The 41,760-nt window shown below is 48.8% G+C and carries 35 protein-coding genes and 1 other RNA gene; 17 read left to right on the top strand and 19 right to left on the bottom strand.

The window, feature by feature from the left end; translation table 11 throughout:
* Positions 1-187 precede the first annotated feature (187 nt).
* The 4 genes from BUB18_RS28470 (at position 188) to BUB18_RS28455 (ending at position 5,975) form a co-directional block, all read left to right on the top strand.
* A complete protein-coding gene (locus tag BUB18_RS28470; protein ID WP_073087718.1) occupies positions 188-1,264 on the top strand; it encodes a saccharopine dehydrogenase family protein in 1,077 nt (358 codons plus the stop codon).
* Positions 1,265-1,274: 10 nt separating this feature from the next.
* Positions 1,275-2,165: a DUF1338 domain-containing protein gene (locus tag BUB18_RS28465; RefSeq protein WP_083550969.1), complete on the top strand. Its 891-nt coding sequence runs from the start codon at positions 1,275-1,277 to the stop codon at positions 2,163-2,165.
* A gap of 22 nt (positions 2,166-2,187) precedes the next feature.
* A complete protein-coding gene (gene amaB / locus BUB18_RS28460) occupies positions 2,188-3,714 on the top strand; it encodes an L-piperidine-6-carboxylate dehydrogenase (RefSeq protein ID WP_073087716.1) in 1,527 nt (508 codons plus the stop codon).
* A gap of 563 nt (positions 3,715-4,277) precedes the next feature.
* Positions 4,278-5,975 carry a S8 family peptidase gene (locus BUB18_RS28455; protein WP_073087714.1) on the top strand — a complete coding sequence of 566 codons (1,698 nt, stop codon included), beginning with the start codon at positions 4,278-4,280 and terminating at the stop codon, positions 5,973-5,975.
* Between the two features lie 106 nt (positions 5,976-6,081).
* Here the strand turns inward: BUB18_RS28455 and BUB18_RS28450 are convergent, their stop codons facing one another.
* The 10 genes from BUB18_RS28450 to bioD form a co-directional block, all read right to left on the bottom strand.
* Positions 6,082-6,501 (bottom strand): DUF4870 domain-containing protein, encoded by a 420-nt coding sequence (locus BUB18_RS28450; RefSeq protein ID WP_073087712.1) that lies wholly within the window; start codon positions 6,499-6,501, stop codon positions 6,082-6,084.
* Positions 6,502-6,568: 67 nt separating this feature from the next.
* Positions 6,569-6,938: RNase P RNA component class A (rnpB, locus tag BUB18_RS28445), an RNA gene on the bottom strand.
* Positions 6,939-7,050: 112 nt separating this feature from the next.
* A complete protein-coding gene (locus BUB18_RS28440) occupies positions 7,051-8,124 on the bottom strand; it encodes a Smr/MutS family protein (protein WP_073087710.1) in 1,074 nt (357 codons plus the stop codon).
* 255 nt (positions 8,125-8,379) lie between these two features.
* Positions 8,380-8,856, bottom strand: a complete 477-nt coding sequence (locus BUB18_RS28435) for a DoxX family protein (protein WP_073087708.1) — start codon at positions 8,854-8,856, stop codon at positions 8,380-8,382.
* A 47-nt stretch (positions 8,857-8,903) separates the two neighbouring features.
* On the bottom strand, positions 8,904-10,529 hold the full coding sequence (locus BUB18_RS28430) for an amino acid permease (protein ID WP_073087706.1): 1,626 nt from the start codon (positions 10,527-10,529) through the stop codon (positions 8,904-8,906).
* Positions 10,530-10,710: 181 nt separating this feature from the next.
* Positions 10,711-11,682 carry a polyprenyl synthetase family protein gene (locus BUB18_RS28425; RefSeq protein WP_073087704.1) on the bottom strand — a complete coding sequence of 324 codons (972 nt, stop codon included), beginning with the start codon at positions 11,680-11,682 and terminating at the stop codon, positions 10,711-10,713.
* 21 nt (positions 11,683-11,703) lie between these two features.
* Positions 11,704-14,880 carry a ribonuclease R gene (gene rnr, locus BUB18_RS29760; RefSeq protein ID WP_073087702.1) on the bottom strand — a complete coding sequence of 1,059 codons (3,177 nt, stop codon included), beginning with the start codon at positions 14,878-14,880 and terminating at the stop codon, positions 11,704-11,706.
* A 16-nt stretch (positions 14,881-14,896) separates the two neighbouring features.
* Complete coding sequence (lpxK, locus tag BUB18_RS28415) at positions 14,897-15,967, bottom strand: tetraacyldisaccharide 4'-kinase (RefSeq protein ID WP_083550963.1); 1,071 nt, start codon at positions 15,965-15,967, stop codon at positions 14,897-14,899.
* Between the two features lie 10 nt (positions 15,968-15,977).
* Positions 15,978-16,562, bottom strand: coding sequence for a 5-formyltetrahydrofolate cyclo-ligase (locus BUB18_RS28410; RefSeq protein WP_073087698.1), 585 nt, complete (start codon positions 16,560-16,562; stop codon positions 15,978-15,980).
* Positions 16,562-17,200: a dethiobiotin synthase gene (gene bioD / locus BUB18_RS28405; RefSeq protein WP_073087696.1), complete on the bottom strand. Its 639-nt coding sequence runs from the start codon at positions 17,198-17,200 to the stop codon at positions 16,562-16,564. The genes BUB18_RS28410 and bioD overlap by 1 nt, the downstream gene beginning before the upstream one ends.
* A gap of 80 nt (positions 17,201-17,280) precedes the next feature.
* On the opposite strand from bioD, the gene BUB18_RS28400 reads away from it, so the two are divergent.
* The 3 genes from BUB18_RS28400 (at position 17,281) to BUB18_RS28390 (ending at position 19,962) form a co-directional block, all read left to right on the top strand.
* A complete protein-coding gene (locus BUB18_RS28400) occupies positions 17,281-18,639 on the top strand; it encodes a pyridoxal-phosphate dependent enzyme (protein WP_073087694.1) in 1,359 nt (452 codons plus the stop codon).
* A 2-nt stretch (positions 18,640-18,641) separates the two neighbouring features.
* Positions 18,642-19,436, top strand: a complete 795-nt coding sequence (locus BUB18_RS28395) for a helical backbone metal receptor (RefSeq protein WP_073087692.1) — start codon at positions 18,642-18,644, stop codon at positions 19,434-19,436.
* 82 nt (positions 19,437-19,518) lie between these two features.
* On the top strand, positions 19,519-19,962 hold the full coding sequence (locus tag BUB18_RS28390) for a QcrA and Rieske domain-containing protein (protein ID WP_073087690.1): 444 nt from the start codon (positions 19,519-19,521) through the stop codon (positions 19,960-19,962).
* A 1-nt stretch (position 19,963) separates the two neighbouring features.
* Here BUB18_RS28390 and BUB18_RS28385 read toward each other — a convergent pair whose 3' ends face one another.
* Entirely contained in the window at positions 19,964-20,851 is an 888-nt protein-coding gene (locus BUB18_RS28385; RefSeq protein ID WP_218588122.1) for an alpha/beta fold hydrolase, read from the bottom strand.
* 62 nt (positions 20,852-20,913) lie between these two features.
* On the opposite strand from BUB18_RS28385, the gene fbaA reads away from it, so the two are divergent.
* The 4 genes from fbaA to BUB18_RS28365 all read left to right on the top strand — a co-directional run bounded on the left by fbaA (position 20,914) and on the right by BUB18_RS28365 (position 24,712).
* Positions 20,914-21,981: a class II fructose-bisphosphate aldolase gene (gene fbaA / locus BUB18_RS28380; RefSeq protein ID WP_073087688.1), complete on the top strand. Its 1,068-nt coding sequence runs from the start codon at positions 20,914-20,916 to the stop codon at positions 21,979-21,981.
* A gap of 177 nt (positions 21,982-22,158) precedes the next feature.
* Positions 22,159-23,007, top strand: coding sequence for an acetyl-CoA carboxylase, carboxyltransferase subunit beta (gene accD, locus BUB18_RS28375; RefSeq protein ID WP_073087686.1), 849 nt, complete (start codon positions 22,159-22,161; stop codon positions 23,005-23,007).
* 74 nt (positions 23,008-23,081) lie between these two features.
* Entirely contained in the window at positions 23,082-23,519 is a 438-nt protein-coding gene (smpB, locus tag BUB18_RS28370; RefSeq protein ID WP_073087684.1) for an SsrA-binding protein, read from the top strand.
* Positions 23,520-23,554: 35 nt separating this feature from the next.
* Entirely contained in the window at positions 23,555-24,712 is a 1,158-nt protein-coding gene (locus BUB18_RS28365; RefSeq protein ID WP_143160131.1) for a hypothetical protein, read from the top strand.
* A 59-nt stretch (positions 24,713-24,771) separates the two neighbouring features.
* Here the strand turns inward: BUB18_RS28365 and trxA are convergent, their stop codons facing one another.
* A complete protein-coding gene (gene trxA, locus BUB18_RS28360; protein ID WP_073087680.1) occupies positions 24,772-25,068 on the bottom strand; it encodes a thioredoxin in 297 nt (98 codons plus the stop codon).
* 110 nt (positions 25,069-25,178) lie between these two features.
* On the opposite strand from trxA, the gene BUB18_RS28355 reads away from it, so the two are divergent.
* Positions 25,179-25,742, top strand: coding sequence for a methyltransferase family protein (locus BUB18_RS28355; protein WP_073087678.1), 564 nt, complete (start codon positions 25,179-25,181; stop codon positions 25,740-25,742).
* A gap of 207 nt (positions 25,743-25,949) precedes the next feature.
* Here the strand turns inward: BUB18_RS28355 and BUB18_RS28350 are convergent, their stop codons facing one another.
* The 5 genes from BUB18_RS28350 to BUB18_RS28330 all read right to left on the bottom strand — a co-directional run bounded on the left by BUB18_RS28350 (position 25,950) and on the right by BUB18_RS28330 (position 34,839).
* Positions 25,950-27,452, bottom strand: coding sequence for a RagB/SusD family nutrient uptake outer membrane protein (locus tag BUB18_RS28350; protein ID WP_073087676.1), 1,503 nt, complete (start codon positions 27,450-27,452; stop codon positions 25,950-25,952).
* 10 nt (positions 27,453-27,462) lie between these two features.
* The gene (locus BUB18_RS28345; protein ID WP_073087674.1) at positions 27,463-30,549 is read right to left on the bottom strand and encodes a SusC/RagA family TonB-linked outer membrane protein; all 3,087 of its coding nucleotides are present in this window, start codon (positions 30,547-30,549) and stop codon (positions 27,463-27,465) included.
* A 385-nt stretch (positions 30,550-30,934) separates the two neighbouring features.
* Entirely contained in the window at positions 30,935-32,653 is a 1,719-nt protein-coding gene (gene aspT, locus BUB18_RS28340) for an aspartate-alanine antiporter (RefSeq protein ID WP_073087672.1), read from the bottom strand.
* Between the two features lie 65 nt (positions 32,654-32,718).
* Entirely contained in the window at positions 32,719-33,180 is a 462-nt protein-coding gene (gene rnhA / locus BUB18_RS28335) for a ribonuclease HI (RefSeq protein WP_073087670.1), read from the bottom strand.
* Between the two features lie 21 nt (positions 33,181-33,201).
* Positions 33,202-34,839: an acyl-CoA carboxylase subunit beta gene (locus BUB18_RS28330; protein WP_073087668.1), complete on the bottom strand. Its 1,638-nt coding sequence runs from the start codon at positions 34,837-34,839 to the stop codon at positions 33,202-33,204.
* Between the two features lie 59 nt (positions 34,840-34,898).
* Between BUB18_RS28330 and BUB18_RS28325 the strand changes: the two genes are divergently transcribed.
* Entirely contained in the window at positions 34,899-35,357 is a 459-nt protein-coding gene (locus BUB18_RS28325) for a DinB family protein (RefSeq protein WP_073087666.1), read from the top strand.
* A gap of 21 nt (positions 35,358-35,378) precedes the next feature.
* Here BUB18_RS28325 and BUB18_RS28320 read toward each other — a convergent pair whose 3' ends face one another.
* Positions 35,379-36,308, bottom strand: coding sequence for a bifunctional helix-turn-helix transcriptional regulator/GNAT family N-acetyltransferase (locus BUB18_RS28320; protein WP_073087728.1), 930 nt, complete (start codon positions 36,306-36,308; stop codon positions 35,379-35,381).
* A 132-nt stretch (positions 36,309-36,440) separates the two neighbouring features.
* On the opposite strand from BUB18_RS28320, the gene BUB18_RS28315 reads away from it, so the two are divergent.
* Positions 36,441-37,895, top strand: coding sequence for a sodium:solute symporter (locus BUB18_RS28315; RefSeq protein ID WP_073087665.1), 1,455 nt, complete (start codon positions 36,441-36,443; stop codon positions 37,893-37,895).
* Here BUB18_RS28315 and BUB18_RS28310 read toward each other — a convergent pair.
* A complete protein-coding gene (locus tag BUB18_RS28310) occupies positions 37,892-38,857 on the bottom strand; it encodes an ion channel (protein ID WP_073087663.1) in 966 nt (321 codons plus the stop codon). The genes BUB18_RS28315 and BUB18_RS28310 overlap by 4 nt on opposite strands.
* 122 nt (positions 38,858-38,979) lie before the next feature.
* On the opposite strand from BUB18_RS28310, the gene BUB18_RS28305 reads away from it, so the two are divergent.
* The 3 genes from BUB18_RS28305 (at position 38,980) to BUB18_RS28295 (ending at position 41,676) form a co-directional block, all read left to right on the top strand.
* The gene (locus BUB18_RS28305) at positions 38,980-40,320 is read left to right on the top strand and encodes a DEAD/DEAH box helicase (RefSeq protein ID WP_073087726.1); all 1,341 of its coding nucleotides are present in this window, start codon (positions 38,980-38,982) and stop codon (positions 40,318-40,320) included.
* A 181-nt stretch (positions 40,321-40,501) separates the two neighbouring features.
* On the top strand, positions 40,502-41,008 hold the full coding sequence (locus BUB18_RS28300; protein ID WP_143160130.1) for a hypothetical protein: 507 nt from the start codon (positions 40,502-40,504) through the stop codon (positions 41,006-41,008).
* 122 nt (positions 41,009-41,130) lie between these two features.
* A complete protein-coding gene (locus BUB18_RS28295; RefSeq protein ID WP_073087659.1) occupies positions 41,131-41,676 on the top strand; it encodes a DUF1697 domain-containing protein in 546 nt (181 codons plus the stop codon).
* The last annotated feature ends 84 nt before the right edge of the window (positions 41,677-41,760 follow it).

Genomic DNA, 41,760 nt, shown 5'->3' with positions numbered 1-41,760 from the left:
TGTACTAGTACAACTCTCTAAGCAGGCTGGCTTATGCCGCCTTAAAACACAAATTTAATAATTTTATTCTTGTTTATAAACACAGAATCTTTGCGAGAAAAAAAGACCGCTCTTCCAGGCGCCGAAGGCGCCTAAAACTTAACCAACCTTGCGCGAAAAAATATTTAATCATCACCAATTCCATCAAATGAAAAAGATCATCATCATCGGTGCCGGCAAGATCGGCGAAACAGCCGCATTCTTACTGCAAAATTCCGGCGATTATCAGGTTACTATGGCCGACTACAACCCCGCCATGCTGGAAGCGCACCTCTCCCCTGGCGTTACGGGTTTACAGCTGGATGTAAACGACGAAGCTGCGCTAAACGCAGCGCTGCAGCAGCAAGACATGGTACTGAGTGCCTGCCCCTACTTTCTCAATGTGAAAATTGCCACAGCGGCAGCTGCCACTAACACCCATTATTTCGACCTGACAGAAGACGTGGCTACCACCAATGCTATCCGTGATATAGCTGCAAAAGCCGGTGTTAGCTTTATGCCGCAATCAGGGCTGGCACCCGGCTTCATCAGCATTGCCGCACATGATATTGCCAGGGAATTTGAGCAGCTGGACAGCGTTCGTTTGCGCGTAGGTGCCCTGCCACAGTTTCCTACCAACAGCCTGATGTATAACCTTACCTGGAGCACGGATGGACTGATCAACGAATATTGTAACCCTTGCGACGCCATTGACGAAGGACAGCGCAAGGAAGTGATGCCTATGGAAGGTCTCGAAAAATTTGCCCTGGATGGTGTGGAATATGAAGCATTTAACACCTCCGGCGGACTCGGTGCATTAGCTGAAATCCTTGATGGACGCGTGAGCAGCCTGAATTACAAAACAGTGCGTTACCCTGGGCATTGTCAACTTATGAAGATTTTATTGAATGAGTTAAAATTGAACAAAAAACGGCAGGTTTTGAAAGAAATTATGGAGGATAGCATACCTTTCACCCCGCAAGATGTGGTGCTGGTATTTGTATCGGTTGCCGGCAAGATAGATGGCCGTTATGTGCAGCGCTCCTACTCCAGGAAAATCTATAATCAGGAGGTAAATGGGAGAGATTTTACTGCCATTCAGCTGACCACCGCGGGAGCTGCCTGTGCAGTCATTGATTTGCATGCAAACGGCAAGTTGCCCGCCAAAGGCTTTATCCGCCAGGAAGACGTATACTTCCAGGACCTGATCAACAACAGATTTGCGATTTATTACAACAGGAATTAAACAGATTGTTATGCTTAGCGAGATTTTACATGGCCTCATGAGCCGCTACCAGGAACGTGTTCCGGATGTAGCTGCCGTTATTGATGCTATGATCGGAGAAGGTATCATTGCAAAGGCCTCCGACATTGAAAACGATCATATCGCTTTCCGTACCATGGGCGTACCCCACCTGGGTGTACAGTCGCTGGAGAAAATTTTTTTACACTACGGCTATACCAAAAGAGAACATTACTACTTTGCCGGTAAAAAGCTGGATGCATGGTGGTATGCGCCACCGGAGCCACAGTATCCCCGTATCTTCATCAGTGAACTGCGGGTAAATGACCTGAGCGAAACCGCACAGCGTATTATTCACAGCTATACCGATGATGTAAAAAGCGATCCTGTTGATGCACTCAATCTGGATGACAGCAAAGCGGTGGACACCTTCCTTCACAGCGGACTTTGGCGCACGCCTACCCTGGAGGATTTTAAAACCCTTGCAGCCGAAAGTGAATACGCTGCCTGGGTGATCTATAACCGCTATTACCTCAACCACTTCACTGTAAGTGTACATAACCTGCCCGCAGGCTATAACACCGCAGCGGGCTTCAACGCCTTCCTCGAAAAGCATGGGTTTGTACTCAACGATGCTGGTGGTAAAATCAAGGCTAGTCCGGACGGCAACCTGCTGCAAAGCTCAACAGTTGCCCGCATGATCGAGGCGGAATTCGCAGGAGGGGAAACCTATAAAATTGCCGGTTCCTATGTGGAATTTGCGGAGCGCAGGGTGCTGCCTGAATTTGCATCGCTGCCGGCCAGTGAAATACGCCGGGAGCACCGCCGGGAGGGCTTTGAGGCCGGCAACGCCGATAAGATCTTCGAAAGTACCTACTCCACCCAGACGAAAAAAAGTTCTTAAATTTAAGAGAGACATTATTATCATGGAAGAGATATTAAAATCATTGGGTATTACCGGTAAGCAAAGCGGTGTTAGCACCGGTAAACACTGGCTGCCAGGTGGCGGCGCTGAGATCACCTCAGTATCTCCTGTGGATGGAAAAGCAATTGCCACCATCAGGGGCGCCAGCAGGGAGGATTACGATGCAGTGGTGGTGACAGCCCATGAAGCATTTAAAACCTGGCGGCAGTGGCCTGCGCCGCGCCGCGGCGAAATAGTACGCCAGATCGGTGAAGCCCTGCGCAAACATAAGCACGACCTGGGCCGGCTTGTATCCTATGAAATGGGTAAGAGCCTGCAGGAAGGCTTCGGCGAAGTTCAGGAAATGATTGATATATGCGACTTCGCTGTGGGCTTGTCGCGACAACTGCATGGCCTTACTATGCACTCCGAAAGGCCCGGCCACCGCATGTATGAACAGTGGCATCCACTCGGTATCACCGGCATTATTTCTGCTTTTAACTTTCCCGTGGCGGTATGGAGCTGGAACTCCATGCTGGCATGGGTTTGTGGCAATGTTTGTATCTGGAAACCTTCTGAAAAAACACCGGTAACGGCACTCGTTTGTCAACGTATAGTCGAAACCGTATTTGCTGCCAACGAGGTACCGGAAGGCGTATGCAACCTGGTAGTCGGTGGTCGCGAAACCGGAGAATGGCTGGCAGCAGATCCACGTGTACCACTGATCTCCGCTACCGGCTCCACCCGCATGGGTAAAGAGGTGGCCGCTACTGTAGGGGCGCGGCTCGGCAAATCCATCCTGGAGCTGGGCGGCAACAACGCCATTATTATCTCCGAACATGCGGATCTGGATATGGCACTGATAGGCGCAGTGTTTGGGGCGGTAGGTACCGCCGGACAACGCTGCACCAGTACCCGCCGGCTCATCATTCACGAAAAAGTATACGATGCGTTTATTGCGCGACTGGTAAAAGCCTATTCTCAACTGCGCATTGGTAACCCGCTGGATGAAAATAATCACGTAGGCCCGCTCATCGATAAAGATGCAGTAAATGCTTATCTGAAAAGTATTGCACAGATCAGCGCGCAGGGAGGCAAATTCCTTGTGGAAGGTGGCGTGCTCGAAGGTCCGGGTTATGAAACCGGTTGCTATGTAAGGCCTTGCATTGCGGAGGTACAAAATCATTTCGCGATTGTGCAGCATGAAACGTTTGCACCTATCCTGTATGTGATGAAGTACCAAACGCTGAAAGAAGGTATTGCCTTCCAGAATGATGTACCACAGGGGCTTTCCTCTGCTATTATGACGCTGAACCTCCGCGAGGCAGAAGAATTCTTATCTGCTGCCGGGTCCGACTGCGGCATTGCCAACGTCAATATTGGTACCAGCGGTGCGGAAATTGGCGGTGCTTTTGGCGGGGAGAAAGAAACCGGCGGTGGCCGTGAAAGTGGCTCCGATGCCTGGAAAGCGTATATGCGCAGGCAAACAAATACCATCAACTACTCTACCAAACTGCCACTGGCACAAGGTATCAAGTTCGATCTGTAAAGGAAGGTGGAATTTCTTTTTTCTCCAGCTCCGACGCTTTGCGTCGGAGCTTTTAATTTCATTTCAGGTGGTTACTGCCCGATCAGATTTTTAAAAGCGGTTGATAAACGGTTCGTTTACTCCGGCCATCTCGTATGACCCACACGGTAAACGCGTCTCTACATACATCAACGTGACATGATTTCAAAAATAGTAGCGAGGCTAGAGAACCCCGCTTTTCGTTAAACGGAAACCATGCTTATGAGAAAAATATCTGATAGCAGGGACGCTATCATATACTCTTCAGACCATAAATATGATACTTATTTTTGAATATTCATATTCAACGTTTGTGCTACGGCAGTAATCATTCTGTAACTGAAAATGCTTTACATAAGCATTCAATTATTATTTTAATAAAAATCATAATATATATTAGCTTATTAATATCATTATTCAGGTAAGATTATAACCAGTCAACTAGTAAGTTGCGCGTTTATCATTAAATTTTAATGTTATACCGCTTTTTCCATACCTTTAACCTATCTAGTTTATTTTACTCTTATATCGGGAAAATGTTGGACATGAAATCGTTTAGTCGGGAGATAGCAGTCGCGGTGGTATGTGTAGCGATGACGACTGCGCTGAATACCAAAACCATTGCGCAAAGCAAAACCCCAGTGCCTAAAAACTGGCAGTTGTTAAGTTACGATACTGACTCTGTTTACGGTACTGCTACTGAAAAAGCCTACAAACAACTGCTGCAAGGCAAAAAAAGTACACCGGTGATTGTTGCGGTGATCGATTCGGGAATCGATACTACCCATGAAGACCTCAAGCCTGTGCTGTGGACCAACCGCAAAGAAATTCCTAACAACGGGAAAGATGATGACGGTAACGGCTACATCGACGATATCCATGGCTGGAACTTCCTGGGCGGTAAAGACGGCAACAGTCTCAAAGAAGACTCTGACGAAGCGACCCGTGAGTACTACCGCTACAAACAGCTGTACATCAACCCGGATTCCGCCCTGAGCAAGGACTCTAAGGAGTACGCGTACTGGCAGCGCCTGCAGGCAAAAGTGGAAAAGCCTTCTTCTCAGTACAAGGTTTCTTATAAAACCATGTCCAAGCTGCAGGACAACCTCAACAAATGTGCTACCATCCTGAAGAACTACCTCGGTAAGGAAGATTTCAACGTAGCACAACTGGACAGTATTCAAACCACCAGTCAGGACGTACTGCTGGCGCGCAACTTCGTGTCACGCCTGCTGAAATCCTCCGGGGATGATATGCCGGACAGCTTCAACGAATTCAAATCCGAATTTGACGAATACATCAGCGAAATCAAACGCAAGGCAGAAAGCACGGATGTGCAGCCAAACGCAAACCGGGAAAAGATTGTAGGTGATAAATTTGAAGACATCACCGATGGCAAATACGGTAACAACGACGTGATGGGTAAATTCGGCTTCCATGGCACCCACGTGTCCGGCATCATCGCGGCAGTACGCAACAACGGCGTAGGCATGGACGGTGTAGCCGATAACGTTAGGATCATGGCAGTGAAAGCTGTACCAGACGGGGATGAGCGCGATAAGGATGTGGCCCTGGCCATCCGCTATGCGGTGGACAACGGCGCACAGATCATCAACATGAGTTTCGGGAAAGGCTTCTCCCCGCACAAAGCCTGGGTGGATGATGCCGTAAAATATGCAGAAGAAAAAGGCGTACTCCTGGTACATGCCGCCGGCAACGACGGTGAGAATAACGACTCTGTACCTAACTACCCTAATCCTAACTATCTCACCGGTGGCAAAGCCAGCAACTTCATTACGGTAGGTGCTATCAGCAACGGCCGCGGTAAAGATAAAGTGGCCAGTTTTTCTAACTACGGTAAAGAAGGTGTAGATGTTTTTGCACCAGGCGTACAGATTTACTCTACAATTCCGGGTGGCAATACCTATGGCGCTGCAAGCGGCACCAGTATGGCATCTCCGGTAGTAGCAGGTGTAGCAGCACTGGTACTCTCCTACTACCCGGATCTTACTGCAAAACAACTGAAATATGTCCTGGAAAAAAGTGCGACCCCACTCCCTGATGGTAGTGTGATGGTGAACAAACCAGGTACGGATGATACTCAGGTAGCCTTCGCAGACTTATCTGTAACCGGTGGTTTGATTAATAGCTATGAAGCGCTGAAACTCGCAGCCACCATTAAAGGTGAACGCGTACAACCTAAGAAACCGAAAGCTAAAATGAAGGCGGTTAGGAAGAACTAATTCGCGTAAAAATATTTTGTACCGTCGCCTTGAGCGATGGTACAAAAAGGAAAAGGGAAAGTGCCTATAGCACTTTCCCTTTTCCTTTCTAAAGAATCAGAAGTAATTATTTCACCAACCTCAAACACACGGGATACCGGTAGTGCTCTCCCTTATTAACCGCCACAGCAGCAAGGATAGAGAAAATCAGGTTCAGCACCTTGAGTAAGGAATACAGTCCCAGCCAACGAAAACCAGCCTGTGTAAAGTCGAAATGGCCATTAAACAAACCCGTTCCGATCGCCCAGATACCGGAGGTGATTCCGCTGATGATCATCACTGCGGCGGAAGCAAGACTGATCGTAATCTGGAAGTTGAGCGCTTCTTTACCTTCTGTTTCCACAAAAGCGGAATCATTGCGCTTGATCAACCACAATACCAGTACCAGCACTATATTTCCAGCCCATCCCCAGTTGAGGAATATGTAGGCAAATACACCGGCAATATGCAACAGGGTGGCCCAGGTTCTTTCGTCTCTTTCGTTCATAAGTTAGTAGGATTATAAATTTAGAAGAAGTTAAAGGCTAATGCTGTAATATACAAACAGTGTAAAGAAAAACTACAAACCTGTAAGCCGGATTCTGTGAACTCCGGCAAGCCGGAGAACTGCTATCATTTATCTACGACGATGCTCGCACATCGCCTGTATCTGCCTACCCTCGGTCATCGGGCGAGCAGCCCTCGAGCGACCGTATACATGGCATTTCAGCACGCAAGGTTTACCCGCATAAACAGTTGCCTGCCTATACCGTGGGCGCTTACCCCACATTTTCACCCTTACCGGTTGCCCGGCGGTCATTTTCTGTGGCACTGGCTGTCCTGCTCTTGCGAACAGGCCCACCCGTTAGGTGGTGCGTTGCTCTGCGCTGTCCAGACTTTCCTTCTTTCAGCTCAAGTCTGAAAGACGATAGCACGGTTTGTAGTTGACTGCAAAGGTAAGGAAAAGAATATTCAAACCATTAACAGAAAAGGGATTGAAGCTTTCAGTAGCCTCAATCCCTTACCTGTATTGACTTCTATAATATAAATTAAATTGCTATCTGAAATTTATCTCGGTAGCACCATAGCCATATCGCGCATGGTATTGATTTACAAAGTTTGCCACTTCCGGTGTTTGCCGCAGGATGGCATGAATTTCATCTTTCAGTTTGCCCTTGCCTACCCCATGTATCACCACCATATGATGTTGCTTGTGGGTGATGGCGAGGTCGAGGTAGCGTTGAAACTCATTGAGCTGAATGGCGAGGATGGCGATATTACTCAGCCCTTTCCAGTTCTTTTCAAGTTTCTCAATGTGCAGGTCTACTTCGTGTTTAGGCTCCAGCGCTGCTTCAGGCTGCAACTGGATCTTACTCAGCAAACTGGCCATGGTACCGGTGCCTACAATCTTATTGGCACCCTGCTTTTTACCCGGGGCGGCAGCAGAGGAGGTTGCAGCGGGAGCCGGCGGCGGCGTTTCTTCCGACTTATCCGGGAATTTCTCAAACAGAGGAATCGTAAGTGTGGCTTCTGCTTTGGTCCGCAGCTCTTCCAGCTGGCTAAACATCTGTTTGGCTTTTATCTTCCATGTTTTTTTAACGGAAGATGCCAGATTCGGCTGCTGATCTTTCAGCACAAAGGTAAACTCGAAGCGCGGGTTGTCGTTCAACGATTCAAAGTGCAGATCCGTCAGATAAAAATGGTTGTACGGATGGATTTCATTCTTGATCTCCAGTTCCAGTTTATTGGCCAGCCATACCTGGAAGTAAAAGCGCATGGCATGCGGGGTATCATTAAACAGATGGAATTTCATCAGCTTGATGGTTTCATCAAAACCATCGTGATGGTATACGGGAAGTACGGAAACGAACATCCCTTTATCTGTTTTCAGATCTTCATATTTGCTGCGGTTCACTTTAATCTCATCTCCCGGAATCAACCTGGGCTGTGGTTTAACCAGCTTCTCTTTGGTGAATCGATGGAAGTAGGGAAAGTCTATCTGATCCAGGTATACCGGGAAAGAGGTGCCTTTCACTTCTATCATCACCATATTATCGTTCACGATTTCCACCACGGTCCCTTCTTCTTTGGAACTGAGCAGCAGAACTTTATCTCCAATTTCGTATTTCATAATTGCATTCTTGACGCAAAGCTAATTTTTTTATTTTAAAGATAGAGAGGGGAAGATGATTGAAGGTGAGTTCAAAGCGATTTTCCAATGACACGATGCTGTCATATGTATGGGTTGCGCACTGCGCGGATGCGGTGCGGGTAGTATGTAAGGGGCTGACACAAAGCAATAAAAGCTGCAGGAAGGTAGATTACCGGCAGTAATAAGACAGGGTTAACAAACCCGTCTAACGTGAAGGCCTGTATGAAAACAGCCTCAATCTTTGACGCCCGCAGAATAGTTGCGGCTGTGCTTCTTTTCCGGATGACGGCGCATATAGTCATCAACTGAAATGGGGCCGCTGCCTTCAATAAGGAAAAGGACCAGCAGAAACATCACAAGGAGTGAAAGGCCTAACACCGGGTAAACATTAAACAGGCCTGTTGGCGAGTGAACAAAGATCAGCGCACCCAGCAGAACGGGTAGGTTCAGTGCTGCAGCTATGCGCGTAAAAAGGCCCATCATAATAAATAATCCACCTACAGTATGCGCAAATACAATGTAATGCGCGATGCCGACTGACATAGCTGCCAGCGCAGGGCTTTCATCGATGACACGTACCAGGGCATCTCTGTTTTGTACAAACATGATTCCTACGTACATCAGGAAAATTCCCAGCGCTATACGGACAACGCTAAGCCATTTAGGATGATGTGTATCACCCCATTTTTCGATTCGTTGTAGCGTGTTCATAAAATTGAATTTTATGGATCAAAGAGCTACTCTGAAGTTACGAATAATTATGATTTCCTGAGCTTACTGTGGGTATAACTGTAAAGGAAATAAATAGCAAGGCCTGCAATAAGCCAAACGGAGAAAACGATCCAGTTTTTGAGCTCAATTTCCGTCATCAGGTAGAAACAGCTGAGCATGCCTAAAACCGGGATAAGAGAGAGTTTACGCAGGTAACACATCACAATGGTGATCAGTGCTACAATGACGAACAGGAAGAAAGGGATGTTGTGCTTCCATACATTCCAGCCTTCGGCCATGGACAGGCGCTGCAGTATTTCTTTATGGAATACCAGGCCGGTGCCGATCAGGATCATCGGTACAATGTACTGACTGTTAATATACGGCATCCGGAAGCGCTTTTCAGCCGTTTTTTCCTGGGGAGGCAGCATTAACACGCCACCGCATACCAGGATGAAGGCGAACAATGTACCGATACTGGTCAGGTCTGTTACGATAGTCAGGTTCAGGAATAACGCCGGCACCCCTACGATAATACCGGTAATTATGGTAGCGAAGGAAGGCGTTTTAAAACGTGGATGGATTTTGCTGAATTTCTTTGGCAGCAGGCCATCGCGACTCATGCTCATCCAGATGCGTGGCTGCCCGATCTGAAATACCAGCAATACGCTGGTGGTGGCAATCACGGCACTCACGGAAATCAGGTAGCTGATCCATGGCATGTTTACCTGATCAAATACAAAAGCCAGCGGATCGGCCACTTTCAGCTGGGTGAAAGGTACCATACCGGTGAGTACAAATGAAATGAGGATGTACAATACAGTACAAATAATCAGGGAGTAGATCATGCCTTTGGGCAGGTCACGCTGCGGATTGGCACATTCCTCTGCGGTGGTGCTTACGGCATCAAAACCAATATAAGCGAAAAATACCGCTGATACCCCCTTCAATACACCAGAGAAACCATTAGGCATAAACGGCGACCAGTTTGCCGGGTTCACATAAAAGAATCCTACCACGATCACAAACAGGATCACCAGGATTTTGAGGCCCACCATGAAATTGGCGCTGCGCTTACTTTCCCGTATACCCACAAAGGCCAGGTAAGTCACCAGGACCACGACAATAAATGCCGGCAGGTTCAAAATCACCGGCAAGCCGAAGATATGCGGGGCGGCAGCCATCAGTTCAGGCGTGGCACTGTCGTAGTTATTGGTGAGCCAGTCGGGGAACCCTATGCCAAGCCCATTGAGGAGGTTATTGAAATATCCGCTCCAGGATATGGCCACGGCAATATTCCCGATGGCATATTCCAGGATGAGGGACCATCCGATCACCCAGGCAGCTATTTCCCCGAAAGTTACATATGAATAAGTGTAGGCACTACCGGAAACGGGTACCCTGGAAGCAAATTCCGCATAACACAATGCAGAGAAGCCGCAGGTAATGGCAGTGATAATAAAGAGGACTGATACTCCAGGACCGCCGTGGAAAGAGGCCTCTCCTATGGTAGAAAAGATACCGGCACCAATAACGGCCGCGATACCCATGGCTGTAAGATCCTTCACTTTCAGCACTTTGTGCATTCCGCTTTCATGTCCGTCTCCCAACCCGCTGTTGGCATCTCTCAATATTGTTGCGATTGATTTTTTACGAAAAAGCGAATTGGACATTGGCGAGGATTATTACAGTTTTGGGCGCGAATATATGGGAAAAAGTTATAAAAAATATTTTACATCACCATAAAAAGCTTCCACAGTTGTCCCGAATTCATTTGGGCCGTAGGCCCAAATGAATTCGGGTATAACGCAAGGCCGCAGGCCTTGCGTTATACCCGAATAAGTAAAAGTTGTATTACTGCTGTCTATTCAACAGAAAATCAGCCAGTTCCTTCAGTGGCTCCTTGCGGTTACTGAGTACGGCAATTTTTTCCAGGTGTGAGAATGCGGCTGTGGTGAAGCGTTCCTTTTCCTTCTCTGCCCATTTATCTACTTTGCAGTCACGGAAAATGCGGAGTACCCGTTCTACCTTATCGGCAGGATTGGAGGCCAGCAAAGCCTTTAATTCGGCTTTCTGCGCATCATTGCAAAGCTCAAATGCTTTCAGCAGCAGAAAAGTCTTTTTATTAGCCAGGATATCGCCGCCCTGTTGCTTTCCGAATTTTTCCGGATCGCCGAAGGCATCGAGGTAGTCGTCCTGGATCTGGAAGGCGATACCTACATTTTTACCGAAGGCATACAGGTGTTCCTGGTTACCTTCGCTGCCGCCGCCTATGATAGCGCCGAGCTGCAGGCTGGCAGCCAGCAGTACAGAGGTTTTGAGCCCGATCATATTTACATATTTATCGTAGTCCACCTCTTCCGGCTGCAGGTCTTCAAAGTCCATATCCAGCTGCTGTCCTTCGCAAACTTCTACTGCGGCCTTATTAAACACCGTAATCAGTTTCTTCTGGTATTTCGCATTCACCTTGTTCAGCCGGTCATACACGGTGATCAGCATCACATCCCCGGAAAGTATGGCGGCGGTATCACCATATACCGTATGCACGGTTGGTTTGCCTCTTCTGAGGGGGGCCTTGTCCATGATGTCGTCATGAATCAGGGTGAAATTGTGGAACAGTTCAATGGCGCTGGCAGCGTGAAATGCGTCGGGATTCAGCTCATCGAATAATTCATTTCCCATCAGGCACAGTACAGGGCGGATTCTTTTACCGCCGATTTCCAGGATATGGCTGGCTGCTTTGTACAGTTTCGCCGGTTCTTCCGGAAAGTGTTGTTGAGCAAAATGTTGACTGAACTGTGCTATTAACTCTTTAAATGATTGCATTTCTCTGAAATGGTTAATGAATTATTTTTTCTTCTTTATGGTCTTGGCAGCTGCTTTTTTAGCGGGTGCTTTAACTGTTTTTTTAGCGGGAGATGTTATAGCCTTTTTCGCTCTGGCCTTTTTTGACTGAACGGTTGCCCTTTGGGCTACCGGCTTATTTGCAGGTGCTTTGGCCACTGCTTTTTTAGGTGCGGCCTTTTTAGCTGAAACTTTCACCGCTGCTTTCTTAGCAGGTGCTTTTACCGCTGCTTTCTTAGCAGGCGCTTTTACCGCTGCTTTCTTAGCAGGCGCTTTTACCGCTGCTTTCTTAGCAGGCGCTTTTACCGCTGCTTTCTTAGCAGGTGCTTTTACCGCTGCTTTCTTAGCAGGCGCTTTTACCACGGCTTTCTTAGCAGGGGCTTTTACTGCTGTTTTATTAGCAGGAGCTTTTACTGCTGTTTTCTTAGCAGGGGCTTTTACTGCTGTTTTATTAGCAGGAGCTTTTACTGCTGCTTTCTTAGCAGGCGCTTTCACTGATGCTTTTTTAGCAGGTGATTTAACCACTACTTTCTTTTCAGGTGCTGCTACTGTCGCTTTTTTAGGCGCTGGTTTAGCCGCCGCTTTCTTAGCAGGAGCAGCTGGTTTAGCAGTAGCCTTTTTAGGTGGTGCTGCAACTGCTGTCTTAGCTGCTGTCTTAGCTGCTGCTTTTGCAACAGGAGCCTTTGCTGCTGGTTTCTTAGCCGCAGCAGGCTTTCCAACCGGCGCCTGGGCTACCACCACAGGAATTTCAGGAGCTACTTCAGGGGCAATCACCGCAGGCTTTTGCTTCAGCGGCGCGCGTTTACCACCTTTTTGTGCAGCAGGTTTTCCTGCCTTGGTTTTAACCACTCCTGTCAATGGTGCAGGCTGTGCTGCTGCGGCAGGTGCCGCTTCAGCCGGCGTAGGCACTACTGCAGGCGTTACATCAGGCTGCAAGATAGCAGGAACTTCCGGAGGTGTTACCACACTGGCCGAAATTTCCGGCAGGTCGATTGGTGGCATGTCGGACTTGACCGGCGTTTCCCAGGTAGCAGCAGGCCTTTGCGGCTGCGGCTGTCCCTGTGGCCAACGCTGCTTGTCCTTTTTCTTTTTCTTTTTGCCCGGCCCCTGGGGCTGTTGCTGGCGTTGTTGCTGTTGTTGTTGTTGTTGCTGGCGCTGCTGCTGGAACTGCTGTTTAGGCTGCTGACCACGACCGGCCGGCTGTCCTTGTTGCAGTTCTTCTTCCAGTTCATAATCGAGCTGGCGCTTAGCCAGGTTAGCGGCTATCACCCGGATCTCCACTTCCTGGCCAATGCGGAACCGGCGACCGGTGAGCGATCCCACCAGGGCATATTCTGCGTCATTGAAAACGAAGTCTTCTTTCTTATTGAGGTTATGTACGCTTACGAGCCCTTCACACTTGGTGTCCACGGTTTCTACCCAGAAACCAAAATGTGCCACACCGCTGATCACCCCTTTAAAAGTTTCACCGATGTACTGCTGCATGTACTCTACCTGCTTGTATTTATTACCTGCACGCTCCGCTTCCATGGCTTTTCTTTCCATCTCAGAACTGTGCTTGCATACTTTTTCCATTTGCTTGTCGGGGTGCACATTGTTGGACAGGCATTCCTGCACTACGCGGTGTACCACCACATCCGGATAACGGCGGATAGGGGAAGTAAAGTGGCAGTAGTCCTCAAATCCGAGGCCGTAGTGCCCGATGTTTTCCACTGTATATACGGCTTTGGCCATGGTACGGATACCGAGGGTTTCCAGCACATGCTGTTCCGGCTTGCCCTGCACCCGCTGCAACATCCCATTGAAAGAACGTGCAATTGTATCCGGTGTATTGAGGTCGAATTTATAACCAAATTTACCTGCGAAGGAAGAGAATACCTTCAGCTTTTCAGGATCCGGCGTATCGTGCACGCGGTATGGGAAAGGAACCGGTTGCTTGTTCACCCGGATCTTGGACACATAAGTTGCCACTGTACGGTTGGCCAGGAGCATCAGCTCTTCAATCAGCTGGTGAGCTTCCTTGCTTTCCTTGATCACGATACCAATTGGTTGACCGGTTTCGTCCAGTTTAAAGCGTACCTCCTGGGAACTGAAATTGATAGCACCATGCGCAAAGCGTGCTGCACGCAGCGTTTGGGCAATTTTATTCAGCAGCAGGATTTCATCCAGGTATTTACCTTCCTTCTTTTCAATTATTTCCTGCACATCCTCATACGTGAAGCGATGATCAGAGTGGATGACCGTACGGCCAATCCAATGCTGCTTCACCTCTCCCTGCTCGTTCATCTGGAAGATGGCCGAGAAGGTGAATTTATCCTCATGCGGACGCAGGGAGCACAACTCATTGGAGATTTTCTCCGGCAGCATCGGCAATACCCTGTCCGGCAGGTATACGGAAGTGGCTCTTCTATCCGCTTCCTTATCCAGCTCGGTGCCGGGTTTCACATAGTGACTCACATCCGCAATATGCACCCCGATCTCATATAACCCGTTTTTCAGCGGGCGGATGGAGATCGCATCATCAAAATCTTTGGCATCCACCGGATCGATGGTGAAGGTGAGGATATTACGCACGTCTTTACGTTTTCGTACTTCCTCTTCCGTTATGGTCTCATCAATCTGCGCCAGTTCCTCCATCACTTCTTTAGGGAAGTTGAGCGGGAAGCCGGCTTCGATCAGTATTTCCTTCATGGCCAGGTCGTTGGTATCGCTGGCATCCAGGATTTCGATGATTTCGCCTACCGGTTTGCGGGACTGCTCACCCCAGGCTACTATTTTCACAACGGCTTTATCGCCGGTTTTAGCCGCTCCAATGGAGTTAGCCGGGATATAAATATCCGGCATAAACATACCTTTCTCAGGTATCAGGAAGCCGAAATTCTTGCTTACCTGCAATGTGCCGGTGAATTCAGTTTTATTTCGTTTAAGGATATCCGTTATCACCCCTTCCATACGACTATCGCGGTTGCCGGGCTTTAATACGTCTACCAGTACTTCATCGCCATCCAGGGCGGTATTCAGGTTTTTCTGTTTTACCAGGATATCACGTGCAAGGCCCTGTACAATTACAAAGGCCATTCCTGAGCGGGTTACTTCCACTATACCTTTAAAGGTCTTCTTTGGGCCTCCGGCCCCGTGGTGATGATTTCCGCCTTTCTTATTTTTTTTCTTTTTACTCATGTTTCAGGGTAGTTCTTCATTGATTGGCCGTAGGATAAAAGCTTCCTACATAATCAAAAATAAAATTATTAAATCTTTCTGCTCCATCGAACAGGAATGCAATTTCAACTGGCATAACAGCCATTTGCATGTTTTGTTCTGTCAGGTTTTTTTGAAGCAGATGCAGCCTTACTGCGTCTTTTTCAGTGGTCACTACCATTTTTTTATTGCCTGATAAACCATCGCGTTCCCGGATGATTTTGGCTATATCTTTTTCGGAGTAATAGTAATGATCCGGGAATGCCAGCAGGTAAACCTGACTAAAGGAAGACCTGAGTTTCTCCAGAAGTGGTTCGGGCCGTGCTATGCCACATGCCAGCAGCACGGTCGTATCGGGAGAGCTGCTTACTGGTTCGTGGGTAATCAGATCGTACATGGCTCCGTATTGCAAGGTAGTAAAAAACACCTGCTGATGCGGCAATGGTGCAATTTCTTTTTCAATAGCAGCCTTCTCTTCCCTTGATAAGTCAGGCGGACATTTGGAAACGATGATGCAATTTGCCCGGTGGTAGCCGTTTCTTCCCTCTCTTAACCTCCCAAATGGTACCACATGGTCCTTCGTAAACCTGCGGCTGTATTCTGTGATAAGAATATTCATGCCAGGTTTTATACTCCGGTGCTGAAATGCATCATCCAACAATACCACCTGGGTATCCGGTTCTTCCATCAGCAACTGCGGGATGGCCAGCATCCGCTCTTCCCCTACTGCCACATGAATATCCGGATATTTCTGATGGAACTGCATGGGCTCATCTCCTATTTCAGATGCGGTGGTGGTGGCATCTGCCAGGATATATCCGCTGGTACGGCGGTTATAGCCCCTGCTAAGAGTAGCTACCTGGTAATGCTGCTTCAACAGGCGTATGAGGTATTCCACATGCGGGGTTTTGCCGGTACCACCCACGGAGAGGTTGCCGGCGGCAATGGTAGGAATGTCAAACTCCACCGCGGTCAGCATTCCCCTGTCGTAGAGTTTATTACGCACCCACATCACCAGGCCATATAGCAGCGAAAACGGGTAAAGCAGTACGGACAAATATTTCAGCACGTTAGTATGTTTAGTCTTCGTTATTAAAATGATAAATCTTCTCAGGGGTTACCACGATACGCAGGGGTACATCAAAAGCATCTGTTTCGGGGATGGCTGCAATCGGCTCAAACAGCGACAGGCCGATGGTTTGCACATCCGGCCGGCATTGTTTCAGAAAGCGGTCGTACATCCCTTTACCATAGCCTACCCGGTGCCCGCTGGTATCAAAGGCCAGCATGGGTACAAATACTACATCAATCAGGGAGAGATCAACGGCCTCGCCGTTTTGTGGCTCCGTAATGCCAAATTTGTTCTGCGCGAGCGTGGTAGCGGGCGTCCACAGCAGGTGCTCCATGGTGCCTGCCTGCATATCGGAACGCGACAACACCCAGTTCAACTGCGGATACCGGACTTTGAGGGCATCAATAACAGGCCAGGTATCTGCTTCCTTCTTTTCCAGTATGGGGAGAAAGACATGTGCGTACCTGTACGGTGAAAAGTCAATGCGCAGCACCTGTTCCAGCAAAGCCGCATTCAGCCGGGCAGCGGCAGACTCGTCCAGGTTTAGCCGCTGTTCCAGAAAATGTTTTCGTATATCCTTTTTAGTTGTCATTATAACAGTTGGTGTAACGAGGGCGACAACAATTGTGCCTGCTCCTGTATAAATGCCTTTCCGACAGTTGTTGCCTGCGGAATCCGGCCTATCCGGGGGATGCCGGACCATCTGATAATATCTTCTTCGTTGGAATGCCAGTCCCCGCCGAAGATCCAGCCTATAACGGGAACGCCTGTATGTTGCAGCAGGCGGGCGGTAAGCATGGCATGATTGATACTGCCAAGGTAGTTTTGAGCGGCAATAATGACACGTGCCTGCATCCGGGAGATCATTTCCAGGGTAAACACTTCTTCATTAACGGGGACCATCAGCCCACCCGCTCCTTCAATTACCAGCTGCCGGGAAGGATCAAATGCTTCCAGCCTGGCCAGGATGCGGTCCACCTCAATCGATTGCTGCTGCATACGGGCGGCCAGATGAGGGGATTCAGGGGCCTCCAGGGCATACACCTCGGGATGACAGATAGTGGTGGTATTGCTGATCAGTGATAATATCGTATTGGTATCGGTACCTTCGGAAAGTCCTGTCTGCACCGGTTTCCAGTAGTCGGCCTGCAATGCTTCCGTTACACAGGCGGCGGTCACTGTTTTGCCGACCCCTGTGCCGGTACCGGTGATAAAAATTCGTTTGTTCATCCGGGCAAAGATAGGGTTTATCAGGCATGCGGGGAGAAAGGCAAAAAAACCTATCTTAGTAAAGTACAACCTCCAAGAATATGAAATATTGTGAAAACATCCTCGAAACGATTGGACATACTCCGCTAGTAAAATTACATCGCGTGTCTGCCACGCTGCCATGCCCGGTTTTTGCCAAAGTAGAATTTTTTAACCCTGGTAACTCTATCAAAGATCGAATGGCCGTGAAAATGGTAGAGGTAGCGGAGCAAAAAGGCCTGCTGAAACCCGGCGGCACCATCATTGAAGGCACCAGCGGCAACACCGGTATGGGCCTGGCCCTGGCCGCGGTAATAAAAGGCTACAAATGTATTTTCACTACTACCGACAAGCAGTCCAAAGAAAAGGTGGACATCCTCAAGGCCGTAGGTGCTGAAGTAATTGTTTGCCCTACCAATGTGGAGCCGGAAGATCCCCGCTCCTATTATTCTGTGTCCAGGCGCCTGTCGCAGGAAATACCGAACTCGTTTTACGTAAACCAGTATGACAACCTGGCCAACCGGGATGCACACTATGAGCAAACCGGTCCGGAAATATGGGAACAAACCGATGGTAAAATCACCCATCTGATCGTAGCCACAGGCACCGGGGGTACTATTACCGGTACGGGAAAATTCCTGAAGGAGAAAAATCCGGATATCCAGGTATGGGCGATCGATAGTTATGGTTCCCTGCTGAAAAAGTACTTTGAAACAGGGGAAATAGACATGAGTGAGGTATATCCTTATATCACGGAGGGTATCGGGGAAGACTTTGTGCCACAGAACTACGACATGGACGTGATCGACCGCTTTGTAAAAGTAACGGATAAAGACGGTGCGGTGATGGCCCGCCGTATCACCAAAGAAGAAGGCATTTTTGTGGGTTACTCCGCAGGATCAGCCATGGCAGGGCTTATCCAGTTAAAGGAACACCTCAAACCCACTGACGTAGTGGTAGTAATTTTCCATGATCATGGAAGCCGTTACGTAGGTAAAGTATACAACGACCAATGGATGATGGAACGCGGCTTCCTGGATGTAAAAACCGTGAAGGACGTAGTTAGCTCCCGCCGTAACCAGCCACTGGTAAGTATTTCACCGGATGACAAAGTAAGTGAAGTGATTGCAAAAATGCGCAAATTTGATATTGAACACCTGCCGGTATTACAGGGTGCAGAGATGATTGGATCCGTATCTGAAAACGGCCTCTTTAACCGGCTGATTGATGATGCCAACCTAAAAGACGCCACTGTAAAGCAGGTGATGCAGGCGCCTTTCCCAATTGTAAACGAAAATACGCCCATAGAAAAGCTCTCCATGTACATCAATAAGGAGAATGGCGCCGTGCTTACCAAAGATGAAAGCGGCGATTACCATATCATCACCAAGTATGATATTATACAGGCATTGGGAAGATAGTCATGGAATTTACAGATCAGTTACACCGAACGATTATACTGGATAAGGCACCGGCGCGCATTGTGTCGCTGGTGCCTTCACAAACGGAGTTGCTGCACAGCCTCGGTTTAGACGAGCGCGTGGTAGGTATCACCAAATTTTGTGTGCATCCGGCGGAATGGTTTCGCAGCAAAACCCGCGTAGGCGGGACTAAAAACGTACACCTGGATCAGGTACGTGCCTTGCAACCCGATTTAATTATCGCCAATAAAGAAGAAAACACCCGGGCAGATATTGAAGCGCTGATGAAAGAATTCCCGGTGTGGGTGAGTGATATACATAGCCTGGAAGACGCGCTGGGCATGATTGCCGGCGTGGGTGCACTGACGCAGCGTTCCGCAAAAGCCGCGGCGATGATTGCTGAAATCGAACAGGATTTTGCCGCACTACAGCCGCTGAGCGGTGTTCGTACCGCTTATTTTATCTGGCGGGAACCCTGGATGGTAGCAGGTAATGATACCTTCATACACCAGATGCTGCAGCGCTGCGGACTTACTAATGTATACGGCCATGTGCCCAGGTACCCTGACATCTCCCTAAAACAACTTGCTACAACTGATTGTGAGCTGATTTTCTTATCCTCTGAGCCTTATCCTTTCAAAGAAAAGCACATCGCTGAATTACAGGAATTGATACCGGCTGCCAGGATTCAACTGGTGGACGGAGAATATTTTTCCTGGTATGGAAGCCGCCTGAAAGGCGCCCCAGCTTATTTTTCCGGGCTTATTGCCTCCTTACGGGAAGCAGGATTTCAATAAATAATTTTAGTCGGGCAACCTAATAATAAATCGCAACGTAAACAGCATATATACAAACTGTTTCATTGCTAAATCTATTATTATGGAAAGACGCGACTTTGTTGCAAACCTTGGAATTACGCTGGCACTGGCCTGTACAGCGGGATTGGCTGCCTGTGGTGGTGGCGGATCAGACAATCCCAATCCAAACCCCGCTCCTCCAGGTGGTGGTAATGCCCGATTATCGGTCAATCTTAACAATGAGCTGATGGCGGTAGGCGATGCTAAGATTTCAGGAGGTGTAATCCTGATCCGCACTGGTAGTGGCAACACATCAGCGGATTTCGCCGCTTTGTCCAGCATCTGTACCCACCAGGGATGCACAGTTTCTGCTTACAACAAAACTTCCGGATTAATTGAATGTAATGCGCCTTGCGGCCATGGCAGCAGGTATGCTACCAGCGGAGCGGTAAATACCGGTCCTGCTGCAAATCCGCTGACACGCTACACTGTAACGGTGAGCGGCAATATCCTGACGGTGAGTTGATTTAGTGATTGTTCAGAAAGTCTACCACCCAGCTGGCGAAGTGGGCTGTACGAACCGTGCTTCCGTGGTCCCCTTCTACGGTAGCATGCATACCAACGGGCATCATAGCGGCGAGTGCACCGCCGGTATCGTTGTCCGGGTCTTTATCCCCTCCTATCACCAATACTGCCTGCGTAATTTTCCCCAGTTCTGCCGGAGAGGTGGCGGGTTGTTCTTTTTGCATAAGTGCCAGGGCCTGCTGGTCTAACCCTGCTGCCTGTACGCTTTTTACCATGGTGGCCAGTTCCGGTATATTATCCCCGGCGAGGGCGCGGTAAAACATTTTACGGCGTGGCCATTGCGGATCAGTAAAACCTGTGCCCATACCGCCCATCACGCCGCATTTAATGCGATCGTCGAGCAGCAGCAGGCGGGAAACAATAATGGCGCCGCGGGAATAACCCACAACTTTATAACTTAACAGATTCAGGTAAGTGGCCAGTGCCATTACATCCCTGGCCTCTGCATCGTTGGCGTAGGCGGCGGAATCGTGTGGTTTATCCGAGAGTCCGTTTCCCCGCATATCGAGTGTTACCACCATGTATCCCGCTTTGAGCAGGGAATCGTACAGGGGGGCTTTACGCCAGGAGTCGCCATTGAGGATGAAACCATGCAGTAATATCACGGGTTCGCCTTTACCGGCAACGGTATAGTGGATGCGGGTACTGTCGAACGACCGGAAGTAGGTAACGGGCTCCGTGGAAGCCTGTGCAGCAGCGCTGCCCATACCTGTGAGCGTGATAAGGATAGTGAATATAAGGATGTTGAGATATTTCATGAAGTGTAATTCGGGGTAAAAATTACAATTATCCGCTGACATATTAAAGGAGGAGGCAAAATCTTTTTCCATTATAAATCTTCTGTTTAACTCCTTATATTTGCTTTCCTAAAAAATCAAATACATTTTAGAGTATGGGAAAATACAGAGCTGGCGTATTATTCGGCGAAGAGCTGGATGCGCTGTATAATGATGCCAAGGACAACGGATGGGCGATGCCTGCAGTGAACGTAGTAGGAACAAACTCCGTAAACGCAGTATTGGAAACTGCTGCAAAGGTGAATTCACCGGTGATTATACAGTTTTCCAATGGCGGTGCTCAATTCTTTGCCGGTAAAGGAATGCCAAATGATAAACTGCAGGCAAACATTGCAGGTGGTATTTCCGGCGCAAAACACGTACATGAGGTAGCTAAATATTATGGTGTTCCTGTAGTACTGCATACTGACCATGCTGCTAAAAAATGGCTGCCATGGATCGATGGTTTGCTGGATGCGGGTGAACAATTCTTCAAACAAACCGGTCAGCCACTGTACAGCTCCCACATGCTGGATCTGTCTGAGGAGCCGCTGGAAGAAAACATCGAGATCTCTCACAAATATTATCAGAGAATGGCCCCACTGGGTATGTCCATCGAAATCGAGCTGGGTGTTACCGGTGGTGAAGAAGATGGTGTAGACAACTCTGACGTAGAAAACTCCAAGCTGTATACCCAGCCTGAAGATGTAGCGCATGCTTACGAAGTACTGTCAAAAGTAGGTAACCGCTTTACGGTGGCTGCTGCTTTCGGTAACGTACATGGCGTTTACAGCCCGGGTAACGTAGAACTGCGTCCGGTGATCCTGCACAACAGCCAGGAGTACATCCAGCAGAAATTCGGCACCAAAGCTAAACCAGTATACTATGTATTCCATGGTGGTAGCGGCTCTCCAAAACACCAGATTGCAGAAGCGCTGGGTTACGGTGTGATCAAAATGAACATCGATACCGATATGCAGTGGGCATTCTGGGAAGGTATCCACGACTACTACGAAGCGAAAAAAGAATATCTGCAGGCACAGCTGGGTAACCCTGAGGGTGCGGATAAACCAAATAAAAAATACTACGATCCACGCGTTTGGCTGCGTAAAGGTGAAGAAACCTTTGTTAAGCGTCTGGAAGAAGCGTTCCAGGATCTTAACTGTATCAACAGAAACGCTTAATTGATTTGATTATAACCTTGAGAAAGCTCCTGCCCTGACGGCGGGAGCTTTTTTTGGCTAAACAGGTGCTAATTTTCTCTGATCTATAAGGTATTATATTATAATTATTTGATTTTTTATCTAAATAATTCATTAATTCGTATCTTGCACCACTATTTTCTAATCTAACAGAAGAATATGTCAAGCTGGTTTAAGCGAATTAAACAAGGCATTTCCACTACCACCAGTGAGAAGAAAGAAGCTCCGGATGGCCTGTGGCACAAGTGCCCTAACTGTAAGAAAACCACCACTGTTAAGGACCTGAGCGAGCATTATTACGTTTGTGATAAATGCAACTACCACAACCGTATCAACTCTGCAGAGTACTTTGAGATCATTTTCGACGAAAATCAGTTCGAAGAGCTGTTTCCAAATATCTACCCAACCGATTTCCTGGGCTTTAAAGACCTGAAGCCATATGCTGACAGGCTGAAAGATGCGCAGAAGAAATCCGGCCTGAAAGACGCTATGACCGTAGGTACTGGTAAAGTGCTGGGCAACGACCTGGTAGTAGCCTGTATGGACTTCAACTTCATTGGTGGCTCTATGGGTTCTGTGGTTGGTGAGAAAATCGCCCGCTCCATCGATTACTGTATCGCAAACAGGAAACCGTTGATGATCATTTCCAAATCCGGCGGTGCCCGTATGATGGAAAGTGCGTTTTCGCTGATGCAGATGGCCAAAACATCCGCTAAACTGACACAGCTGGCTGATGCACAGCTACCTTATATTTCCCTGATGACCGACCCTACTACTGGTGGAGTAACAGCGTCTTACGCGATGCTGGGCGACCTGAACGTAGCAGAGCCGGGAGCCCTGATCGGCTTCGCCGGTCCGAGGATCATCAAGGAAACCATCAAGAAAGATTTACCTGAAGGCTTCCAAAGCGCGGAGTTCCTCCTGGAACACGGCTTCCTCGATTTTATTATCGACAGGAAAGAACTGAAAACCAAACTGGCAACAGTACTCTCCCTGTTCAAAAAATAACCTTTACATTGCATGCTTTATGGATTTGGAGCCAAACACTGCAAATCCATAAAGCATTTTTGTAAGTAATCACTATGGCAGAATTAAAAAACAGATCGGCATATTTTGAGTACGCAATAGAAGACAAGTATATTGCCGGCATTGTATTAACCGGAACGGAGATCAAATCTATCCGTGTCGGCAGGGTGAGCTTTAATGACGCTTTCTGCTATTTCCATAAAGGAGAATTGTTTGTTAAGAGTCTGCACATTGCAGAATACTCCCATGGCACCGCTGCCAACCACGATCCCCTTCGCGAAAGGAAATTACTCCTCACCAAAAAAGAGCTCCGAAAGCTGGAGAACAAGATCAAGGAGAAAGGCTATACCATTATCCCGCTGCGCATCTTCATCAATGAGAAGAGCCTCGCCAAAATGGAAATTGGTATGGGTAAGGGTAAGAAAATGCACGATAAGCGTGAGTCCATCAAACAACGTGAATCGGACAGAGAGCTGAGGAGACAATTCAAATAGCTGAACCTATCATTTATCCCATAAACCCTTTTCAAGTGAAAGTTCATCTCCCATCCTACCGCCAACTGCAGGCAATGTTTTGCGGGCTGGCTTTGCTGTGCCTGTATGCCTGCAAGTCCGGTGAAAAACTGTACAACAAAGGCCGCTACGACGAGGCCGTGCTCACCTTCGTTAAAAAGCTGCAAAAACGCCCTAACGATACCAAAGCGCTACAACTGCTGCCGGCCGCTTACGACCACTCCCTGCAACAGCATGAGGAAAAAGTTAGCCAGCTGCTCCGCTCCAACAACGAACTAAAGTGGGAAAGCGTGCGTGCTGAATACAGAAGCATGCAACATCTCTATAATGCTATTAAATCCTCCCCTGCCGCCCTCAAAGTGGTACAGCCGAAGGACTACACCTCCGCCATCACCGGTGCACAGGAAAACGCTGCAGAAGTACGTTACGACCGTGGTACGCAACTGCTCGATAACGGTGATAAAGCCAGCGCACGCCAGGCGTACGATGAATTTGCTGCCGCCGAAAAGCTGGTGCCCAACTTCCGCGATGTAAAAGCACTGAAAGAGGAGGCTTATAATATGGGTGTGGTACGGGTAGTGATCAGTCAGCTGGAAGTACGCTCTCCCTATTTCCAGTTTTCCGCTGACCAGTTCCGCGATTACCTGGTACAAAGCGTGCAGCGCCAGAATATTAACCGCTTTGTGCAGTTTTATGACGACCGCTTCGCTGCCGCCAACAAAGTACCAGCCGATGAATACCTGGAACTGCGGTTCTTTGATTTCGTAGTAGGCCAAACCTACGTAGACCGTGTGCAGCGCGATGTGAGCAGAGAAATCCAGGATGGCGTAGTAAAAGATACCACCGGTAAAGAAACTAAAAAATTCATCACTGTAAAGGCTACACTCTTTTTAACCAAGCAAACCGTTGTATCCAAGGGCTTGCTCGACTACCGGATCATTGCTACGGCCAACAGCCAGACCCTGCGACAAAACCGTATTCCGGGCAGTTTTACCTGGCTGAACGAGTATGGCTATTACAAAGGAGATAAACGGGCCCTCAGTGATGAGGACCTGCGGCAGATCGGCGGTAGGGAAATGGCACCACCACCACCAGATCAGCTGTTCCTGGAGTTTACCAAACCGATTTACACTGACCTGGAAAGAGAGCTAAGAACATTCTATAACAATATTTAGTGCGCATAAAAAAAGGACCATCGGTCCTTTTTTTATGCGCCGCCACCGGCGGAAAGTATTTATAAATGTTGTTGCAATAAAGGCACTAATTGATGTGCGGGCACTACGCCACTCTGACGCCAGAGGAGTTTCCCTTCTTTAAAAAGTAACAAGGTAGGAATACTGCTGATCTGCCACTGTGCCGATAGCTGCGGATTTTTATCGACATCAATTTTTACGATACGGATACGATCACCTAATTTCTCTTTCACTTCCTTTAATATCGGAGGTACCATTTTACATGGGCCACACCATACCGCAAAGCAATCGATCAGGAGCGGTGTAGACGATTGGATTAACGTTTGCAGATTTTCCATAGTTCCGTATTTTACATGCAATGTAACGCATAGTGCCGAAAGAAACAAAAGCCGCTACACGCCGCGTTATCCCGAATTCTTTGTATATTTTACTACCTAATAACTTAATTATGTTCACTCCTGCAACTTTTGTTTACCTGTTATGGCTGGCTTCTGAAATCATTCTAAACCGTGTGATGCGCGGCAGCAGTTCCGACAAACAGCGCAAAGACAGTGGCAGCCTGGTCATCATCTGGGTGGTGATTATCGTGAGCCTGGTAGCTGCCGGCAATCTTGCCGCGGTCAATAGCACCCCTATCTGCCAATCCTACACCACGATGTTGTACACTGGCCTGGTGATTATTTTATTAGGCGTAGCCCTGCGCCTGGCGGCGGTTATATCTCTCGGAAAATACTTTACTGTAGCAGTAAGAATACGGGAAGGCCATCAGGTAAAGCAGGATGGTATGTATAAACTGGTACGCCATCCCTCCTATGCCGCATCCCTGTTGTCGTTCATTGGTTATGGCATCAGCCTTAACAACTGGATCAGTCTGGCCGTTACGATTATCCCTGTATTTGCTGCATTTTTGTACCGGATGAACGTGGAGGAAAAAGTACTCTTGGAAAATTTCGGCAAGGAGTATAGTGATTATATGGCGAGGACGAAAAGGCTGGTGCCTTTTGTGTATTAGTGAATCTGCACAAGTGATTTTGCTATTTGATGGCAATATTTTTCGCAAGAAGTAGAGACGCCTCGCAGGCGTCTATTCAAGTTAATCTCCTTTACAATCTTCCGGTGAATCCAGGGGATGGTCACGAAGGTTTTAGCGAAGATCGAAGCGAATAGACGCCTGCGAGGCGTCTCTACACGAGCTACAGCGGCAAATCGCTATACTGTTTTATAAATTCGGATTATTCTGCACTTCCGATAACGGAATCGAGAATAAATAATATTTGCTCTGCGGCACAAACGTAGTACCATCCGGGAAACGCAGGGTTCTGTGTCCTTTTGCTTTTACCTGTTTGAAAGTACCATTACCTCTCGGTACGTTAATCACGGAGTCGGTACCGTTATAGGCAGTAAACGCTTTACGTACCACGGTTCCATTGGTACGGATGATATCCGATAAAGAGAATCCCTCTCCCCATAATTCTTTACGACGCTCTACCAGAATGGTATCAATGATATTTCCGGTGCCAGGCACATAATTATAGGCCGTACGGGCGCTGCGCAGCTCATTGAGTTTGGTGGCAGCTGCACCGGTATTCCCTGCACGGGCATAGGCTTCTGCTTCGATCAGTGCCATTTCGCCGGAGCGCATCAACACAAAATCCCCTATCAACGCAGTTTCATCACGGAAACGGAATTTCTTATATCTCAGGTAACCTTCCTGTGATGGCAGGGTATCCCAGTCAAATAGCTTCGTACGTACGTCACCGTTATCAAAGAAATTTTTAAAGAACGGATCCGCCATAAAGCTATAGTAGTAAGAGCCCGGTGAACTCACGTCCAGGAAGTGGAAGTTATAGCTCGCATTACTCTGGTTAGGCGTTTGCGGATGTCCCCAGATCCACTCGGCATTGCTCACATCGTTGAAGCCTTTCAGGTAATCTTCGGCAGACATCAGCGGGTAGCCTACGCGTGCAGCGGCTGCTTTTTGCTGTGCCAGCGTCCACTGCTGGGTTTGCAGATAAGCACGCGCCAGTAAACCTTCCACTACATTGATATCAATCTTATACTTTTTGCTGGCATCACCACGACTATAACCCTGTACCAGCGGCTCAGCAGCGAGTAAATCGGCGATAGCCTGATCGTATACCTGTTTGATGGTAGCGCGGGGATTACCTTTTGTATCAGGCGTGGTAGGCTTCAGGTAAATGGGAACGGCTTTGGCGTTTGGATCCACACTGGGGTTGAACTGATAGTAAGAAGCCAGCGTCAGGTAACACATGCCACGCAACGCATAGGCTTGTCCCTTAAGGCGCGCCTTCTGCGTTTCATCGCCGGTAACGCCGTCTACACGGGTAATAACGTTATTGGCGTTATCGATGATTTTATAAAGAATAGTCCAGTAAGCGCTCACGCGGTTCTTGGTATTGTCTACCATTTCCACGAACGTATAGGCATCACGCAAACCGTATTTGGTGGTGATGGCCACATCGCTACCCATGGCGTCGCTGGCTCGCAGGATAGAGGTATAACCAGGAACAGCAAAGGTGAAGAATGTTTCCATGGCATATGACCAGGTACCGTTGATCACCGTTTCCACATTGTCGGCAGTGGTGAACACCTGTTCTTCAGGCACCTGGTTGGTAGGATTCTGATCCAGGAAACTCTTGCTGCACGAAGCCAGCAAGCCGGTACTCAATATGGCGGTAAGAATATATCTGTTCTTTTTCATGGTTCAGTTTTTAGAAGCTAAGGTTAATACCTGCAGATACGGATTTGATCGCAGGATAACGGTAGTAGGTAACACCACCGATGGCCTGCTCAGGGTCCATACCCTTGTGATTGTAAATAGTGATAAGGTTTTCACCCTGTACATACACTGTGATACCGTTCAGGTGCGCTTTGTCCATCAGGGCTTTTGGCAGCTGATAGCTCAGGTTCACCGTTTTCAGACGTGCGTAAGAGGCATCGTAGAGGAAACGGGTGGAAGCAGATGTCCAGTTGGTATTATTGGTAGTGAGCGCAGGTACATCCGTTTTGGTGTTCTCAGGTGTCCAGCGGTTCAGCATTTCGGCTGACCAAGCGCGACCAAAGTTATTACCGGTATGCATCAGGAATGGATAATCATTATCCAGGATTTTACCACCCAGGCTATATGCCCACATGAAGGAGAACGACAGTCCTTTATAGCTGAAGGAGTTGTTGATACCACCATACAGGTCAGGCAAAGCAGAACCGGAGTAAGCCAGTGTGCCCGCAGCGTAGTTGGAGGTAGTGGATTTGTTACCGTTTGCATCGATTACATACCACAATGGCGCACCTGTTTTTTCGTCTACTCCGGCCCATTGGCGCAGGTAGAATTCATAAATGGACTGGCCTTCCATCAGCTTTTTAGTTCCGCTGATAATTTCTTTTTGTGGGAGAGATGTAACGACGTTCTTATAATGAGTCATATTCAGTTCCACAGTCCAGTTGAAGTCGGCCGTGCTAACCGGTACACCTCTCAGGGTAATGTCTACCCCTCTGTTGCGTAACGCACCAATGTTCCTGGCGATGGATGGATAACCTGTAGAAGGCGCCAGTGGCTGCTGGTACAGCAGATCTTTGGATTTGCGCTCAAAGAACTCGATGGTACCACCAAAGCGGTTATTGAACATGGACCAGTCCACCCCTACGTTCAGGTTGAGGTTTGTTTCCCATTTGAGGTTGCTGTTAGCGAGCGTATCGCGGTAGGTACCACCTTCACCCAGGTTGCTGTTTACAACGTACAAAGCTTTGTAACCATAGAAAGATCCGAGGTTATCATTCCCCTGTGCACCGTAGCTGGCACGGAGCGTCAGCAGGTCGAGCCATTTGCTGCTTTTCAGCCAGGATTCTTCCGTCATTTTCCAGGAACCACCGAGCGACCAGAAAGTACCCCAGCGGCGGTCAGGAGAGAAACGGGAAGAACCGTCGCGGCGCAGTGAGCCGGAGAAGAAATACTTTCCTTTATAGTCATATTCCGCACGGGAGAGGTAACTGGAGATGCTGGTAGCATCGGAGTAACCGGTGAAGCCCAGCAGCACGGAGGCGTCAGCAGGCTCGTCGAGACCAGGCAGGGAGAAGCCTGACCTGTTACCATCGATGAAGGTGAACTGGTATTTATAGGCTTCCTGACCGGCCAGGAGACTGATGTGATGTTTTTCCTGGAAGGTTTTATCGTAAGTGAAAATGTTGTTCCATGTCCAGCTGAAAGTGCGGTAGCTGCCACGATCCACGGTACCACCAATGGAGGCATCGAAGCCCAGTGTTGGGTTGGTATAGTCGTGGGTCATGCGCTGCGTATAGTCGGCACTGTAAGTAGTTTTAAATTTCAGCTGATCCCAGATGGTGGCTTCGCCGTATACGCGGGCGGAGATGTCATCGCGGGTAACGTTGTGTTTATCTATGTCAGCAGTTTGCACCAGGTTGGTGTTCGGGTTGCTGGCGCTGGGGCGGTAGTCGCCATAATCGAATACCTTGTTGCCGGCAGCATCCAGTTTGTAAGCGCCTGTTGCAGGGTCGCGCTGGTAGATTGGATAGAAGGATGGCATGAGGCGACCATAATTCACGTAGTTGTCGGAGCGGCTGTCTTCAGATGGAGGTGCCTGCTGATCGGAGTGAGCGCCGGCGAGGTTGAGTCCCACTTTCAGCCATTTTTTGGCGTCCAGTTCTACGTTGGAGCGTACGGTATAGCGTTTAAAACCCGAGCCGAGGTAGATACCCTGATCATCGAGGTAGCCGCCGGCGATGTAGTAGCGGGATTTTTCGCTGGTACCGCTGATGTTGAGGTCGGCCTGGGTACGGTGACCGGTGCGCTGCATGGCTTTATCCCAGTCGTCGTTCCAGAGGGTGTGTGCACCCTGTACCAGTTTACCATCGGTGCCTACCGGCTCCGGATAGGCGGTACCGTAAGGGTTGATGCCGAGGTCGCCTACTACGTTGGAGCTGGCGCTGGCGGCGGCTTGTGCGGCACTGAGGCCGTTGGTGAGGCCGGTGTTGCGCAGTGCTTCCCAGTAGAGGCGGAAGTAATCGTCCGTACCCATTGTTTTGTAGTTATCGACTGCGCGTTTGGAGTAACCCTGACTTACGCGTGCATCGATGGTGGTACCTTGTCCTCTTCCTTTTTTAGTAGTGATGATGATGACACCATTCGCTCCGCGGGAGCCGTAGAGGGCGCTGGAGGCAGCATCTTTCAATACAGAAATAGACTCGATATCGGTAGGGTTGATGGCATTGATGCTACCAGAGTAAGGTGCACCATCCACAACGTATAACGGGTCAGAGGAAGCATTGATGGAACCCACACCGCGGATGCGGATGGTAGCATCCGTACCTGGCTGGCCGCTCTGGGCGGTGCTTTGCACGCCGGCTACCTGGCCCTGCAGGCCGCGGGATACACTGGAGATTTGTCTGTTTTCCAGAGCATCTCCTTTGATGGTGGCAACAGAACCGGTGAGGGAGTTCTTTTTACCAGTACCGTAGGCAATCACCACCACTTCGTCGATATCTTTACTGGAGGAGGACAGGTCTACACGTATAGGCGTGGTAGTTATGCCTACTTCCTGCGGGGTCATCCCCACATAGCTTACCACCAGGGTGGTGGCAGCGGCATCTTTCACTTCCAGTTTAAACGAACCATCCGGGCCGGTGGCCGTACCGTTCGAGGTTCCTTTTACTACAATGGTAGCGCCGGGAAGTGGTTCTTTATCCCTGGCCGAGTATACCGTACCCGTAACGGTGCGTGATTGCGCGAATCCGGAGAGCGGACCTAACAACACGAGCATAAATAGTAATAATCGTTGTAGCATGAGATGATGATTAAGGAGGTTTAGCTGAGTAAATGGTGCAATACAAGCCCGTTCGCTGTAATGAGTGATTACAACGGCACAAGCCATGTTTCCCTTTATGGTCGCAGTTATTTGTTTGTGTGGTTATTCAGTATCAACAGGTCATTCGCGCGCAGCAACACGACGCACATACAAAACTGTGAGGTTGGTTCAATCTAAGATAAAGGCTGTTCTGGTTCCGTTTCATTCGATTCATTTTAATATCCTATAAATCCTATAGACTAATGGGACGCAAAGCTAGTGGAATATCTGATAACAACAAAAGAAATGTTAAAAAAGTTTCGAAATTACGTACCATGGCTCATCAGCGGGCAAATAGCTACATAAGCGGTAATTGCACCGAAACTTACCTGCCATGGCTCATCAGCAGCACTATAATCACCCCTGAGGTGGTAAGTGTGATATTTGCTACCGCATACGCCACTGTATAACCTAATGCCGGCACTTTGCTATTGAGTGCGTCCTGCACGGCTAGCAGCGGTGCGGACTCGTCATGGGCACCTGCGCAGGCGCCCAGGCCCACAGCCGGATGAAACTTAAAAACATATTTTGAAAGAAACAGCGCCAGCACCATCGGGGTAAGGCTCAGCACAATACCCGCCAGGAAAAGTGTAATCCCCTCCTGCCGTAAGCCGGTTAAAAAGCCTTCGCTGGAGGTGAGCCCTACAATAGCGATAAACACGTGTAGCCCCAGTTTGGTAAGCACCCACTGGGAAGAAGGAGGTATAAAACCAAAGGTAGGCCGGGCACTGCGCAGCCAGCCAAAAAATAAACCCGCTATCAGGGAGCCGCCGCTGGTACTGAGTTCGATAGGTACTTTACCAATATGGAAGCTCAGCGCCCCTACCAGTGTACCTACCACAATACCGCCTGCCAGGTATACGATATCCGTTTCTACACCGGTTTTTTCCTTGAAGCCCAGGTAAGCAATGGCGCGGTCAATATCTTCCTGGATGCCTACCAGTTCCAGCACATCCCCTTTTACGAAGGTGGTGAGTGGCGATAACGGAATTTCTATGCCTGCCCTGGTGAGCTTGCGGATACTGATGCCGCGGAACACCGGATTGGCGGATAAATGCCGGATATGATGACCCAATACCTGTTTATTGCGGATGTAAACCGTTACATCCTGTACCGGAAACGTGAGCAGTTCCACATCCGCCACTTCCTTACCCAACAGCGGATCCGCCCCGATGGCCGCTACCCGCTGCCCGCCTACTGCCACTATATCTCCCGGACGTAAAATAAAATCCGGTGAAACCGGTGTCAACTTACCTTCCCTGCGCACCCGCAGCACCCATAAAATGCGGCTGTTGCTCTTTAAAATATCTTCGAGGCCGGATACAGAAGTGCCGTCACCCACGCTTTCCTTACTGAGCAAATACGCGCGGAACGACACCTGGTCGTACGCATTGTTAATGCCTCCCTCCTCTTCCTCGTTACTGGTTTCGGCAAGTTCAGCTTCGAGTTTCTTAGTTTCTTCAATCAGTTTGGCGCGACTACCACTCATAAACCAGGGGCCTATTACCGACAGGAACCAGCTGGTACCGGCGGTACCGAAGATGTAGGTTACTGCATAAGCCACGGGAATCTGATCGAGGAAACGGTCTTTCTCTACCTGGGAAATATTTAAGTCCTTAATACTATTTGAGGCCACACCAATGATAGCGGAGCAGGTATTTGCGCCGGACATAAAACCAGCGGCGGTGCCCACTTCAAAACGCAGCAGCGTGGAAATGCCCCAGCAGAGCATCAGGCTGAACACACATACGATAAACGAAAATGCGGCGATAGGCATCCCGTCTTTTTTCAATGCCTGAAAAAACTGTGGTCCAATACCGTAACCGGTGCAAAAAAGGAAGAAGAGAAAAAAGATGGCCTTGGAACCATCAGGAATGGGAATATGATAAGTGCCTATGGCGATTCCGGCGAGTAGCACACCGGTAACAGTGCCGAGGGTAAAGCCTTTGATATGGATCTTCCCGATGCCATAGCCGATCATGAGCGTTAGCATGACTGCTATTTCGGGGTATTTCTGCAAGGTGTGAATCAGCCATTCGAACATATGTGATAGTTGAATTGTCGGAATAACTACAATTCAACTATCAAATTGGTTCTGTTTGCAGGAGATTAACCGTTACCGCTTTCAAAGCCGGCGTCTACGAGCCAGTTGCCGCTGTCGGCTGCCTGTGTGGCCAGTTCATCGCAACGGTTGTTAAACGGATTACTGGCGTGGCCTTTTACCCAGTTCATCTTCACTTTATGTTTCCGGTACAGGGGGATAAAACGCATCCAGAGATCTTTATTTTTTTTGTCTTTGAAGCCGGTTTTCACCCAGCTCCATATCCATCCTTTTTCTATACTGTCGACCACATATTTACTGTCGGTATAAATGGAGACTTCCAGTCCGTCGCGCTTCAGGGCTTCCAGTCCGGTGATCACCGCCAGCAACTCCATCCGGTTGTTGGTGGTTTTGCGGTATCCCTGCGACATTTCCTTTCTGATGTTTCCCCAGATGAGGATCACGCCGTAACCGCCGGGGCCGGGGTTACCGCGTGATGCACCATCTGTATAAATAATGAGTTCAGCCATGCGGCGAAGTTAGTGTTTTCGTTAAACCTGGAATACGCCTACGTTAAACTGCTGTTCAACCGGAGCGTTTTCGGCGGCTTTAATACCTTCGGATATGCGTGCCCGTGTGTCGGCCGGGTCGATGATCTCATCCACCCAGAGCCTGGCGGCTGCGTAATAAGGAGTTGTTTGTGCAGTATACTTTTCGGTGATATCTGCCAGTAATTTTTTTTCCACCTCCGGAGAGATTTCTTCGCCTTTGGCTTTGAGCGATGCTACCTGGATCTGTAATAATGTTTTGGCGGCCTGTTCCCCTCCCATCACAGCGATTTTTGCGGTGGGCCAGGCATAGATAAAGCGGGGATCATAGGCTTTTCCGCACATGGCATAGTTACCAGCGCCGTAGGAATTACCAATGATGATGGTGATTTTAGGCACCACGGAGTTAGATACGGCGTTCACCAGTTTGGCGCCATCTTTAATAATACCGGCATGTTCGCTTCTGCTGCCTACCATGAAGCCGGTGACATCCTGCAGGAATACGAGCGGTATTTTTTTCTGGTTGCAGTTCATGATAAAACGGGCAGCTTTATCGGCGCTGTCGTTGTAGATCACGCCGCCCATCTGCATTTCTCCTTTGCGGCTTTTCACCATTTTACGCTGGTTGGCCACGATGCCTACGGCCCATCCATCTACGCGGCCATAGCCACAGATGATGCTTTTACCGTAGTCCTCTTTGTACTGGTCAAATTCGGAACCATCTACAATGCATTTGATGAGTTCCAGCATGTCGTAGGGTTTGGTGCTTTCCGTAGGCAGGATGCTGTAGATTTTATCTGCCGGCACGGCGGGTGCCACCGGGGTAATGCGGTCGAAGCCTGCGCCTGGCGTATGTCCCAGCTTACTAACGATGCGTTTAACCTGATCGAGGCATTCCTCATCGGTTTTAAATTTGTAGTCGGCGATACCGGAGATTTCGGTATGGGTAACGGCGCCGCCTAACGTTTCCGCATCTACGTCTTCGCCGATGGCGGCTTTAACGAGGTAGGGGCCGGCGAGGAAGATGGAGCCGTTTCCTTCCACCATGAGTACTTCATCGCTCATGATGGGGAGGTAGGCGCCACCAGCTACGCAGCTACCCATTACGGCGGCAATCTGTGTAATGCCCATTGCGCTCATGCGGGCATTGTTGCGGAAAATACGGCCAAAGTGTTCCTTGTCCGGGAAGATTTCGTCCTGCATGGGCAGGAATACGCCGGCACTGTCTACCAGGTAGATCACGGGCAGGTGATTTTCCATGGCGATTTCCTGCAGGCGAAGATTTTTTTTGCCGGTGAGCGGAAACCATGCGCCGGCCTTTACCGTCATGTCGTTGGCTACGATCATGCACTGGCGGCCGCTGACATAGCCGATGCCACCTACAGTGCCTGCAGCGGGGCAGCCCCCGTATTCCGGGTACATGTCGTACGCAGCGAAGGAGCCGATTTCGGTAAAGGTGCTGTTGTCGTCGATCAGGTAATCAATACGTTCGCGCGCGGTAAGCTTACCGCGCTGCCGTACTTTTTCGAGGCTTTTTTTACCTCCTCCCTGTTCGATCACCCCCAGGCGTTGCTTCATAGTACTGACAGCCAGACGGATGGCATCTTCATTTTTGTTGCTTTCCAGTTCCTGTTGATTCATAACCATGGTATTTTTTGTAAATTACGAATAACAAGAATCAATTCCTTAATCTTTCGGGTATGTCATTTACAAAACACGTTGCCGATTCCCTGGAAAGACTGTACAACGGTGAACCATGGATAGGAGTCACTTTTAAGGAGCATCTGATCCGCGTAGATGCTGATACGGCTGTAAAACGATTCCGCGATTCCAATTGTATCTGGCAGATCGTAAATCACATTATCTGGTGGCACCAGCGGGTGGACCGGTTTCTGCACAATGAAGCGCCGGAGCAGGATGGGGACCTGCCGGATTTTTATTTACCGGAAAATCACGGGCCCGACAACTGGCATGGTGCGCTGGGCCGGCTGGAGCATTCTTTCGGGACTACGGCGGCTACTATCCGTAAATTTCCTGAGGCGGAATTATTCGATACCTTGCCGGGCACGGATAACCAGGCCATCTACTACATGCAGGGCCTGATTGATCATGATGCCTATCACCTGGGGCAAATCGTTTTACTCCATAAATACAGCTAACGGGCAGGGCTATCCGAAAATTCAGACCAGGTCCATATCGTATCGCTGCTCATAGAGCTGCTGTCCCCACAGCTGCATCAGCTTCTCTCCTGTTTTTCTGAAACCACTTTGTTTAAAGAGGGCGCCGGCGTGTTCCTGTATGCTGGTAGTCATCAGGTAAACGGTTTGGTATTGTTTGTCTTTGCAGAAGGCAAGGGCATCCGCCAGAAGCCGTTTCCCGATGCCGAAGCCCCGGTAATCAGGGTGCACTATAAACCAGCGCAGCTGGGCCAGCTGCCGGGTAGCGCCCACAATGGCGATGGAGCCAACAATTTCACCGTTGGCTACGGCCAGGACTATACGATCTTTTGCGGGGGAGTAACCGGGCAGGAACTCCGCAAAGGTTTTACATACATGTGCTTCAAACTCTCCGTTGTAGCCGGCTTCGCGGGCGTATAGTCCACCATGGAGGTGTATGAGGTAGCCAACGTCACCTGGCTGCAGCTGGTGCCGGTAGGTGACTTCCGGGGTACCGTTGCCATCGCCTTTTAACAGCTGGCGGATGGCCAGCATGGCAGCAGCCAGTTGCTCCTGCTGCCTTACGTTGAGCGGCTGGAGTAATTGCAGCACGTTATCACGGGAGGCCATCTGAAGGTCAATCAGGGTATTTTTGCCTTGTTCGGTGAGATGTAAAGCAAAGCTGCGGGCATCTGTACGTGACGGAGCGCGGCTTGCCAGGCCTTGTTTCTCCAGCGACCGGATGATACGCGTGAGATAGCCGGGGTCTGTATTGGTGGCCGTTGCCAGCTGTCCTGCATTCGGGTGCTGGTTTACAGAGATTTCCGAGAGAATCCTGATTTCGGCACCGGAAAGTGAATGGGTACTGCGGTGTGCATTCAGCGTTGCCGCAACAGCTTCATAGAACGTGTGGAATTCGGATACGGTATCGGCTATGTTATTTAAATCAGGCATAGCGAGTTGTTTATCAATAAAAATCGCCATATAATTTGACACCGGCAAATTTTTTATTTGACCAGGTCAATAATCAATAGTGCGAAAAATACCGTTGTTTGCATATATTTGAATGCTAACTAAATTGGATACATGTCGCCAGCCTTATTATTTTCGTTTGTTGTTGCTTATTTCGTCATTCTGCTGATTGTAGCCTGGTATACCGGGCGGAATTCAAACAACGAATCCTTTTTCATCGGAAACCGCAACAGCAACTGGATGCTGGTTGCATTTGGAATGATTGGCACCTCCTTGAGCGGGGTTACGTTTGTAAGTGTACCGGGGGCCGTGGGCCGCGATGCCTTTACCTATTTCCAGATTACACTGGGCTACCTGATCGGCTACCTCACGATCGCCTACGTGCTGATACCGCTGTTTTACCGGTTGCAGCTCACCTCTATTTATAATTACCTGAACACCAGGTTTGGGAAGGCTTCCTATAAAACAGGGGCATCTTTCTTTATATTGTCAAGGACGCTGGGCGCTACTGCGCGGCTCTTCCTCGTGGTACGCATTCTGCAGGAAACGATCCTGCAAAATTTCGGCGTACCGTTTATTGTCACTACGCTGATCATCCTGGTGATGATTCTCGTATATACGTATGAGGGAGGAGTTAAAACCATTGTGTATACTGATACGCTGCAAACTACCTGTATGCTGGCCGGACTGATCATCTGCGTGGGTTATATTCTCCATACCATGGACCTGAGTTTTGGAGAGAGTATTAAGGCCATGGGAGAACGGGGGCTCACCAGGATCTTTGAAACGGACCCTAACAGCAAGCTCTTTTTTGTGAAGCAGATTATTGCAGGAGCGTTTATCACCATTACCATGACCGGTCTGGATCAGGAAATGATGCAGAAAAATATTTCGGTGACCACCATGAAGGATTCGCAGAAGAATGTGGTGTCGCTCGGCTTCATTATGCTGGTAGTGATTGGCTTATTCCTGTTCCTCGGTGGCTTGCTGCACCTGTACGGTGCACAGGTGGGCGTTACCGCATCGGGCGACAAATTATTCCCTGAGCTGGCGCTGCATCACATGCCGCCGGTGATTTCCGTGATCTTCATTATTGCCCTGATATCCGCGTTATTTCCGAGTGCAGATGGTGCTATGACGGCATTGACGTCTTCCTTCTGTATTGATATCCTGGGGATACAACGCCGCCCTGACTGGGATGCGGCTAAACAGAAAAAGGTAAGGCAGCGGGTACACCTGACCATGGCATTTGTATTCCTGCTGTTTGTGCTGGTATTTGAATGGATCGATAACCAGAGCATGATCGGCGTGATCCTGAAGATTGCCGCGTATACCTACGGTCCTTTGCTGGGGCTGTTTACCTTCGGTATTTTCAGCAAGCGCATTGTAAACGATAAGCTGGTGCCGGTCGTATGTGTGATTGCACCGCTGTTGTGCCTGGTGGTGGACAACAACCAGGAACTACTGTTTGGTAAATTCCAGATTGGGCTGGAACTGCTCGTAATAAATGGCTTCTTTACTTTTATTGGTCTGCTGCTGATCAGCCGCAGAGCGGATTCCAAGGCTTAGACCTGGGAATCCGCTGCCTCCGTGGCACTTAGTTTATGTATATCCAGGATGGTATAATCCCCGTTTTTGCTCATCCGGTACATCGGTATGAATTTCCGGTTATATTCGATCTCATCAAACGTATAAGAGGTACGCTGCTGCACGGTGTTGGAATATACATCATTGAATCCCCTCACCAGCACATATAATTCCACATCCGCATTTTTCAAATCCGTTGCGGTGAGGCCCAGTAAAGGACTTTCCTCGTTTATAGGGTGTACAACGGTCCAGTTCATGGAAAGGTTGTCTACCCGCTTTCTTTCCAGTGGAAGGTCATAATATCTGTACAGTTGTTCTCCGTTTTCTTCTACGAGTATTGACAGGCTGACCTGTATCACCACATCGGTGAGCACGTGATCATCCTTATGTGACACCAGTCGGAACATGAGGCCGGTGATGCCTTTGTAAGGCGCAATGACAGCCGTATCGCTGAAGAGCAGGTGTGCACGGGGGCGGGAAAAGCGGCCGTAGAGCAAACCTGTAACGATAGCAAAAGAGAGGAAGCCGGTCATAGCTTCTATGGAGGCCACAAAGTTGGCTCCGTCCCCTACCGGGTTAACCCTGCCGTAACCTACGGTGGTAAAGGTTTCTGTGCTGAAGAAGTAGAGTTCTTTAAATCGCTGCCAGGCAGTGTTACCGATCACACCCTGAAGTTGTTCCGGACCTATGATCCAGTATAGGCCGGTGTAGAACAGGTTTACCCCAAAGTAAAACAACAGCAGGAAGGTAACGAAATGCCACACGGGAACATTGAGCAGAGCGTGATAAATGCTGAAGCGATGCCAGAAATGATTGCCTTCGCGGCGGAGGTTGAAGCTCCCGTCGCGGTTGATGTACCGGCCGCCATAACCGGATGCGTTGGCACCCAGGCCGGTGTCTTCATTGGTTTTCGAAAATGGATTAATTCTTTTCAGTAGGGCCATAGACCAGTTGATTATGGCATAAAGCTAGAAAGAATTTACATCCAAAAAGCAGGAGTACCAGGTGAAAGCCGCTGGTGAGCCTGAAAATATTTATCTTTGCCATTCATTTTTATAGCAGCGTAATGACTTTTCGTGATTTAAACCTGAATTCATCTTTGCTCAATGCCCTGGACGACCTGGGCATCCAGCAACCTACCACCATACAGCAGCGTGCGTTTTCCGTGATCATGTCCGGCCAGGATGTGTGTGGCATTGCACAAACCGGAACCGGTAAAACATTTGCCTACCTGTTACCTACGCTGCGCCTTTTCAAATTTTCCAAAGAAAAACATCCGCAGATGCTGATCCTGGTGCCTACCAGGGAGCTGGTGGTGCAGGTAGTGGAGTCCATCAAAAAGCTGACTACCTACATGAGTGTGGAAGTGCTGGGCCTTTATGGTGGGGTGAACATGAACCCGCAGATGGCAGCGGCGAAGGAAAAAACAGATATTATCGTGGCCACACCCGGCCGCCTATACGATGTAATCCTCAGCGGCGCCGTGAAGATGAAAGGCATCAAGCGGCTGGTGATTGATGAGATGGATGAAATGCTGAACCTGGGATTCCGCACGCAGATACAGAATATTATGGATCTGTTACCGGAGAGACGTCAGAACCTGCTGTTTTCCGCTACCATCACAGAGGATGTGGAGAAGCTGATCGAAACGCACTTTGAAAATCCTGCCCGTATTGAGGCGGCTCCTGCCGGTACTCCTTTGGAGAATATAGACCAGCGGGTGTACCGCATTCCTAACTTCAATACCAAGTTGAATCTGCTGAAGCAGCTGATCACCCAGGATGTAACCATGACCAAAACGCTGATCTTCACGGGCACCAAGGCGCTGGCCGATGAGCTGTACACTTCGCTCAACGAGCAGTTTCCCGAAAAAATTGGTGTGATTCACAGTAATAAGGAGCAGAACCATCGTTTTAATACCGTCAATCAGTTCCAGGCCGGCAATTACCGGTTCCTGATTGCCACGGATATCATCGCCAGGGGGCTGGATATTGCCGAGGTGACGCATGTCATCAACTTTGACACCCCGGATGTACCGGAGAATTATATTCACCGAATTGGTCGTACCGGCCGTGCTGATAAAAAGGGTATCGCCATATTGCTGACGAAGGATTCAGAAGTGGAGCAGCTGGCAGCGATTGAAGGCCTGATGAACTACCAGATCCCGGAAGTGGCTTTGCCGGCGGACCTGGAGATATCCGATGTATTGACGGAGGAGGAGAAGCCAAAGGTGCAGATGCGTAATATATTGGTAAAAATGCCTAAGCTGGAAGACTTCGGACCTGCGTTTCATGAGAAGCTGGCGAAGAATCAGAAGGTGAACAAGAAGGTTAGTCATACAGATAAGATGATGCTGAAGTACGGCAAGCCTAAAAAGAGAGGCGCCAAGCCTAAACGTAAGCGTTAAGCATATTTCGTCAGTCTGTGACGCAAATGGCCTTACCCGACCGGGTAAGGCCATTTTTGTTAACGATTTATTAATTTCTAGTACTAAAATGCTAGTTCGGATATTATGCTAAAGTTGTAACACGTAATGTTTACAATCTGGTATCTTATTCTTTCATCTCGGAAACCCTTACATTATGCTTATGCGTCGTGTATTAAGCGCCTGCCTGATGACCACAGCATGTTATGCTGCACAGGCGCAAACGAATCACCCGGACAGCAAACAGGACATCCTGGAAGCAAAATTTTCAATTCACACAGTCAATTGTGAGAAGGACCCCAACGGCACCATGAGCGTCAGGGTAGGATTTCATAACTACAATGATGACAAGGACTACATTCTGGCTAAAAACGACAATGTAGAGAAGTGGGCCAATGTTTGGGACAAGAAGATACCGCTTACGATGAGTACGGAGAAGTACAAACTGGAAGACATTCAGGATACGTTTATCCGGGTGTATGTAAATCCGCCGACCCGCAACAAGCTGGACCTGGAATGTACCCTGGCCATCCGCTTCACCGACGGGGAGAAAACGAAAGTTTTCAACAAAACATTTACCAATGTTACGATCATGTCGGATACAGCGGTTCGTTTTGTGGAAGTAACGGATTTATCCCTGAAAAAGAAGAAGCAGGAAAAAGCGCAGTAAAATTTGTAGTAGGCTGAGATAAAACCAAAGACCATCGGGTCGCACCCTCAATAGGCGGCCCGATTTTTCAATTTCTCTCACCGAAAATCTATATTTACAGGTACGTAAAATCGTTCTTGTAAATGGAAACCTATATTGCACTTTTAAGAGGCATCAATGTAAGCGGGCAAAAGATTATTAAGATGGAGTTGCTCCGTGGGATTTTTGAGGCGATGGGATTTGACGCCGTACGCACTTATATTCAGAGCGGCAATGTCATCTTCCGAACTAAAAAAACTAGAGAGCAGGCTTTATTAAAAAAGATTGAAAGCACGCTGGAAGCCGAGCTGGGTTACCGGGTAGATGTGCTGCTCCGTACCCCCGCCGCGCTGCAGGCAATTGTGCAATCGCACCCCTATGGCAGCATAGCTGCTGAAGAAGATCGTAAGTTATATGTTGTATTCGTGCACAGCGTGCCGGATCAGCGTTTACAACAGGCCTTTTTAACCCTGGAAACCCCTGGAGAAAGCTTTGTATTTGCCGGCAGGGAGATTTACATCTCCATAAAAAAAGACCACCCGAAACCCGTATTCACTAACATGCTGCTGGAAAAGAAGTTAAAGTCCGTAGCTACTACCCGCAACTGGGCTACTGTAAATAAACTGCTCCTTCTCTCAACCGAAGTATAATTTTTTTGTTAACGATTGGTAAATTTCTGGTACCAACCCTCCCCTCGCCGTGTTTAGTGATATTGAAAAAGTAGTTGCTAATAC

The organism is Chitinophaga jiangningensis, assembly GCF_900142605.1.
Classification (GTDB): Bacteria; Bacteroidota; Bacteroidia; order Chitinophagales; family Chitinophagaceae; genus Chitinophaga; species Chitinophaga jiangningensis.
This window is presented reverse-complemented; position numbering and strand designations above follow the sequence as displayed.

Coding starts and splice junctions, on each gene's coding strand:
- rnr (WP_073087702.1), bottom strand. CDS start 14,880: ATGAGTAAAAAGAAAAAAAATAAGAAAGGCGGAAATCATCACCACGGG.
- BUB18_RS28295 (WP_073087659.1), top strand. CDS start 41,131: ATGGAAACCTATATTGCACTTTTAAGAGGCATCAATGTAAGCGGGCAA.
- BUB18_RS28470 (WP_073087718.1), top strand. CDS start 188: ATGAAAAAGATCATCATCATCGGTGCCGGCAAGATCGGCGAAACAGCC.
- BUB18_RS28450 (WP_073087712.1), bottom strand. CDS start 6,501: ATGAACGAAAGAGACGAAAGAACCTGGGCCACCCTGTTGCATATTGCC.
- BUB18_RS28350 (WP_073087676.1), bottom strand. CDS start 27,452: ATGAAAAAGAACAGATATATTCTTACCGCCATATTGAGTACCGGCTTG.
- BUB18_RS28430 (WP_073087706.1), bottom strand. CDS start 10,529: ATGTCCAATTCGCTTTTTCGTAAAAAATCAATCGCAACAATATTGAGA.
- BUB18_RS28305 (WP_073087726.1), top strand. CDS start 38,980: ATGACTTTTCGTGATTTAAACCTGAATTCATCTTTGCTCAATGCCCTG.
- BUB18_RS28355 (WP_073087678.1), top strand. CDS start 25,179: ATGTTCACTCCTGCAACTTTTGTTTACCTGTTATGGCTGGCTTCTGAA.
- amaB (WP_073087716.1), top strand. CDS start 2,188: ATGGAAGAGATATTAAAATCATTGGGTATTACCGGTAAGCAAAGCGGT.
- BUB18_RS28455 (WP_073087714.1), top strand. CDS start 4,278: ATGAAATCGTTTAGTCGGGAGATAGCAGTCGCGGTGGTATGTGTAGCG.
- aspT (WP_073087672.1), bottom strand. CDS start 32,653: ATGTTCGAATGGCTGATTCACACCTTGCAGAAATACCCCGAAATAGCA.
- BUB18_RS28320 (WP_073087728.1), bottom strand. CDS start 36,308: ATGCCTGATTTAAATAACATAGCCGATACCGTATCCGAATTCCACACG.
- BUB18_RS28395 (WP_073087692.1), top strand. CDS start 18,642: ATGGAATTTACAGATCAGTTACACCGAACGATTATACTGGATAAGGCA.
- BUB18_RS28440 (WP_073087710.1), bottom strand. CDS start 8,124: ATGAAATACGAAATTGGAGATAAAGTTCTGCTGCTCAGTTCCAAAGAA.
- BUB18_RS28390 (WP_073087690.1), top strand. CDS start 19,519: ATGGAAAGACGCGACTTTGTTGCAAACCTTGGAATTACGCTGGCACTG.
- BUB18_RS28310 (WP_073087663.1), bottom strand. CDS start 38,857: ATGGCCCTACTGAAAAGAATTAATCCATTTTCGAAAACCAATGAAGAC.
- bioD (WP_073087696.1), bottom strand. CDS start 17,200: ATGAACAAACGAATTTTTATCACCGGTACCGGCACAGGGGTCGGCAAA.
- BUB18_RS28435 (WP_073087708.1), bottom strand. CDS start 8,856: ATGAACACGCTACAACGAATCGAAAAATGGGGTGATACACATCATCCT.
- BUB18_RS28400 (WP_073087694.1), top strand. CDS start 17,281: ATGAAATATTGTGAAAACATCCTCGAAACGATTGGACATACTCCGCTA.
- BUB18_RS28410 (WP_073087698.1), bottom strand. CDS start 16,562: ATGACAACTAAAAAGGATATACGAAAACATTTTCTGGAACAGCGGCTA.
- smpB (WP_073087684.1), top strand. CDS start 23,082: ATGGCAGAATTAAAAAACAGATCGGCATATTTTGAGTACGCAATAGAA.
- BUB18_RS28385 (WP_218588122.1), bottom strand. CDS start 20,851: ATGGAAAAAGATTTTGCCTCCTCCTTTAATATGTCAGCGGATAATTGT.
- BUB18_RS28315 (WP_073087665.1), top strand. CDS start 36,441: ATGTCGCCAGCCTTATTATTTTCGTTTGTTGTTGCTTATTTCGTCATT.
- BUB18_RS28330 (WP_073087668.1), bottom strand. CDS start 34,839: ATGAATCAACAGGAACTGGAAAGCAACAAAAATGAAGATGCCATCCGT.
- BUB18_RS28465 (WP_083550969.1), top strand. CDS start 1,275: ATGCTTAGCGAGATTTTACATGGCCTCATGAGCCGCTACCAGGAACGT.
- BUB18_RS28325 (WP_073087666.1), top strand. CDS start 34,899: ATGTCATTTACAAAACACGTTGCCGATTCCCTGGAAAGACTGTACAAC.
- accD (WP_073087686.1), top strand. CDS start 22,159: ATGTCAAGCTGGTTTAAGCGAATTAAACAAGGCATTTCCACTACCACC.
- BUB18_RS28300 (WP_143160130.1), top strand. CDS start 40,502: ATGCGTCGTGTATTAAGCGCCTGCCTGATGACCACAGCATGTTATGCT.
- BUB18_RS28345 (WP_073087674.1), bottom strand. CDS start 30,549: ATGCTACAACGATTATTACTATTTATGCTCGTGTTGTTAGGTCCGCTC.
- fbaA (WP_073087688.1), top strand. CDS start 20,914: ATGGGAAAATACAGAGCTGGCGTATTATTCGGCGAAGAGCTGGATGCG.
- BUB18_RS28425 (WP_073087704.1), bottom strand. CDS start 11,682: ATGCAATCATTTAAAGAGTTAATAGCACAGTTCAGTCAACATTTTGCT.
- rnhA (WP_073087670.1), bottom strand. CDS start 33,180: ATGGCTGAACTCATTATTTATACAGATGGTGCATCACGCGGTAACCCC.
- trxA (WP_073087680.1), bottom strand. CDS start 25,068: ATGGAAAATCTGCAAACGTTAATCCAATCGTCTACACCGCTCCTGATC.